General features: G+C 54.9%; 55 protein-coding genes and 4 pseudogenes (1 of these 59 running past the window's edge). 31 read left to right on the top strand and 28 right to left on the bottom strand.

The annotated features are described in order from the left end of the window. The 3 genes and pseudogenes from A4E19_00585 to A4E19_00575 form a co-directional block, all read left to right on the top strand. A pseudogene (locus A4E19_00585) lies at positions 1–1,635 on the top strand (DNA polymerase III subunit alpha); it begins 1,305 nt to the left of the window's first position. Between the two features lie 111 nt (positions 1,636–1,746). After that, positions 1,747–2,640: a hypothetical protein gene (locus tag A4E19_00580; protein OQW36187.1), complete on the top strand. Its 894-nt coding sequence runs from the start codon at positions 1,747–1,749 to the stop codon at positions 2,638–2,640. A gap of 27 nt (positions 2,641–2,667) precedes the next feature. Beyond that, on the top strand, positions 2,668–3,018 hold the full coding sequence (locus A4E19_00575) for a hypothetical protein (GenBank protein OQW36186.1): 351 nt from the start codon (positions 2,668–2,670) through the stop codon (positions 3,016–3,018). Positions 3,019–3,434: 416 nt separating this feature from the next. Here the strand turns inward: A4E19_00575 and A4E19_00570 are convergent, their stop codons facing one another. Together A4E19_00570 and A4E19_00565 are read right to left on the bottom strand one after the other, a co-directional pair. Continuing rightward, entirely contained in the window at positions 3,435–3,758 is a 324-nt protein-coding gene (locus A4E19_00570) for a hypothetical protein (protein ID OQW36185.1), read from the bottom strand. Positions 3,759–3,833: 75 nt separating this feature from the next. After that, positions 3,834–4,823: pseudogene (locus A4E19_00565) on the bottom strand (arsenical-resistance protein). Positions 4,824–5,265: 442 nt separating this feature from the next. Between A4E19_00565 and A4E19_00560 the strand changes: the two are divergent. Then, entirely contained in the window at positions 5,266–5,640 is a 375-nt protein-coding gene (locus A4E19_00560; protein ID OQW36184.1) for a hypothetical protein, read from the top strand. Between the two features lie 388 nt (positions 5,641–6,028). On the opposite strand, the gene A4E19_00555 is transcribed toward A4E19_00560, so the two are convergent. After that, positions 6,029–6,427: a MerR family transcriptional regulator gene (locus A4E19_00555; protein ID OQW36183.1), complete on the bottom strand. Its 399-nt coding sequence runs from the start codon at positions 6,425–6,427 to the stop codon at positions 6,029–6,031. A gap of 115 nt (positions 6,428–6,542) precedes the next feature. On the opposite strand from A4E19_00555, the gene A4E19_00550 reads away from it, so the two are divergent. The 6 genes from A4E19_00550 (at position 6,543) to A4E19_00525 (ending at position 10,227) form a co-directional block, all read left to right on the top strand. Next, a complete protein-coding gene (locus A4E19_00550) occupies positions 6,543–6,929 on the top strand; it encodes a mercuric transport protein (protein ID OQW36182.1) in 387 nt (128 codons plus the stop codon). A 12-nt stretch (positions 6,930–6,941) separates the two neighbouring features. Next, positions 6,942–7,220, top strand: coding sequence for a mercuric transport protein periplasmic component (locus tag A4E19_00545; protein OQW36181.1), 279 nt, complete (start codon positions 6,942–6,944; stop codon positions 7,218–7,220). Between the two features lie 9 nt (positions 7,221–7,229). Beyond that, a complete protein-coding gene (locus A4E19_00540) occupies positions 7,230–7,478 on the top strand; it encodes a hypothetical protein (protein ID OQW36180.1) in 249 nt (82 codons plus the stop codon). A 39-nt stretch (positions 7,479–7,517) separates the two neighbouring features. After that, positions 7,518–8,954, top strand: coding sequence for a hypothetical protein (locus tag A4E19_00535; GenBank protein OQW36179.1), 1,437 nt, complete (start codon positions 7,518–7,520; stop codon positions 8,952–8,954). 493 nt (positions 8,955–9,447) lie between these two features. Next, positions 9,448–9,681, top strand: coding sequence for a hypothetical protein (locus A4E19_00530; GenBank protein OQW36178.1), 234 nt, complete (start codon positions 9,448–9,450; stop codon positions 9,679–9,681). Between the two features lie 219 nt (positions 9,682–9,900). Continuing rightward, positions 9,901–10,227, top strand: a complete 327-nt coding sequence (locus A4E19_00525) for a hypothetical protein (protein ID OQW36177.1) — start codon at positions 9,901–9,903, stop codon at positions 10,225–10,227. A 109-nt stretch (positions 10,228–10,336) separates the two neighbouring features. Here A4E19_00525 and A4E19_00520 read toward each other — a convergent pair whose 3' ends face one another. From A4E19_00520 to A4E19_00465, 12 genes are all read right to left on the bottom strand, one after another. After that, a complete protein-coding gene (locus A4E19_00520) occupies positions 10,337–11,098 on the bottom strand; it encodes a copper resistance protein CopB (GenBank protein ID OQW36176.1) in 762 nt (253 codons plus the stop codon). A 178-nt stretch (positions 11,099–11,276) separates the two neighbouring features. Beyond that, entirely contained in the window at positions 11,277–13,148 is a 1,872-nt protein-coding gene (locus A4E19_00515; GenBank protein OQW36175.1) for a copper resistance protein CopA, read from the bottom strand. A 327-nt stretch (positions 13,149–13,475) separates the two neighbouring features. Beyond that, positions 13,476–14,801, bottom strand: a complete 1,326-nt coding sequence (locus tag A4E19_00510; GenBank protein ID OQW36174.1) for a hypothetical protein — start codon at positions 14,799–14,801, stop codon at positions 13,476–13,478. A 52-nt stretch (positions 14,802–14,853) separates the two neighbouring features. After that, positions 14,854–15,621 (bottom strand): hypothetical protein, encoded by a 768-nt coding sequence (locus A4E19_00505; protein ID OQW36173.1) that lies wholly within the window; start codon positions 15,619–15,621, stop codon positions 14,854–14,856. Positions 15,622–15,660: 39 nt separating this feature from the next. Further along, entirely contained in the window at positions 15,661–15,852 is a 192-nt protein-coding gene (locus tag A4E19_00500; GenBank protein ID OQW36172.1) for a hypothetical protein, read from the bottom strand. A gap of 1,085 nt (positions 15,853–16,937) precedes the next feature. Further along, positions 16,938–18,770 (bottom strand): alpha-glucan phosphorylase, encoded by a 1,833-nt coding sequence (locus tag A4E19_00495; GenBank protein ID OQW36171.1) that lies wholly within the window; start codon positions 18,768–18,770, stop codon positions 16,938–16,940. Next, positions 18,767–18,949, bottom strand: a complete 183-nt coding sequence (locus A4E19_00490) for a hypothetical protein (protein OQW36170.1) — start codon at positions 18,947–18,949, stop codon at positions 18,767–18,769. Before A4E19_00490 ends, A4E19_00495 begins: the two co-directional genes overlap by 4 nt. A gap of 126 nt (positions 18,950–19,075) precedes the next feature. Continuing rightward, positions 19,076–19,291, bottom strand: coding sequence for a hypothetical protein (locus A4E19_00485; protein OQW36169.1), 216 nt, complete (start codon positions 19,289–19,291; stop codon positions 19,076–19,078). A gap of 227 nt (positions 19,292–19,518) precedes the next feature. Further along, a complete protein-coding gene (locus tag A4E19_00480) occupies positions 19,519–19,857 on the bottom strand; it encodes a hypothetical protein (protein ID OQW36168.1) in 339 nt (112 codons plus the stop codon). A gap of 174 nt (positions 19,858–20,031) precedes the next feature. Then, positions 20,032–20,346 (bottom strand): hypothetical protein, encoded by a 315-nt coding sequence (locus A4E19_00475; protein ID OQW36167.1) that lies wholly within the window; start codon positions 20,344–20,346, stop codon positions 20,032–20,034. Positions 20,347–20,418: 72 nt separating this feature from the next. Beyond that, the gene (locus tag A4E19_00470) at positions 20,419–20,607 is read right to left on the bottom strand and encodes a hypothetical protein (GenBank protein OQW36166.1); all 189 of its coding nucleotides are present in this window, start codon (positions 20,605–20,607) and stop codon (positions 20,419–20,421) included. 229 nt (positions 20,608–20,836) lie between these two features. Continuing rightward, complete coding sequence (locus tag A4E19_00465) at positions 20,837–21,247, bottom strand: hypothetical protein (protein ID OQW36165.1); 411 nt, start codon at positions 21,245–21,247, stop codon at positions 20,837–20,839. A gap of 269 nt (positions 21,248–21,516) precedes the next feature. Here A4E19_00465 and A4E19_00460 point away from each other — a divergent pair, with 269 nt between their 5' ends. After that, positions 21,517–22,056 (top strand): hypothetical protein, encoded by a 540-nt coding sequence (locus tag A4E19_00460; protein OQW36164.1) that lies wholly within the window; start codon positions 21,517–21,519, stop codon positions 22,054–22,056. A gap of 325 nt (positions 22,057–22,381) precedes the next feature. Beyond that, positions 22,382–22,881: pseudogene (locus A4E19_00455) on the top strand (hypothetical protein). A gap of 272 nt (positions 22,882–23,153) precedes the next feature. On the opposite strand, the gene A4E19_00450 reads toward A4E19_00455, so the two are convergent. Next, positions 23,154–23,384: a hypothetical protein gene (locus A4E19_00450; GenBank protein OQW36163.1), complete on the bottom strand. Its 231-nt coding sequence runs from the start codon at positions 23,382–23,384 to the stop codon at positions 23,154–23,156. Positions 23,385–23,637: 253 nt separating this feature from the next. On the opposite strand from A4E19_00450, the gene A4E19_00445 reads away from it, so the two are divergent. The 11 genes and pseudogenes from A4E19_00445 to A4E19_00395 all read left to right on the top strand — a co-directional run bounded on the left by A4E19_00445 (position 23,638) and on the right by A4E19_00395 (position 36,785). Then, a complete protein-coding gene (locus A4E19_00445) occupies positions 23,638–23,841 on the top strand; it encodes a hypothetical protein (GenBank protein ID OQW36162.1) in 204 nt (67 codons plus the stop codon). A gap of 329 nt (positions 23,842–24,170) precedes the next feature. Then, a complete protein-coding gene (locus tag A4E19_00440; protein ID OQW36161.1) occupies positions 24,171–24,803 on the top strand; it encodes a hypothetical protein in 633 nt (210 codons plus the stop codon). Positions 24,804–25,264: 461 nt separating this feature from the next. Continuing rightward, positions 25,265–26,518 carry a hypothetical protein gene (locus A4E19_00435; GenBank protein ID OQW36160.1) on the top strand — a complete coding sequence of 418 codons (1,254 nt, stop codon included), beginning with the start codon at positions 25,265–25,267 and terminating at the stop codon, positions 26,516–26,518. A gap of 259 nt (positions 26,519–26,777) precedes the next feature. After that, positions 26,778–27,092, top strand: a complete 315-nt coding sequence (locus A4E19_00430; protein OQW36159.1) for a hypothetical protein — start codon at positions 26,778–26,780, stop codon at positions 27,090–27,092. A 563-nt stretch (positions 27,093–27,655) separates the two neighbouring features. Continuing rightward, on the top strand, positions 27,656–28,909 hold the full coding sequence (locus tag A4E19_00425; protein ID OQW36158.1) for a hypothetical protein: 1,254 nt from the start codon (positions 27,656–27,658) through the stop codon (positions 28,907–28,909). Next, entirely contained in the window at positions 28,906–30,225 is a 1,320-nt protein-coding gene (locus tag A4E19_00420) for a hypothetical protein (GenBank protein OQW36157.1), read from the top strand. The genes A4E19_00425 and A4E19_00420 overlap by 4 nt, the downstream gene beginning before the upstream one ends. A 29-nt stretch (positions 30,226–30,254) precedes the next feature. Then, positions 30,255–33,326 (top strand): annotated as a pseudogene (locus tag A4E19_00415) (cation transporter). A gap of 198 nt (positions 33,327–33,524) precedes the next feature. Then, positions 33,525–34,649, top strand: a complete 1,125-nt coding sequence (locus A4E19_00410) for a hypothetical protein (GenBank protein OQW36156.1) — start codon at positions 33,525–33,527, stop codon at positions 34,647–34,649. Between the two features lie 198 nt (positions 34,650–34,847). Continuing rightward, a complete protein-coding gene (locus tag A4E19_00405; GenBank protein OQW36155.1) occupies positions 34,848–35,255 on the top strand; it encodes a hypothetical protein in 408 nt (135 codons plus the stop codon). 253 nt (positions 35,256–35,508) lie between these two features. Next, positions 35,509–36,429, top strand: a complete 921-nt coding sequence (locus A4E19_00400; protein OQW36242.1) for a cation transporter — start codon at positions 35,509–35,511, stop codon at positions 36,427–36,429. A 122-nt stretch (positions 36,430–36,551) separates the two neighbouring features. Then, positions 36,552–36,785, top strand: a complete 234-nt coding sequence (locus tag A4E19_00395) for a hypothetical protein (protein OQW36154.1) — start codon at positions 36,552–36,554, stop codon at positions 36,783–36,785. 546 nt (positions 36,786–37,331) lie between these two features. On the opposite strand, the gene A4E19_00390 is transcribed toward A4E19_00395, so the two are convergent. Beyond that, complete coding sequence (locus A4E19_00390; protein ID OQW36153.1) at positions 37,332–38,252, bottom strand: hypothetical protein; 921 nt, start codon at positions 38,250–38,252, stop codon at positions 37,332–37,334. A 1,109-nt stretch (positions 38,253–39,361) separates the two neighbouring features. Here A4E19_00390 and A4E19_00385 point away from each other — a divergent pair. The 3 genes from A4E19_00385 to A4E19_00375 all read left to right on the top strand — a co-directional run bounded on the left by A4E19_00385 (position 39,362) and on the right by A4E19_00375 (position 41,889). Beyond that, positions 39,362–39,760 carry a hypothetical protein gene (locus A4E19_00385; protein OQW36152.1) on the top strand — a complete coding sequence of 133 codons (399 nt, stop codon included), beginning with the start codon at positions 39,362–39,364 and terminating at the stop codon, positions 39,758–39,760. A 488-nt stretch (positions 39,761–40,248) separates the two neighbouring features. Then, positions 40,249–40,677, top strand: a complete 429-nt coding sequence (locus tag A4E19_00380) for a hypothetical protein (protein OQW36151.1) — start codon at positions 40,249–40,251, stop codon at positions 40,675–40,677. A gap of 399 nt (positions 40,678–41,076) precedes the next feature. Then, a complete protein-coding gene (locus A4E19_00375) occupies positions 41,077–41,889 on the top strand; it encodes a prolipoprotein diacylglyceryl transferase (GenBank protein ID OQW36241.1) in 813 nt (270 codons plus the stop codon). Positions 41,890–42,218: 329 nt separating this feature from the next. Here A4E19_00375 and A4E19_00370 read toward each other — a convergent pair whose 3' ends face one another. The 4 genes from A4E19_00370 to A4E19_00355 all read right to left on the bottom strand — a co-directional run bounded on the left by A4E19_00370 (position 42,219) and on the right by A4E19_00355 (position 45,240). Continuing rightward, a complete protein-coding gene (locus A4E19_00370) occupies positions 42,219–42,839 on the bottom strand; it encodes a hypothetical protein (protein ID OQW36150.1) in 621 nt (206 codons plus the stop codon). A gap of 623 nt (positions 42,840–43,462) precedes the next feature. After that, positions 43,463–43,702 (bottom strand): hypothetical protein, encoded by a 240-nt coding sequence (locus A4E19_00365; GenBank protein OQW36149.1) that lies wholly within the window; start codon positions 43,700–43,702, stop codon positions 43,463–43,465. Then, positions 43,656–44,813: a hypothetical protein gene (locus A4E19_00360; protein ID OQW36148.1), complete on the bottom strand. Its 1,158-nt coding sequence runs from the start codon at positions 44,811–44,813 to the stop codon at positions 43,656–43,658. The genes A4E19_00365 and A4E19_00360 overlap by 47 nt, the downstream gene beginning before the upstream one ends. Next, positions 44,806–45,240 (bottom strand): hypothetical protein, encoded by a 435-nt coding sequence (locus tag A4E19_00355; protein OQW36147.1) that lies wholly within the window; start codon positions 45,238–45,240, stop codon positions 44,806–44,808. The genes A4E19_00360 and A4E19_00355 overlap by 8 nt, the downstream gene beginning before the upstream one ends. Before the next feature lie 19 nt (positions 45,241–45,259). Here A4E19_00355 and A4E19_00350 point away from each other — a divergent pair, with 19 nt between their 5' ends. Next, positions 45,260–45,535, top strand: a complete 276-nt coding sequence (locus A4E19_00350; protein OQW36146.1) for a hypothetical protein — start codon at positions 45,260–45,262, stop codon at positions 45,533–45,535. Between the two features lie 161 nt (positions 45,536–45,696). On the opposite strand, the gene A4E19_00345 is transcribed toward A4E19_00350, so the two are convergent. From A4E19_00345 to A4E19_00325, 5 genes are all read right to left on the bottom strand, one after another. After that, positions 45,697–46,140 (bottom strand): magnesium transporter MgtC, encoded by a 444-nt coding sequence (locus A4E19_00345; GenBank protein ID OQW36145.1) that lies wholly within the window; start codon positions 46,138–46,140, stop codon positions 45,697–45,699. Positions 46,141–46,966: 826 nt separating this feature from the next. After that, positions 46,967–49,414, bottom strand: coding sequence for an ATPase (locus tag A4E19_00340; protein OQW36240.1), 2,448 nt, complete (start codon positions 49,412–49,414; stop codon positions 46,967–46,969). 276 nt (positions 49,415–49,690) lie between these two features. Continuing rightward, positions 49,691–50,140, bottom strand: a complete 450-nt coding sequence (locus tag A4E19_00335) for a hypothetical protein (protein ID OQW36144.1) — start codon at positions 50,138–50,140, stop codon at positions 49,691–49,693. Positions 50,141–50,355: 215 nt separating this feature from the next. Then, on the bottom strand, positions 50,356–51,183 hold the full coding sequence (locus A4E19_00330; GenBank protein OQW36143.1) for an integrase: 828 nt from the start codon (positions 51,181–51,183) through the stop codon (positions 50,356–50,358). After that, complete coding sequence (locus tag A4E19_00325) at positions 51,180–51,479, bottom strand: transposase (protein ID OQW36142.1); 300 nt, start codon at positions 51,477–51,479, stop codon at positions 51,180–51,182. Before A4E19_00325 ends, A4E19_00330 begins: the two co-directional genes overlap by 4 nt. Before the next feature lie 429 nt (positions 51,480–51,908). Here A4E19_00325 and A4E19_00320 point away from each other — a divergent pair, with 429 nt between their 5' ends. The 4 genes from A4E19_00320 (at position 51,909) to A4E19_00305 (ending at position 55,590) form a co-directional block, all read left to right on the top strand. Continuing rightward, positions 51,909–52,589, top strand: coding sequence for a hypothetical protein (locus tag A4E19_00320; protein ID OQW36141.1), 681 nt, complete (start codon positions 51,909–51,911; stop codon positions 52,587–52,589). A 577-nt stretch (positions 52,590–53,166) separates the two neighbouring features. Beyond that, the gene (locus tag A4E19_00315) at positions 53,167–53,880 is read left to right on the top strand and encodes a chromosome partitioning protein ParA (GenBank protein ID OQW36140.1); all 714 of its coding nucleotides are present in this window, start codon (positions 53,167–53,169) and stop codon (positions 53,878–53,880) included. Next, positions 53,877–54,311 (top strand): hypothetical protein, encoded by a 435-nt coding sequence (locus tag A4E19_00310; GenBank protein OQW36139.1) that lies wholly within the window; start codon positions 53,877–53,879, stop codon positions 54,309–54,311. Before A4E19_00315 ends, A4E19_00310 begins: the two co-directional genes overlap by 4 nt. 139 nt (positions 54,312–54,450) lie before the next feature. Beyond that, complete coding sequence (locus A4E19_00305; GenBank protein OQW36138.1) at positions 54,451–55,590, top strand: hypothetical protein; 1,140 nt, start codon at positions 54,451–54,453, stop codon at positions 55,588–55,590. Between the two features lie 1,157 nt (positions 55,591–56,747). Here A4E19_00305 and A4E19_00300 read toward each other — a convergent pair. Together A4E19_00300 and A4E19_00295 are read right to left on the bottom strand one after the other, a co-directional pair. Continuing rightward, complete coding sequence (locus tag A4E19_00300) at positions 56,748–57,059, bottom strand: hypothetical protein (GenBank protein OQW36137.1); 312 nt, start codon at positions 57,057–57,059, stop codon at positions 56,748–56,750. Further along, positions 57,019–57,300 carry a hypothetical protein gene (locus A4E19_00295; protein OQW36136.1) on the bottom strand — a complete coding sequence of 94 codons (282 nt, stop codon included), beginning with the start codon at positions 57,298–57,300 and terminating at the stop codon, positions 57,019–57,021. Before A4E19_00295 ends, A4E19_00300 begins: the two co-directional genes overlap by 41 nt. Positions 57,301–57,671: the final 371 nt, after the last annotated feature.

The raw sequence follows: 57,671 nt of genomic DNA, 5'->3' as shown, positions 1-57,671 counted from the left end.
GCCTTGCGGCTCAAGTCTCCATGGCCGGACATCCTCTACTGGTCAGTCCAGCTTGAAGGCCATTTCCGCAACCTTGGGCTTCATCCGGGCGGCGTGGTGCTGGTGCCGGATGAAATCCGGCGCTACGTGCCGGTGGAAATATCGGCCTCCAGCTTGCCGGTGATCCAGTGGGAAAAAGACCAGACTGAAGACGCAGGACTGGTGAAGATCGACCTCCTGGGTAACCGGTCGTTGGCGGTCATTCGTGATGCCCTGGCTGCAATCGAGCAAAACACGGGGCGTGAAATCGACTATGCGACATGGGACCCCCTCAGTGACCCGGAAACGAATGAGCTGATCCGGCGAGGAGAGACCATGGGGTGCTTCTACGTGGAATCACCCGCCACACGACTCCTGCTCAAAAAGCTCTGGGCTGGGATGCCGCCGGACAGGCGAGCGGCGGCGGATGTGTTTGAATACCTTGTCGTCGTGTCTTCGCTCATTCGTCCGGCGGCGAATACCTTCACTGAGGAATTTGTCAGGCGAGCCCATGGACACCGCTACACGTCACCTCATCCTTTGCTTGATGAGGTGCTCTCCGAAACGCATGGGATCATGGTTTATCAGGAAGACGTGATGAAGGTCGCCGTGGCATTGGGAGGATTTTCTGTGGAAGATGGCGACCAGCTCAGAAAGGTCTTGAGCAAGAAACATAAGGCGCGGCAGCTCCGCGACTATTGCCGCCTGTTCTACGAGGGCGCGTTAGCCCGTGGCGTGGAACTCCATGTCATCGATGCCATTTGGGCCATGATTATGAGCTTCGCGGGCTACAGCTTCTGCAAGCCGCATTCGGCGAGCTATGCGCAAGTCTCGTTCAAATCAGCCTATCTTCGCGCTCACTATCCAGCCGAGTTTATTGCTGCTGTCGTGAGCAATCAGGGCGGATACTATTCCGCCTTCGCGTACCTGTCTGAGGGGAGACGGATGGGACTCACGATTCACCCGCCAGACATTAACGAAAGTGTCTGGACCTACACCGGCTCAGGCAACAGTGTTCGCGTCGGTTTCATGCAGATTAAAGGACTGCAAGAGGATTTTGTGAAGCAGCTCATTGAAGAACGAAAGGAAAATGGGCCATATCGGTCACTCTCGAATTTCCTGACACGAGTAAATCCTGACGTTGCGCAAACCAAGCCCCTTATCAAAGCAGGGTGCTTTGATTCCGTTGCTGGAGAGCTTACGCGACCGGCCTTGCTCTGGCGGCTGCTGGCATCGCAGGCCCCGACGCCTCCGAACTATATACCCATTCCAGAACCCTACTCGTTTCAAAAGTCCCTGGCTCATGAGCTGGCGCTTTTCGGGTTTCCGTTGCAGTGTCATCCCCTTGATGTGTTTCACGAGGCGTATAAAGACACTCGCTACATTTGGGCAAAAGATTTGGCTCTGCACATCGGGAAAGAAGTGACGCTCATCGGCTGGCTGCTTACCGAGAAGATCGTCTCCACGAAGAAAGGTGATCCGATGGAGTTTATGACCTTGGAGGATCAGACCGGGATGTACGATGCGACCGTATTTCCGCAGACCTATCGGCAATACTGCCATCTACTGGCTCCGAATCAGGCCTATATGATCACCGGACTCGTGGAAGAGCAGTTCTCGACCGTGACGATTACCGTGAGAACGCTCCGGCTCTTGAGCACCGCCGAAATCCAGACACCGAGCGAGGCTCTTGAGGAAATGAACGCATAGCCGGTACACTCTCTCGCCATGCCACTCTCACCGCTCGTTAGATTTGGAACATCCACATGGACCTATGAAGGCTGGCAAGGCCAGATTTACTTGAAGCAATACGCCAAGACAAAGTTTGCGAAGGAATGTTTAGGCGAGTATTGCCAGTATCTCTATAACGGCGAGCCGTGCTTTCGGGCGGTCGGCAACGACGCGACTTTTTACCGGCCTCCGACCCCGAACCAACTTCGAAACTACCTCAACCAAATACCCGAAGATTTTCACATGTGCTTTAAAGTTTGGGAGGAAATCACCATTCCGAGTTACGCGATGCAACCGCGTTACGGGTCCAAAGCTGGACAGACCAATCCGAACTTTCTGGACGCGAAGCTCTTCAATGAATTGGTGCTAAAACCGTACCGTGAAGCCAAATTCGAGCCCCACACGGGGCCCTTTTTGTTCGAATTCCAGCGCCATGGCATGTCGAGCGAAGAGTTCTGTACCCGATTAGATAGGTTCTTCGGCCAACTTCCGAAAGACTTCATGTACGCGGTCGAGATTCGGAACGCAGGACTCGTCGGCGCTGAGTACCGACATGTGTTGGAACGGCATGGAGTGGCACACGTCTACAATCACTGGTCCTACATGCCGCCGCTGAATGAACAACATCAGCGGATGGAACAATTCACTGCCCCGTTCACCGTCCTGCGGCTGCTCACGCCGTTGAAGATGTCGTATGAAGCCGCAAAGAAGCGTACGGAGCCCTACAACAAGATCGTGGGAGAACTTCCAGAAATGCGGCGGGACTCTGTTGATCTTGTAAAGAAGGCGATGGAAGACAAGCGGCGCGCCTATGTCATCGTGAATAATAGGTCAGAAGGAAATGCGCCATTGACGATTCAGGCCCTGATGACTGCCTTGCAAGCCAGCTAGTGCGAACAGCTGACAGAAGAGAGGGTCATGGCAAATCATCGTGTCTATACAATGAGCTTCGCAAGTGTCTATCCGTTTTATGTTTCCAAGGCGGAGAAGAAAGGACGCACGAAACAAGAAGTCGATGAAATCATTCGCTGGTTGACGGGATATAGTCAGAAAGAGTTAGAAGCCCTACTGAAGAACCAGACAGCCTTTGAGACCTTTATTGCGGAAGCTCCTCAACTGAATCCTTCGCGTGCTTTGATCAAGGGTACGATCTGCGGTGTCCGAGTGGAGGACATAGAAGAACCAACTATGCAGGGAATTCGCTACTTGGATAAGCTACTCGACGAGTTAGCAAAGGGAAAAGCAATGGAGAAGATTTTGCGGAAATGATTTGAGAGCTGCTTCCTGACGGCCTCTTCGACTCGGAAATCCTTTCGAGAGCTAACGCCCACTCTACTATTTCGCTTCTGAATAGCGCTCGAACGATTTGCTTATGAACAAAAACTGGCGGTGCCGTGGGTTGCGCCATGAAAGGAGTGATATGGCAGACGTACTGCTTCAATCGGTTCTGACGTGCCCGCAGTGCCAGAACGCTGTGAACGAAACGATGCCGACAGACGCATGTTTGCACGTTTACGAATGCCCGCAATGTAAAGCGGTGCTGCGTCGAAAAACTGGGGACTGCTGCGTGTTCTGTTCTTATGGCTCGGTAAAATGCCCACCGGGGCAGATGCAGGAATGAAGCGTCATGGCAAGATGGTATGCGGCCGAAAACAAGGTCACGAGGCGGGCCACTTGTGAGTAGATTATGGACGTGGAGCCCACAGAATGATGGCTGCGCCGATGAGAGATACTGTGGCTCCGATGATATCCCAACGGTCGGGGCGGATGCCTTCCACTACCCAAAGCCAGCCGAGCGTGGTTGCGATGTAGAGGCCCCCATAGGCCGCGTAGGCGCGCCCTGCATACTCTGCTGGACTCAGTGAGAGTAACCATGCGAACAACGCCAGGGAAAGCATGCCGGGCAACAGCCAGAGAATGGATTTGCCTTCCCGGTACCAAAACCAAAAGGCAAAACACCCGGCAATTTCAGCAATGGCCGCCGCGACATAAATTAAAAGTGTGAACATATACTCCTGTCTTGCCTGCTTCAGCCAGGCCAAGCACAGACTTTCCCAGAATCCGACATTTTGTCAAGGTGCAGACTAGGATTGGGCTTTCGCTAAATCTGCAGCTGGCGTGTTTTGATAGTTGAGGAATAATTTGTCACGCAGCCAAAACGCGACATTCACCAGAGCGATGAGATCCGGAACTTCAACCAGTGGGCCGATGACGGTGGCGAACGCGACGGAAGAATTTAATCCGAACGCCGTGATTGCCACGGCGATGGCGAGCTCGAAATTATTGCTGGCCGCCGTAAAGCTGGTCGCGGTCGTCTTTCCGTAATCAGCCCCTAGAGCCCTGCCCATCAGGAAGCTGATGAGAAACATCACCACGAAATAAATCGCAAGCGGGATGGCTATCCGCAACACATCGAGCGGCAATTCCATCACCATGCCGCCCTTGATGGAAAACATCGCAAGGATGGTAAACAATCAGGACAATCAGGCTATCAGGGTCACCGGAGCAATCTTCGGCAAGAATTTCTGTTCATACCAGTCGAGGCCTTTCTGCCGCAGTAACATCGTACGGGACAGAAATCCGGCTAGAAAAGGAATGCCAAGATAAATGAACACGCTTCGGCAATGGTGCGAAAGTTCACATCGACAATCTGGCCACTTAGTCCAAACAGCGGCGGCAGCACGCTGATAAACAGCCAGGCATAGACGGAAAAGAACAAGAGCTGGAACACGCTGTTGAAGGCCACCAGCGCGTCGGGATATTGGTTGTTGCCCTCGGCCAAGTGGTTTCAGACAATTACCATCGCGATGCAGCGGGCAAGGCAGGATTTTCCAATCCGTGAAGATAAGCGGGAGTTCTTCATATTTCACCCGGGCCAGCGGCGGGTACATCATCAGAATCAGGCCGATGGCGATTGGGATATTGGTCGTGCCGACAGACAGGCTATTCAGTGCATTCGGCCGTTTCCCAAACAGGGAGCCAAGGGCGATACCTGCGCCCATCGCCAGAACAATCCAGACGGTGAGGTAGCGGTCAAGAAACGACAGGCGTCGGGTTGAACAGCAGGCGGCCATTGGTGACCTCCTCTACATTCCGTTTGAGCATGAAAAACGCGGTGTCGAAGGTGGCATCGGCCTCACTGCCCGCAGCTTTGGCCGGGTTGGGCGTGCTCCAGTGCAGTTTCTTTGGCTTACCGGGAAATAGCGGGCAGCTTTCTCCGGCGGCGCGCCAGTATGCACTAGCGAGGCGGCCCACTCACGCCTTCGGCATCGCCAGTCACTTACATCAGCTTCTGGGGAAGACACATGAGACATAAATGGCCTGTTTGGCTCAATTTGTTGGTAAGAATGGGGAGTACCGGCCGACTGATAAGGAAGCCTGTCTGATGAATAGGCAATGCCGTTGGAGCATGTTTCTTTACACAGATAAGGCTGATTTGCTCATACCCCGTGATCGAGGGCTGCAGTACTATAAATACCGTTGACGGCTAAGCTGACGGAAGGATAGACTTACTCCATGCGCTTGAGTTCTCATCACTCCCGATCTTTTCTCGCTGCGACCATCGTAGTGTTTCTGCTGGCATTCAGTTTCAACGCATACGCCTGTCTCTTGCCGCTGTCAGGGACCACCGATGCGTCAATGGCCAACGGCTGTTCAACTCCTGGCGAACAACCTAGTCGGCAATTATGTGACGCCTTCAAGATCTTGGGAGTCGAATCCCACGCGCAGTCGTCATCGTTGCTCGTGGACCATCATTGGTCGGCAGACCATACGTTGCCTACGCTTCCCACGGTGAGCCCTCGGCTCGTACAGATTTCCAATCTATATTGCGCTCTCGAATCAAGTTCTCCTCCACATCAGTCTCTCGCAAGCACAGTGCTTCGTATCTGATCTCTCCGGTTCTTCCTTCTACCGTTTCATCATGGCGTTATCTGCCCTGCTCTGAGCCTGAGCTCATCCCGTCGTTTTTTCTGTAGCGGGACGAGACTCTGAGATCCATGACGGACGTGGGCAGGAAAGCTCTTGGGGAGGGACCCTCACATGACTCGTTCAATTCGGTTTTTGTTGCTGGCCATAACAGTCCTGAGCGTGATCTTCGCCACAGGTGCACGCCATGCGTGATGTGCCGCCTCCTCGACGTGTCGCGCAGCGGGTTCTTGCATCGAGCAAAAAGAAAGCTCAAATCTTGCGAACAACTGTTGCTTCGTCAGACGCGGATGCGCTGTCCACTGGCGAGATACCCTTGTGTCAGATGGTGTACGCGTGATGAATCGGAAAACTAATCCTGTTCGAGCACCTGGATGATCGGGCATCCCTTCGCAGGTTGTTTCCTATTGCACTGCTGAACCAGACTAGCTAACGCTTTCCGCATCGCCGTGAGGCCCATGAGCTTCTGGTCAATCAGTCGCATCTTGTGGGCGGCCAGGTCGCGGGTCTCCGCACAGGCGCGGGCTTTCTCCAGCCGTAGCAGTTCGGTGATTTCCTCCAACGTGAACCCAAGGGCCTGCGCCCGCTTAATGAAGCGGATGTGTTTTACGATGTCCGCCGGATACCGCCGATAGCCCATGTGCGGCTTGTTCGGCTCGGCCAGCAGTCCCCGTCTCTGGTAATAACGGACCGTCTCGACATTCACCCCGGCCAGCTTCGCCACCCGGCCTATCGTTAATTCTGACGCCATGAAAATTTCCCTTGATTCCGTACCGTAGTACGGAGTTTAGACTTGAATCAATGAGAAAGTCCGTAGAAACAGGCATGACCGCTTGTACTGCGGACGCTCTGAAAATAGGTGGTGCATGGAGAGGTTGTCCAGGTCGGAGAAAGAGAACCCGTGGGTTAACCCCCCAAACGGTCGTGGCGCCTTGGGTATCAGCGGTCTCGCGGCGTTCCTCGCCTCGATCTGCTGTCTCGGCCCGCTCGTATTGGTAGCGATTGGCGTCAGCGGCGCGTGGATCGGCAATTTGACAGTGCTCGAACCGTATCGTCCAATCTTTATCGGCGCAGCACTCGTGGCGCTCTTCTTCGCCTACCGGCGCATCTTCCGGCCCGCCGAAGCCTGTAAACCAGGGGAGGTCTGTGCCGTGCCGCAAGTCCAGCCGGCGCAGAAGATCATCTTTGTAATTGTTGCCGCACTGACGGGGCTCGCGCTTGCGTTCCCCTACATTCTGCCGCTGTTGTACTGAAAGGAACACGTCATGAAACAACTCATCATTGCAATCGCCCTCTCGGCCGCCTTGAGCGCACCCGCCTGGGCCGCTACTCAAACGGTCACACTGTCGGTGACGGGCATGACCTGCGAGGCTTGCCCGATCACAATTAAGAAAGCGCTGAACAAGGTTGAAGGCGTCGAGAACATCGAAGTGAACTTGGAGAAGAAGGAAGCCCTGGTCACCTTCGATGACAGCAAGACCAGTGTCAAGACGTTGATGGAAGCCACAATGAACGCGGGTTATCCGTCCACCATGAAACAGTGAGCGCAGCGAATGCCAGGGAACAAAACAGCGAGTCACGAAGCGCCATCATGGTTGGGCCGAACGCTCCTGGCGGTCGGCATCAGCGGCGCGGCGTTTGCCGCACTCTGCTGCGTGGCGCCGTTTATGGTCGCCGGGCTGGTCACCGCGCTTGGCCTCGGATTCATTCTCAATGATGCCATATTGATCGGTCTTCTTGTGGTGTTCATTGGAGTGGCCGCGGCGGGCTACTACTTCGTGCGGCGCCAAACGTGCGTGTGACCTGAAGAAAATTCCCGGACAACCAACCCAGGAGGGGACATGATGGCGGAGAAATTTGACCTGGTGATTCTCGGTTCCGGCTCGACGGCGTTTGCTGCGGCGCTTCGCGCGGCAGCAAGCGGACACACGGCAGCCATGACCGAGATGCGTACGCTCGGAGGAACCTGTGTCAACCGTGGCTGCTTGCCGTCAAAGAACCTCATCGAAGCCGCGAAAATCCTCTACGATGCGAGGCATCCGCGCTACCCCGGGCTCTCGCCAACCTCGATGAGCCTGGACTTCCGCGCGCTGATCGAGCAGAAGGATGCCGTGATTGAAGATTACCGGGGAAAGAAGTATCAGAGCAGTATCTCCAACTCTGAACGCATCCGCGTTTTTGACGGAGCCGCCCGCTTCAGCGGCCCCCACGAGGTGACCGTGAACGGGCAAGTGCTCTCAGCGGCTCGATTCCTCGTCGCGACGGGAACGGCGCCCACCGTACCAGAGGTTCCTGGGCTTCGTGACACGCCGTATCTCACCAGCGATCTGCTCACAAGTCACGAAGACATCGAGCTCACAGAACTTCCGGCGTCGCTCATCATCCTCGGTGGCGGCTACATCGCACTGGAGCTGGGCCAGATGTTTGCGCGCTTCGGCACCCGCGTCACGATTCTGGCACGCGGAGCGCGAATTCTTACGGCCTACGAGCCGGAGATTGCGCAATCAGTGGCAGAGGTATTTCGTGAGGAGGGAATTTCCATTTATACGAAAGCCACGGTGAGCCGGGTGCAGGGCGATGAACGCCATGTCGTCGTCTCGCTCCAGGTGGACGGGCGACAGCAGGAACTGACGGCGGCGAAGCTCCTGGTTGCCACGGGGCGCACACCGAATACGGCACAGCTCGGACTTGACCTTCCAGGTGTCGATCTGGATGAACATGGTTTCGTGAAGGTCAACGACGAGCTGCGCACGTCTGCCGGGCACGTGTATGCGGCCGGAGACGTCATTGGTTCCTACACGGAAAGCCAGATGGCGACTCCTGTGGGGGCGCAGGACGGCGGGATTGCGGCCGAAAATGCTCTCAACGGCAAAGGGGGCCGTAAGGTACACCACGCCGTGATACCGCGAGCGATTTTTACCGACCCGCAGGTGGGCGTCGTCGGACTGTCGGACGCGGAGGCCAATGCGCGCGGGTACACGTGCGATTGTCGCATCATTCCTATGTCCCTCGTTCCCAGAGCTGGGGCGGTCCGCGAGACCAGAGGGGTCCTGAAGATGGTTGCGGACAGGAACACGAAGAAGGTGCTGGGGGTTTCCATGCACGGAATGAACGCAGCGGAGGTTATTCATGAAGCGGCCATGGGGCTTCATTTTGGTGCGACGATCGGCGACTTCGCCCACCTGCTGCACGTCTATCCAACCATGTCCGAGGCGCTCAAAATCGTCGCGCTGTCCTACACAAAAGACGTGTCCAAAATGAGCTGCTGTGCAGACTAGGCATCACCGAGATGTACCACGTCACATCATGACGAGACTGTAGGACCGCTCACTCAAATGCGAGTGAGCAGCAGGTAGGCAAGCGCGGCAAGAATTGCGGAGCCCGGCAGCGTCGCCACCCACGCCAGGATCTGTCACACACGGTTGTCCAGCGCACGCTGTTCAGATCTTTGAGAAAACCGAGTCCGATTATCGCTGAACTGCTGACGTGGGGTGAGCTATTCGAAATCAGCAGCGAGCCATGACTCGTCTGGCCATCGTGATGTCCGTTGGTCAATTGGGCTCATTGTCCTTATTTTGTTCGTCACGTTTAGGAATCTCAGACAGGCGACGTTGATTCTGCTGCGATTCCATTTGCCATGGTCGGTGATCTCGTGGCATTGCAGATCGGTAGTCTCTATTTCTCCGTTCCGGCTTCCGTTGGTTTCATCGCATTGTTCGGTATCGCTGTTTCTGAACGGAAAAGTAAGGATCGCCTACATAAACCAATTGCGTGGACTCCCGTCAGCGGCAAGCGAACGCGGAGATTAGCCGCGAAACAGACGAACTGCTGAAAGGCTATCGGCAATGCATTCAGAAGCACGAGGGTGATTTGGCAAAGGCCAAAGAAAGTTGCGCTCTGTATCGAGAAGGCCTGGAACGCATTCAACTGAGATCATGTCGTGTTCATGTATGTGAGGCGACGGCACAAGGGCGGCAGCATACGAAGGCTGCCGCCCTTCGGTAAGATTATGCTACGAAGCTGTGCATCCACTGCCATACCTTGGACGCAGCCTCATAGGGGCAAAAGCCCAACTGTTCTACCCAGGGACACATAGTCATCACCTCCCTTTGAATGCCATCCTACGGGCTGTACCACAGTATCGAGTCAAGAGGTGCGAAACTCTGTAGAGGCGCATGACTCTATACTGCAGTGCAAGGTGTAGATTCCCTTCACGGTAATGACATGGCTGCTCAACTGACTATCGGCCAGCTTGCCAGAATTGTCGGAGTGAATGTCCAGACCGTCCGCTACTACGAGCGTCTGAACTTGCTCAATCCGTCAGCGAGGAAGCCTTCGAGATATAGACTGTACGGGCAGGAAGAGAAACGACGCCTGAGGTTCATCAAGAAGGCCCAAGCATTGGGCTTCACCCTACGCGAGATTGCCGAATTACTTACTCTCCGGATAGCCTCAACGGCTTGCCGTGGTGATGTGCAGAAACGGGCACAGGCGAAACTCGTGCAGGTGCAATCCAAGGTTCAAGACTACGGGTCCTGGCTCGTGCGCTGAAAAAACTCATCCAAACTTGTGAAGCTGGTCAGTCCACCGACTGTTGTCCGATCCTGATGAGCCTGGAAAAAGAAACAAATGCTGATATGAAGGAAAGGACAACCGGATGCTAGAACCACATACGCACGCCGGCCACGAATCGGATCTGACTCGGGTTTCCACCCTCTTGGCGTACCAGCGTGGCGGTCTCGCCGAAACTTCTATCGAGCGAGAAGCCTACATAGGGCGCAAATTCGCGCCGAATTTCATAACGCAGGCGCACCCCGAATTCCAGATTGTTCAGTCCTGAACCGGTGGTGAACTGTTCGACCCGTTGAACCGCCACATTGGTTTCAAAACGACCTTGAAGGATCAGCCGCTGCGTCAGCAGAAAGTCCTTGGTAAACGAAAGACGCCCGGACACCTTGCCGTTCTGATCAATGAACAGAGCGGCCTCTAGTTCATAATTGTACGGGACAAGCCCCTGTATCCCGATCACCCCAAGTCCCCGCGTGACATTGCTTCCACGGAACGTTTGCGTCTCGACGCGTGGGCCGATCTGAAAATCGTAATATTTTCGGATGAATCGACCGTACAGCAGCTGAAAATCCACGTCATAGTCCGCTTTGAAGGCCGTGTCTTGTTGTCCTTCGCTCTTGAACCACAGTCGGTTGTAATCCCCGCCGTACCAACCTTCGATGTCCCAACGATAGTCGCTTGTACGCTCACCCCCACTCGTTTTTGGCCGATATTCGAGCACGTCAATCAGTGTAAAGAGGCGGTTCTCACGATCGTTAACCGGACTCGGCCAGCCCTCTTCCGGAGAGAGGTTTGGGAGTGTGCGCGTTTCTCTAGAAGATGACAGAGTGTCCGACTCCGCCTCTGTATCCATAGCCTGGCGCTGCGGCCCAGACGCACTCAACTCCGTGAATGCGCCAGAATGATGCGCATTGTCCATGGGAGACCGAGTAGGCTGGCTTTCTGCTGAGACAAGGGGTGCATGTATGGCCACACTCAAAAGGCCAATTAGGACCACCTGTCGCTGAAGAGCTCGAACAGACATGACCTTCTTATGGCTCGTACCCAGATACGTCGACGACCCGAAACATGCCTGCTTCCATATGGAGCAGCAAATGACAGTGAAATGCCCATCGCCCTGGCGCGTCTGCCGTGATGGCAACCGAGACACGCTCGGCTGGCTTCACAATGACGGTGTGCTTACGCGGCAAATACTGGCCTGCGCCGTTTTCCAGGTGCATCCACATCCCATGCAAATGGAGCGGATGCTCCATCATGGTGTCGTTCACGAAGGTGAAACGCACTCGCTCCCCATAGCGGAAGGCAATCGGCTGTTTCGCTTCCGAATATTTTTTCCCGTCGAAGGACCACAGGAACCGTTCCATGTGTCCCGTCAGATGCAATTCAATTTCCCGTTCGGGCTCACGTTGGTCGGGATAAGGCGCAAGGCTTCTCAAGTCGGTGTATCGCAACACTCGCCTAGGACTGTGTTCCAGTCCTCTTCCTGGTTCATCGAATCGATTCTGTGAATATTCAGCCACCGTTTGGTTGCCAGTGCCGTGATCGTCTGGCCCATGTTTGACAGGCTGGGCTCCGGGAATCATCGAAACAGTTTGACCATCAGGAGTTTTGCTCGCCATATCGTGCGTTCCCATATCGTGTTGCCCGTGTTCCATGCTGGGCATGTCGTTGGAAGGAGTTTTGTCCGTCGTGCCACCGCCGTCAGAGTGGTTCATATGCGGCATCTCCATGCTTTCCATGCTCATCCCCATGTCTTCCATAGTCCGAAGCGGACGGGGGCGGCGTTCGGGAATCTCTCCTTCCATCCCTGGACGAGGAGCAAGCGTCCCACGAGCGTACCCACTGCGATCCATCGTCTCGGCAAAGATGGTGTACGCCTGGTCTTCGGTCGGTTCGATGATTACATCGTAGGTTTCGGCAGGGCCGAAGCGAAATTCCTCGACAATGACCGGCTGGACGTTCTGCCCGTCGGCCTGCACAACGGTCATGGTCAACCGGGGGATACGGACGTCATAGAAAGTCATCGAAGCAGCATTGATGAAGCGGAGGCGTATCCGTTCTCCGGGATGGAACAGGCCCGTCCAATTCGCAGAAGGCGGCAAGCCGTTCATTAGATAGGTGAAGGTGTACCCGGTGACATCCGCGAAGTCGGTCGGGTCCATCCGCATTTGATCCCACATCAGGTAGTTCTGCAGCGCTGGTCCAAGCCCCATCCGTCGGACATCGCTCAAGAACTCACGAGCTGCTCGCTTCTGGAAATTGTAGTACCCTCCTTGCTTCTTTAAGTTTGAGAGCAGCGTGTCGGGTGATTCGAAACTCCAATCGGATAGCATCACCACATACTCGCGGTGATACGTAAACGGTTCCGGTTCGGCCGGATCTAGGATCATCGGCGCGTACATGCCTTGCAATTCCTGACCACCGGAGTGGCTGTGATACCAGTAGGTGCCGCTCTGCTTGATTGGAAACCGATAGGTGAAAGTCGCACCAGGCTGGATGCCCCCGAAGCTCACCCCCGGCACGCCATCCATATCCGGCGGCAGAAGAATGCCATGCCAATGAATCGATGTAATTTCCGCCAAGCGGTTTGTGACCCGCAGCCTCACCTCTTGGCCTTCTTTCAGACGGATGAGCGGCCCCGGGATCGTCCCATTGATTGTCATGGCGGTCCCGGTTTGCCCGTCCAGAACAAAGGATCGTTCGCCGATCACCAGGTCGATCAGCTCACCGCTCAAGGTTGAGGGTTGTGTACCAACAGATATCATGGGAAGTAACCCATGACTTGCGCATGCAGGGAAGAACGACTGGATCGCAGCGAGGAGTCCCAACGTTCCGGCCTGTTTCAGTAGCACACGCCTGGAAATCAAGTTGGTGTTGTCTTGTGCCGTCCTTTTGGATTGCATGATGATCGGCTTTCTGTATTCGTTCCGGATATGAGGCGCCTTGAAGATAGTTCCGCGCCGTTCAGCACAGCTCCCCGTATGGACGTTGATCCGTCCGGTGCAATTTAGGAGAGGACAAGTAAATCATCATTAAGGCATGATGCTGCGTATGCCTAACGCAGGCGGCTCATCCATACTGCGGATAGAGAAGCTTTTTCGCGTATCTCTTCGGCACTGTCAGCTTCTATTTAAAATTCGATGAATTAGATTTTGTCCGTCCATGGATGTCGGACAGTCTCTTTAGACTGCCCGACATCTTGCAGGTCGGTCTTCCCAGCTCACTCTCGCCTAGTAATCGACGCCCATCACGTAGGTTCTCGCCGCACCTCGTGCCGCGGTGATTTTATACGGGCGCATCATGTCATTGTCTTCATGGTCGAGGATATGACAGTGCCATACGAACCCATGTGCACCGGCATCTGGATCAAATGAATAGTTTCTTGCCAGGCCGACTGCCGTGTCTGTCGGTGCGAAGCGTACGGCGATGCGAGTGACTTGGCCCGGATACGCGATCACGGTATCTTTCCATCCAGCTTCGTTAACTTCCGGAGGATGTACGTGGCCATGGAGATTTGGCTGAATGTTGGGATTCCCTCCGTATCTCAATCCGGAAGCAACAGAGGGCGCATACGTCAACGGTGGACCATCGCCAAACATAGAGGCGCCGCCGGGGAACGACCCTGCGTAGGCCTTATTGTACCGGTTCAGATGAACCTTCTGCCGATTCATCACCTGAACCTGCGTCAAGTGTGTGTGGATCGGATGGGCGTCGGCTGTTAGATTGACGATTTCCCAGACTTCAGTATCGCCTTCAGCCGGCAATTCTGAAACATATTCCGTCATGCCTCCCACCGTAACAGCCGTGAAATCTTTGCGGATCGTTCTATCGGCACGTTTGCCGGACATCTTCGTATTGTTCAGCAGCAATTCGACCATTCCCATTCCACCAGCACCCATCATGTCGTTCAGGGTGAGTTGGCGCGTTTTCGAAGGAACGACGGCCAGCGCCCCCGTGGCCGGGTTCACCAGCCGGCGCATGGGAGGGCGGAGCGCATCGCCATGAGCCGGGTTGTAGCTCGCGTCTGCCCCTGCCAACGTGGATGGTCCCACTCGAAACTGGAGAACGCGTCCCACCGTCGCCCCATCGGGTGGAGCCCCATCGGGGAATGGCGCGCGGCCGTGATTCTTCAAAATCAGCGTGCGGCCCTCTAATCCTGAAAAATCGATAATGATGTCGGCGCGCTCAGCAGGCATCAGGGTCAGCTTATGCAGCCGGGCCGGCGCATCGAGATACCCTCCATCGGTGGCGATCTGCCATAGATGCTGTCCGTGCAAGGAGAGTTCATACGTGCGCGCATTCGATGCGTTGAGGAGGAGGAATCGATAGCGCCTGGCCTCGACGTTCAGATACGGCCAGACCTTGCCGTTCACGACATTCGTGTCGCCGAAGAACTCCATCATCCAGAACGGGTGCTCCGGGTTGGGCCCCATATTGGGGAAATAGAGCTGCCCGTTCGTATCGAACATGCGGTCTTGAATCACCAGCGGAATGGTATAGTCTACGGAGCCCGCGGCGCCTTGTTGTAACCCGATCGGGTGCAGACCGGCCGGCAATGTCAGGGCCGGATTAACGATCAGATACCTCCTGCCAACCCCGCATAGATGTTCAAGCGTGTGAGGCCCAAGGCATGGTCGTGAAACCAGAGAGGCGCGGCTTCTTGCCTATTCGGATAGCGGTAAATCGCCGCATTCGCACCCGCACCGGCTTTGCTGTAGAACGAATGCCCATTGTAAGCTCCATCACTTGTAAACCAGGCGTCCGGATTTCCATCCAGCACCGGCGGCACCTCCCCTCCGTGCAGATGGGCACGGTTGGGACCGGACCGGCATAATTCGATGCGCAGGCCCCGACGGGCGATTGATTTTCAGTGACGGCGTCTGCGCACCTGTTGGCTTCATGGTTCAGCGGATCGGCCCAGTGAAGCGTCTGATCGGTCGAGGTCTTCCACGCCGACAGTTGGCTCGCTGCTGTATTGGGCAGACTGTTGATGTATTGGATTTCGGTCGGAGTTCCACGCGTCGCGACAAACACCGGCCCAAAGTACGTTGGGAACGGCGTTCCCGATCCAGGACACGTCGAACCGTTGCGGTAGCCCCAGACATAGGTTCCCGAGTAGGCGAGTGAGGAAGCCGCCGGCACGAATGTCGAAGGCATGACGTTGGCCTTGAACTCGCACATCGAGAGCGTCGCTGATGCGGAGGTAATTGTCTCGATGGTTCCGCCTGCCACAGCGAGAAGAGGCAACGGGTCTACGAACTGCGGGATCTCACTCCCCGGTAACGCTACTGGCTGAGCCGTGGCCGGAGCGTATGAGAGAAGTGTCAGCGCTACCAACATTATCTTTTCTCGAAGGTATCCCATGTTGACCTCCATATGAGATAGAGCACCACGTTCCTTGCTCTCCCAAGACGATCAGGCTTTCTCGTGATCCGGACCTCCCCGTATTAACAACACAGCCGCAGCAATGACGTAGGCGACGACCGGGATAGCCCACAGGATGTTCGTGGTCTCAGACGACAGGAACAGCCATATCGGCTCATGAATAAATAGAAAGATCACCATCATCAGTAATCCAACCCAATTGGACCAGCGCATCCCCATCATGAGAGTTTCTCCTTTCATATGATAATCGGCCCACTCTTCCGAGTCCGTGGACACCGGGTGGAGCGATGAGGACCCAAACGATCAGACTCGAGAATTGCGTGAGAAGGATTTTGAGAGAAGAAGGTTGAGGGGCTTCAGGCAATTCATTCGGCCCCCCTGTCGTGAGACGATGCTCCGCCTCACGTTCAGTCAATCCGTCATTGATGTCGGAGCCTAGTTCACGTTCCAGTGATTCGAACGCGAGCGTGTGCCAGCCGTTGGGCTTCATGTCCTCATGAGAGGCTGGCCCACTCGTTCTGTCGAATCCATCGGACGATCTCCTTCTTCAGAGTAATGGTGACACATTCCGGCACTGCGCCTTCCAGGAGGTATCCAGCCCAGTCGTATACCTCTGGCTGCAGTATTTCATGATGAAGGCCGCGACCATCCCTTCCATGTTTCCTACCCCGCTTCACCTCAACCAGGGAGGTACGTCAAGCCGAAGAATAGCCTAGCCCATGATCTTCAGAAACAGACCGTCCAATACCCACATGGAGAATGAAAGACTGTGAGGGTCAGCGGCATTTCTGGTTTCAACCTGCAAAGCCTTTCAAGTACATTTCGGGGTTCTGATCAAAGTGCTCCTTGCATGGCATCGAGCAAAAATAATATGTTTTCCCCTTGAAGAGGCTTTGGAATTGGGCGCTCTCCTTGTCGATCCACATACCGCAAACTCGATCCAACTCTTCTGTTGACTTCATGATCCCTGCCTCCCCTCCACATCGGAGTTGATGATCACTAACGACTACAACCCATAAGTCGATCCTTCATCCATGGGAATGGCCTCCGGTGTCGGCCCGCGAGCCGGGCTGCTGTCTTGCGGAGATCGGAGTCATGACTACCGTGTCGCCTGTGCAGCAGAAGATAGAACAACGGACAGGCGAACAGGAGCAAATAAGGGAGTATTCCGAACACATGCGTCCGGTGTTCGGTCACGAGGAAAAATCCCAGGACAGCGAAAAATGCGTAGAAAACGAGCCGTCGTAGGTTATTCATCACTAGGGACCTCGGTCGCACCGGTGGACCATCGACGCTTGCATTCGTTCTTACACATAGGCATTGGCGGCATACTGCTGCACCATGCGGTGAGTGTTGAAGAATGACGCATTGAATGCGATTGTATAGCGCATCACGTCAATCCACTGATCCCGTGATTGGTAGTACATCGGCACGATCGTCAAATGCAGCTTCTGATACAGCTCGCGCGCGTCTTCCTGCTGATCGATCCCTTGGCTCATCGTCCGTGAGCCGATCGACCAACCCGTTACGCCTTCGATGTGGCCTTCCACCCACCAGCCGTCCAACACACTCAAGCTTGGCACGCCATTGTGCGCCGCCTTCATGCCTGATGTCCCCGACGCTTCAAGCGGGCGCTGAGGCGTGTTCAGCCAGAGATCCACGCCGGCCGTAAGGAGCCGAGCAAGGGTCATGTCGTAGTTGGCGAGGTAGAGAATCATCACATCCCGTTCGAGCTGCTTGGCCGCTTGCACGATCCGGCGGATCATGTCCTTACCGGGCTCATCCTTGGGATGAGCCTTGCCCGCGAAAATGATCTGCAGTGGTCCTGCCTTTTTTGCCACGTCGATTAATTCACGAGGCGCCGACACAATTAGATCAGCCCGCTTGTATACGGTCGCACGGCGAGCGAAGCCTATCGTGAAGGCATCCAGTCTCAACTGCGGCTGCGTGCGCTGCCTCACTTCTTCGAGCAGCCGCGCTTTGGCCTTGATATGCGCGTCCCAGATCTCCTGATTTGGGACACTGATCGTGTAGCGCAGAGAGAATGGATCGGTTCGCCAACCGGGAATCGACCGATCGTAAAGATCCTGGAAGCTCTCGCAAGTCCACATGGCGGAATGAATCCCGTTCGTAATGGAGTCAATGTCATGACTAGGAAACATCTTCTGTGAGACTTCGCCATGCCGCTTCGCCACGCCGTTGATATAGATACTCATATTGAAACCCAGGAGCGTCATGTTCAGGCGGTCCTGTCCACCTAACATCTGGAGCACTTCCAGGGGGAGCAGGTTCCCCATGACCCGACGAACAAGGTCATACCCGAATTGATCGTGCCCGGCTGGAACCGGCGTATGGGTGGTAAAGACACAGCGCCGTCGCACCGCAAGGAAGTCCCACTCCGTGGAACCGGCCGGAGTCGACTCGCGCAGGAGCTGGAGTGTCAAGAAAGCGGCGTGACCTTCATTCATATGGAACCGTTCCACCGCGGTATACCCGAGAGCCTGGAGCATCCGGATGCCGCCGATGCCCAGGATGATTTCTTGCGCCAGCCGGTAGCGGTCATCCCCTCCGTAGAGCCACAAGCTCAGCTCTCGGTCTTGCTGGGCATTGTCCGGACGATTGGCATCCAACAAGAGCACTGGCACCCGGGCGCCCGTGACACCGACGAGATCGTATTGCCAAGCCTGGACGATCACGGTCCGTGCTTCGATGGTCACGGCCACTGTGGCTGGGAGGAGGTGAAGTCGGCCTCTCGGGTCCCACGACACCGGCTGCTCGTGCTGGTTGCCCCACTCGTCCAGCTTCTGCTCAAAATAACCGTTCCAGTACAGGAGGCTGACTCCGACGGCCGGAATTTTGAGATCGGCAAACGATCGGAGCGTATCTCCCGCTAGAACTCCCAACCCTCCACTGTAGGTGGGCATTGCAGGATCAAGCGCCACTTCCATCGTAAAGTATGCTACACGTCTGGCGGAGGGGCCGATCGTCCCGGCCGGCTCGAGCTGTCTCAGGTATGTCTCGGGATCGGTGAGGAACGTGCGCCGGCACAGATCGGAACAGAAGTAGAACATCCGGTCTCTATAGGTCGCAGACAAGTTCTGTTCTTGGAGGACGTTCATGCCACAGACAGGATCTTTCATACGCTATTCCCTCTCCTGCGGTGCCACCTCGCCAGCAGAGTAAAAATCAATGGCGGCACCAGCATCTGCATCAACGGGGCCAACCCGATGTTCAACAGCGGCAGGACTGGCTGTCCGATCACCAGCTGGCTGATCTGGAAGCGTCCCGAACGCTGTCGTGTACCGGCACGTTCCTCCATGGGAGTAACTCCGGCGTCACGAATCAACCCGGCACGAGCTCATGCGCTTCTTCCAACGACGCACGATAAGCGAGACACAGACCATCATGAATGTATGGGGCCAGCCGAAGTCGGCCAGAAGAACCATCACTCCTGTCGCTTCGGCGACGAAAGCATTTCTCGCTCCGCGTCCACCCAATCCTCCACATCACACCCTGGCCTGCAGCCTCGTTCCAGGTAGAGCTCATAGGCTCGCTTCGCAATCCGCTCACGAAGGTTATCGGACATGAACGGTTCTGAGATAGCAGCCTGGGTGATATCAGCCTCGTCGTTAGGCGGTTTCTTCAAATGCTGCGGCTTCATGCTCCCTCCTTTTTCTGTCTTACGGATGAAATCCTTGCTGGGTCCTGCGAGCTGCTGAACCGTGCGATATGATCCATCGCACTCGCGCTTTCGTGCCTACGGACGCGGGATTCTTTTCAAGAAGGGCACTGCCTTGACTGAAGCAGGGACCGGTCCATGAGACAAGCGGGCCAACCGCGGAACAATTCCAGAAACTCAACACCCACATAGGGATCATCCTGCCGTCATCAAGGGATGGCCGGCTCTTGCTCGCGATGCAGTCTGGCAAGAGCCTCCGCTTCTTCGGCGGCTTTCTGGTAATAGTGCATAAAGTCGTGGCAATGCCTGAGCAGCTCTCCTTTGGACTCTTTTTTGGAGAGCGGATAGGCGAAGGCTGCGTATCGGTCACCCATCTGACGCATCTCCTCTGCCTTTCCTCGTAGGCGCACGGCCTCCTGCTCATACCAGCTCGCTAGTCTACTGTGATCGTTGCGTTCAATGAGTTCGCGTGGTGAACCCGTCGAACAGGCCATGACCGCTATGACGAGCAACAGAAGGAGCCACGATAGCTGCTGCGAGATCTTCATAGGCACTTCCCTCCTTCGAGTATGGGTCTTCGCACAGGTCGACAAGAGTACCGCCGAGGCACCGCTTCGCATAATTTGTGAAGGCAGATCGCCCCGGCGTAGCTCCCTTGCTCGGCACCTCTCGAACGAAGACTTAATCTGGCGTTCCTGCCAACGGGCCCTTGCGTGTAAGATTCAAGTGCTTGCTCGCCAAGGCCGCGGCCTCTCTGCCATCTTCCTGTAGTTTCCAGCAATCTGACGGCAATGCGCCGCCTCGTTGGTGATGTCGCTCGACTTATAGAGCTCCGGATGATGCTCGTAAGATTCAGCGGCGTTGTCCCAGAACCGGGCTTTCGCCTTGAAATCCTGCTCCTGCTCCGCATAGTACATCGCGAGTGCCTGATGATCGCCCTTGGCAATCCCAGGCTCAGGCCCAGTCGCAGCAAAGCTTGGAATAATCAAGACCAGCAAAAGGACGATGAATGGTAGCCCCCTCATAACGTGTCGCATCGTAATCCTCCTTACTATATTTAGCAGTGACCCATTTCACTGCCTCTGTTGAGGAGCAAGCGCGAAAGACGATTAGGTGCGGTTGGGATCTGGAGCTCCCCGTGTTAACAACACAGCCACAGCAATGACATAGGCTGCAACCGGAATAGCCCACAGGATGTTGGTGGTGTCAGATGACAGGAACAGCCATATTGGCTCATGAATAAAGAGAAAGATCACCAACATCAGAAATCCAACCCAATTAGACCAGCGCATCCCCATTATGCGACAGCCTCCTTTCAGGTGATAATCCGACCTTCCCTCTGGTCCTTGGACACTGAGTTAAGCCACACTGGTATCCCTGCCTCGAACTCAGGTGGAACTAATAACCAAGGGTGGAGTGGCGTCGGGCTGATTGCGTCATGACACCTTCAGATCAAGCCGAACGGATGAATCAATGCCCCCTCCGCACACAAAAACGGAGTAGCAGTGAATAAACCGGGGGTATGAATTAAATTCGAAGGACCGATGACGAGGCTATGGAGATGGGGACAATCTCCGAGGCAGAGCTCCAGGACAAGGATTCTAAGATTGGGGAAGCGGTGGACGCTGCGACAGGGCTAAGCAGTACCGGTGTGTGATTCAAGTCAATGGTTGCTGCATGCTTAAGTTGCCGTTCTGGTGATGATACGGCGGATGGCGAGCACATGATGGTCCCGTCCATTGGACAGGCCATATCGCTCATCTCTTCAGCCAGCCGGGCGGTATCGTCGGCCAACGATAGATCCGGCACCATACACATCGTCCCGACAATCTGACAGAGGGCGAAAAGCAAGACCAGACTGAAGAACCGCATCCTAACCTTGGCAAGTATCCATCCGCCGTTCATAGCGTGGTAGCTTGCCTCAATCCCACGAGACATGTCAAGCTCAAGACTATGTTATTCGCCTGTCGCGCCGTCCTCTCTGCGCAATACCCGTGAATCTCCACGAACATAGCTCTCACACAGAAAGACTGAATTCCCACCGGCCTGAGCGGAGGACTGCGGGTATAAGCGATGAAATCTTCGTTCGGTTAAGAAAAGGGGGCTTTCCATGACTATGCCAAGGAAGGAACAACCCGAACTTTTCTTCTAATGCTGACTCACTCATTCATCGACTCACCGAGAATCGATCCCTTTTCGAGGCATTCATGCGCCGTCGGGTGGAGGATGACTTCATCGTCCAGGACCTCCTCCAGCAGAGCTTGGTGAAAGCTATCCAGCAACAGCATTCGCTGAATAATGAAGCAAGCGTAGTCCCGTGGTTTTATCGCATACTTCGCAATACCGTGATCGATTACTATCGTTCAAAAGCGTCCGAGAAAGCCCGGCGAAGCGATTTTGTGGAACAAGCTAAGGTCTTAGGCGACGATCATGTACCGTCGTTGGATGAAGTCAGAGCGACGGTGTGCCGCTGTCTGGATGATGCCATATCGGTCCTTCGTCCAGCCAATTCTGACTTGATCCGGCGGATTGATTTGGCGGGAGAAACCGTCTCCGTCGTCGCGAAAGACTTGCAGATCACGCCCAATAATGCAACGGTTCGCCTTCGTCGCGCCAGACAGGCCTTTACGACAAAGCTTGGAGCAGTCATGCGGCGTGTGCAGCAAGCATGGTTGTCTGAACTGCACTTGCAACGAATCCTAAAAACCTCGCGGGATTTCATACATTTGCCAGTCCTTCCCGCTTGAACTGTAATATCCGGTCTCTCCTTCCGTCTGTAGAGATGTACGAGGCGAATGAATTGACTCATAACCCATAGACGATAAGGAGATAGTAATGCAGATATTGACAGTACAGATTGACGGCATGACGTGCGGGCATTGCGTCAAAGAAATTACCGAGAGTTTGAAGAGCTTAAAAAGTGCGCATGTGCACTCAGTGCAGGTCGGAAGCGCGACGGTCTCATTCGACTCCGATAAAATCTCGCGAGAAGCCATTGTCAAGTCCATAGAAGCGCTCGGGTATAAGACTCCCCACGAACCTTCACTGGAGTCTGAAACGAAGGAGGCGTCAATGATTCATGACCACACCACGCCGCATCACCATCCGGCTGGGCATCAGGCCGCCTCACTAACCTCTCTCGCTTTTTCTGCGACAGCCCATTGCCTGACCGGGTGCGCAATTGGAGAAGTTCTGGGCATGGTCGTCGGGACGTATCTTGGGCTGGCCAGTACAACCACGGTAGCCATGTCAGTGGCACTGGCATTCGTGTTTGGGACTTGTTGACCATCAAACCGCTGTTACAGAATGGAGTGGCGTTACGCCCGGCGCCTGCTCTTGCCTTCGCGTCCGACACGTTATCCATTGCGACCATGGAGGTCATCAATAACGGTGTGATGTTAATTATTCCAGGCGCCATGGACGCGAGCCTGGGGACGCTCCTCTTTTGGGGCAGCCTGGCTTTTTCCCTGGTGCTGGCATTTGTGGCAGCAGTGCCGGTGAATCGATGGTTACTGAGCAAAGGTCGCGGGGATGCCCTGGTTCATCAATATCATCATGCCCATTCGTGCTGAGAAGGACTAAGTATTGTGTGCCGCTTAACGCCTAGAGAGAAGCTCAGTGTCCGTGCTGAACACCAAAAACCTCAGGGACTTCGATTCATAGAGGCGGGGATTGCCCTTGAGCAGAATAGATGAAGCTAATAAACGTCTCACGTCCCCAACGTGGCGAGAGACTACGAACTTGATTAAAACTTAAGCAAAAGTAATCGGTATACAGGCGCAAAGTTACACGAAGAATATGCCGATTTTGAGTTAGCGACTATGTTATGCTAGCGAAACTCATGCTACAGTCCAGACACTCGAACCTGTTGCTCATTGGACTGGTTCTCCTGCTTGGAGTCCAACTTACTGGTCTCTCGTGTCTGGATGAGTGGCAAGATGCGATGCACGCAGCACAAGTTGAAATCAGGGACAGTTCTCCGTCTCCAGAGGGAAACGTGCTGGATCATGGGTGTCCCTGCCATTTTGTATTCCAGTCGGTCCACCTTGCCGTTCCTGAGATCCTGTCTCCTCACACAGATGATGTAAACTCAGCTCCCTCGTTATACGTACCGACCTTCGTCGTGTCCCATTTCCATCCTCCTCTCAGCATCTAACGCATCACAAGAGTCGTTGCACATAGTGCGATCGAGGCTAGCATTGTCTGCCATGCGGACAATGAAGTTTGCTGCACTATACGATCATGTACTTATCGGCAGCAGGCACGCTGCCGCGCATGAACGATGGCTCAATACAAGATCCAGAGTTGACGAAAGGAGCAATCTCATCATGATGGGCATGCGTTGGACCAATTGGGTGGGATTTGTGATGTTGGCGATCTTTATCCCTCTCGCTGAGCCGATATGGCTGTTCCTCGGGTTCGACACGGAATTTGATAGCACGAAGATCCTGTGGGCTATTCCGGTTGCAGCCTACGTCATTGTTGCGGCCGTATTGTTAATACGAGGAGGTCCAGACCGTGATCGATCCTGATTCCTGATTTTACGATGAGGCGAAGAGACGCTCTAAGAGCGTGAGGATGAAGGGAGTAACTTCATGATGGATATGCGCTGGTGGAATTGGGTGGGGGTTGCGATGTTGGTAATCCTCCTCGTTAGTTATGTGCCGATCTCGCAGTTTGTGTCGTCGGACACCGAGAACATCAAGTGGGTTGTGTCCTACATCATCGTTGCAGCCTTACTGTTAATAAAGGGAGAGACCAAATAGTGAGGAAGCTCCTTGCAATAAGCACGTATTCTGCTCATGGGTATCACATTAGGTTTCGGCAGTGCTCAGGAGCATAGAAGTAAGTTGGAGGAAGGATGGTTGATCACGAGTCGCAGTGTCACTCATGTGATGAGCAGGAAGAATTCGGTGAGCTGCTCCGGTATACCGGGGCAGGATTTGCCGGGGGACTCATGACCGGCGCAGTACTCGACCATTTTGGATTCCACCAAAGCGCACTCGGGCAATGGCTCGTACGCACGCTTTCCGGAGAAGGAGAAAGCCTGTTTGAAGGCCTCTATGCCATTCGGCAACGCATTCGAGGTTCAGCCGGGTCAATGGCCGAAGCGTACGGGTGGGGAAAGTTGTCTGGGATGGTATTCCCGTGGATCATTGATTGGGGAAGCCGAATGGTTGGAATTGATGTCTACGGCGTGGAAGGATTTTACATCCCGTTCTTTTACGCGTTGAGCGACCAATGTGGGGCGAATGTCGCCGGACTCATCTTCCTTCGTAAAAAAGCAGGGGCCTGGGGAAGAGCCCTGAGCGAATACATGAGACATCCCGTCATGCTGAGCAGTGCAGCCATTATTCTCGTGGTCCCTATTGGCCTGCTGATCGCACGGCTCTTAGGGTTCAGTCCCACCACACAGACCTTAACGGCCGTCGAGACGATTGTGGCGAATCTCTGTTGGATGCCGCCGCTTATCGGTTGGTTGATGCGTAAGTAAGATGGGTCGTGTGAACACAATAAGGACGAATAACATTAAAGGGCAATCAATGACCCGTCTCTTCCCGTCTAGCATTCCCTTAGAGCGTTTACTTGTAACAGGGCTAATTCTCCTTCTGGCAATTCAGCTCACGGGGCTACCTTGCATCAACGATCCCCAATCGCAGTCCTCTCCTCCTCTTGTAAATCATATCTCTTCTCAGGATCGGGCATTAGGAGGGACCAATGACATTCGAGATAAACACGCGGACGGATGTCCCTGTCATCTTGTGTTTCAGTCTTTCCTGTTTTCTACCTTGCAGCCGGTGTCTCTAGTAACAAGCAGGGAGACTCCAAATCATGCTATTTACACAGCCACATTTGTAGAGTCTCTTTTCCATCCTCCTATTCTTCAATAGACTCCTCATTTCGATCGGTAACGCTTAAATAATTTACTGGCCACACAGTTAAGGAGGAGTAGTCATGGCACACCTATCCCTTCGACCTTGGATTTTTACAGGAGCTCTCTTGCCGGTTCTCCTGACCTGCACAGTGGTCCTGGCGCAAGAACATCGTTCCTATCGATTGGACGAAATGACCGATATGGCGCTGAAACACAATCCAGCTTTGCAGGAAGCGGCCACTCTCATCGATCAAGGGAGAGGTGCTCAAGCGACTGCAGCGGCCTATCCCAATCCATCCATTACCGGAACATTGGGACCGGGCAGAACGCGAGAGGGTCTCCGCGATAGCAATTTTTTCGAGCGTGGAGTGGCAGTGAGCCAACCTGTGGAGTGGCCGGGCATGCGTCAAGCCCGTCAGCGGGCGGCAGAGGCCTCGCTCGCCGGATCCCAGGCGGCTCTCGATGCGACTCGTTTGAATCTGCTTGCTGAGGTCAAGATCGCCTTCTACCAACTCCTTCTCGCCCAGCGCAATGAAGAACTGATAATGGAAGCTCTCGCCATCGTGCAGGAGTTCCTGCGCGGCGTCAAAGCCAGGGTGGATGCTGGGCAGGCGAGGCCATTTGAAGCCCTGAAAGCAAACGTGGAAGTTCAAAAGGTAAGCAATGATCTGAATCATGCACGACACGCCCTGGTTGTCGGGCGCTCTCGACTGAATGCGGTGACCGGCGGCTTGCTCGGTAAGAATTTCGATGTTCAGGGCAACTTTGTATCACCTCCGCCAGAACTTAACCCTGATGGCCTGGTTGCAAGCGCTAGAACACAGCACCCGACTGTCCGTCGTGTCCGAAAAGAGATTGAACGAGCGGAGCACAGCGTGGTGCAGGAACGCCAATCGCTGATCCCCTTTGTCACAATCTCCGGCGTCTTTCAACAGGAAGCGGCCGAGACGGCCTACCTGGCTCGATTGAGTGTCCCCATCCCGCTGTGGTATCGGCGGCAGGGGGAAATCACAGGGGCTTTGTCGGCGAAGCAACGCGCTGAAGCAGAACATGTGAGGATACAAAACGAACTAGTGGCGGCGATTACCGAATCGGTGGAGCAAGCGCACGCCGCACGGGATCGGATCGAGGTGTTTGAGAAAGGGTTATTAAAACAGGCGGAAGAAACGTTGAGGATCGCAAGGATAAGTTTTCAGCAGGGTGCTGCGAGCCTTCTCGAATTCATTGATGCCCAACGAGTGCATCGACAAATGTTGCTAGAATATGCACAGGCACAGGCGAGTTTCTCCATCGAGATGGCGCGGTTGGAACGTTGGACAGGGGAACTTCGATGAGCTGGCGTACCTTCCTGTCACGAACGCGCATTGAAGCGATCTCCGCGCGAGGCAGCCGGCCGTGCACGTCGGGGAATTTCAAGAAGTCTCGTACGAGGTGGAATACGCATATTCTTCTTGGAAGCCTATTCGTTTTCTCTTGCCTGGGCTGTAATGACAGAGACGTGGAACAGCCAGCACATTGTGTTCTCAGCTCGTAAAATGCAGCCAACAAATTGTGTGGCTTTGGCTCAGCGCTATGGTATAGTCAGGAAAAGTGATGTTGGATACGAGACCCACACATGTTTTGCTCATCGGGCTGGTCTTCCTGCTTGGAATCCAACTCACCGGTCTCACATGTCTCGGTGAGTGGCCGCTCGGGCCCGCCACAGCTCAGGCCAAAATGACGGCCGATTCTCCGTTAACTCCTGAGAACCTGACCGCTGATGGGTGTCCCTGCCATGTTGTATTCCAGTCGGTCCTCCTTGCCGTTCCTGAGGTCCTGTCCCCGCGCACCGATGATGTAAACTCCACTCCCTCGTTATACGTGCCGACCTTCGTCGTGGTTCTGTTCCATCCTCCCCTCACCGTCTAACGCGTCACAAAGAGCCGTTTACACAACGCACCATAGGCGACCATTGTCCGCCATGCGGGCAATGAAGAAGCTTCATGCACGACGATACTGTGACTTATTGGCATTACGTTGCTCTTAGAAGCATCGGAGTTGCAGCAGTGTGTTGTCTATCAGGTCGAACAACCAACACTCCTCTCTGTATTGAGTGGATTGCTCTCAGGGTGCGGTACAGCGGCTTGGTCCTGCGGGGATGCAGACCCGCTCCGCGCATGGACGATGCCCCAATTACAAGATCGAGAAGGAATGAAGGGAGCTACTCTCATGATGGACATGCGTTGGACCAACTGGCTGGGCCTTGCAATTTTGGTGATCTTTCTCTTTATTCATGAGCCGATATGGCTGTTCCTGGGGTTTGGCACCAGGGGGGTCTGACAGCATGGGGTTTGACAACACGAAGATCCTGTGGGCTATTCCGGTCGTCGCTTACGTTATCGTTGCGGCTGTGTTGATAAATAATAGGGGGAGGTCGGGACCGCGATCAAGCCTGATCGTCTGTTAACTGGTTTTGCGATGAGGAGACTGTCATGCGCTACACAAAGATGTGGGTTATGGGCATTACCCTGCTCTTGGCAAGCATCACTTGCATGAAGTTCGCGGCCGCCGACGCTGAGACTCCGACCTTGAAACTCGAAGACGTGCTTGAGCTGGCATTGAAACGGAATCCAGCTATGAGCTCGGCGAAAGGCGGGGTCCGGCAGAGTCAAGGTGATCGGAAAGCCGCGAGTGCATTTCTGAATCCGTCGATCAACATGTCGGCTGGGCGAGGCTCGATCCACGAACCGAGCACAGGGGTCTCGATCGTCGAACGAACAGTAACCGTCGAACAACCAGTGGAATTCCCCAGCAAGCGAAAAGCACGCCGAGAGGCTGCCGAGGCAGGTCTTTCGGGAGCCTTGGCGGGTGTGGAAGAGGCGCGCTTGAATGTCCGTGCCGATGCAAAGGTCGCCTTTTACCGGCTGTTGCTGGCTCAACGGGACGTGGACCTGACCATGCAAAACCTTTCCACGGTTCAAGACATCTTTCAAACCATCAAGGCGCGTGTAGACGCCGGCCAAGCGCGCCCCTTCGAAGCCGTGAAGGCGAATGTGGAATTACAGAAGGCGACGAAAGATGTGAGCCGTGCCCAGAATGCCCTCGTCGCAGCTCGCGCCGGCCTCAATGCGGTGACGGCTGGAGCGCTCGGCAAAGACGTCTCCGTGCAAGGCGACTTTGCGCTGGTACGGCCGGACCTCAATCTGGACCAGCTGATCACCACTGCCCTGGAATCGCATCCGATCCTTCGCCGGACCGCCAAGCAGATCGAACGAGCGGAACATATCATCACACTGGAACGGGAGTCCCGCATTCCATATGTCTCCGTGACGGGAACATATCATCGGGAGGCAGGAGATGAGGCCTACATGGCGGGCTTACAAATGCCTCTGCCGCTCTGGTATCGGCGTCAAGGTGAAATCGAGGCATCCTTGGGCGCGAAAGATCGTGCGGAAGCAGAGCGCGTAGAGGCTCAGAATGAATTAATCAAAGCCGTGACCGAATTGGCCCAGGAAGTGCGCACGGATCGTGAACAGATCGAGGTATTTGAGAAGGGCCTGCTCAAAGAAGCCGAGGAGGCCTTGCGAATTGCTCGCATTAGTTTTCGTCAAGGCGCAGCGGGTCTCCTGGAATTGATCGATTCTCAGCGGGTGTATCGACAAATGCAGCTGGAATACGCCGAGGCGCGCGCGGCCCTCTCGATGGCGTTGGCTCGTCTTGAACGGTGGACGGGAGAACTCCCATGACCGGCGTGAATTCATATACTGCCGCCTCTGTCGTTCTGCGGGGCAGAACCGTCACTTGTGACCGGGCGGCGATGCTCCGCTGCAACTCCTGCACGGTCAATTGTGGATTGCTTCTGTTGCTGGTCGTAGTGGGACTTTTTGGCGTCGGCTGCCGGCAGAGCAACGTCGAAGAAAGCGGCCAACAGAGTTCGTCAGAGCGCCGTACGTCCACCGGAAAGGAGCCGGATCGAGAACAGGCTCCGTCAACGGTGCAACAAGAAGTCTCAGTCCCGGCCGAAGCGCTGTCTGGACAGGCGTTTCAGACAACCCGGGTTGAACGCCGCCCCTTTCGTGATGAAATCACGGCCACGGCCTCGATCAAGCCCAACGAATACCGCCTGGTGCATCTGAGCCCTCGCATCGAAGGCCGAGTCATCGAGGTCAAAGCGGAGCTGGGACAGCAGGTCAAGGCAGGACAAGTCCTGGCCCTCATGGATAGTATCGAATTGGGCCAAAAAAAATCCGACTTCCTTCAAGCGAAGACGAATCACGATGTCGATAAGCGGAACTATGTTCGCGAAGAGGGACTGTACAAAGAACAGATTACCTCGGAAAAGGAATTCTTGGATGCCAAGGGACGCTATGAAAAGAGCCTGGCTGCCTACCGCGCCGCGCATGAAGCATTACGCCTCATCGGCCTTTCTGATGAGGACATCAGACACATCGACTGGAATACCAAGGGTCAACCCCTCTCGTATTTCCCTTTGGTCGCTTCCTTGAACGGGACCGTCATCGAGCGGACAATAACCTTGGGAGAATTGATCAGTCCCAAGGATAAGGCCTTTACGATCGCCGACCTGGCTACGGTGTGGATCATCCTTGATGTCTACGAGGAGAATCTCGCGGTCGTGCGGAAGGGAGCCGATGTGGAGATTACGGTGGACGCCTTTCCCGGCGAAACCTTCAAGGGAACCATCGTCTATCTCAGTGATGTCCTGAATTCCGCGACCCGCACAATCGATGCGCGGGTCGAAATTCAGAACTCACAGCGTCGTCTCCGGCCCGGCATGTTTGCCAGAGCCGCGGTCATCTTGCCGGGGGGCGGTTCTGCTGTGCTGGTCGCGCCGTTGGACGCTCTTCAGCAGGTGGACGACAAGACCGTGGCATTTGTGGAAAAAAAACCAGGCACGTATGAGGTCAGGCAGGTGACCATGGGACGGCGATCACCACCGTACGCCGAGATCCAGTCGAGCTTGCGTGAGGGTGAGACGATTGTGACGACCGGGTCTTTCTATCTCAAGTCAATTTTACTGAAAGAACAGATCGGTGGAGGCTAGCGACTGATGCTCCTCGGAGGTCACCGACCATGCTGAATCGAGTCCTCGAATTTTCGCTCGCCAACCGGTTTCTGATCCTGGTGTTTGCCGGTCTTATCGTCGTCAGCGGCGTCTATGCCATGCGGCAGCTACCCATCGATGCCGTCCCGGACGTGACACCGAACCAAGTGCAGATCCTCACGAATGCGCCGGGCCTCTCTCCGGTGGAGGTTGAACAATTCATCACCTTCCCGGTCGAGACGGCGATGTCCGGCTTGCCGGGTATCACACTGATTCGCTCGGTCTCCCGGTTCGGCCTCTCGGCGGTGACCATCTATTTTGACGAGGGCATGGACATTTACTTCTGCCGACGTCTGGTGATGGAACGCCTGCCACGGGCCCGCGAAGCGATCGGGCCTCGTTTCGGCAATCCCGAAATGGGGCCGATTTCCACGGGACTGGGGGAGATTTACCAATTTGAGGTCAAAGGGAACGGCTACTCCCTCATGGACCTACGGACGATTTTGGAGTGGGATATTGCGTTCAAGCTCCGCTCCGTTCCCGGGGTGGTGGAAATCAACACCTACGGCGGAGAGCTGAAGACGTATGAAGTGCAACTCGATGCCGCCAAACTGGTCTCCTATAAGATTCCAATCGCACAAGTCTTCGGGACGCTCGAACAGAACAATGCCAACTCAGGCGGAGGCTATATCGAACATGCCCAAGAACAGTATTTGATCCGGGGCGAAGGCCTGGTGCAAACACTGGAGGACATCGACAATATCATTGTCGCGACAGGGCACGACGGGACGCCTATCTATATTCGCAATTTGGGCAAGGCACGCTTCGCTCCGATGGTCCGGCAAGGCGCGGTCACCCGCGACGGCCGCGGCGAGGCCGTCACGGGCATCGTCATGATGCTGATCGGAGAAAATGGACGCGTCGTGGTGGATCGGGTGAAAACCAAGCTTCAGCAGATCGAAAAGACCTTGCCGCCCGGCGTGACCATCGAGCCCTATTACGATCGGACGGACCTGGTCAGAAAAACGATCAAGACCGTCGCCACGAATTTGACGGAAGGTGCGCTGCTCGTAGTCGCCGTGTTGTTTCTCATTCTAGGAAATCTCCGTGCCGGTCTGATCGTCGCCGCGGCCATCCCGCTCTCCATGCTGGTGGCGTTCACCGGGATGTTGACCGCCAACATTTCGGGTAACCTCATGAGTCTCGGTGCGATTGACTTCGGTCTTATTGTGGATGCGTCCGTCGTCATGATTGAGAACACCATTCGGCATCTCGCCGAACGACGGCGAGTCGCTCAGGATAGCCAGCGTCTGTCGGAGGCAGACATTCGGAGGGTCGTCACCGAAGCGGGCCGAGAAGTGCTCCGTCCGATCGTGTTTGCAGTCGGCATCATTATCATCGTCTACTTGCCGATTCTGACTCTGCAAGGCATTGAAGGAAAGATGTTTCGTCCGATGGCCGTGACCGTCATCTTTGCGCTCGTCGGGTCGCTCGTGCTGACCCTGACCTTGACGCCGGTACTGGCGAGCCTGTTCCTTCGCCGCGGTGTGAAGGAAGAGGAGACTTGGATCATTCGGCAAGCCAAACGAGGGTATCGCCCGCTCCTCTCAAAGACGATGCAGCACCCGGCCATTGCGGGGAGCGTCGCCGCTGCGCTGTTTGCAACCAGCCTCGGTGTGGCGGCATTCCTTGGCGCGGAGTTCATTCCGACGCTTGATGAAGGCACCATCGCCCTGCAAGCCTGGCGGTTGCCGAGCGTCTCGCTGGAGGAGTCGGTTCGGACCACCACCCGCATCGAGCAGGTCCTCAAGGAGTTTCCTGAAGTGGTCACGAGCGTATCGAGAACCGGACGAGCAGAAATCGCGACCGATCCGATGGGTGTCGAGGTCAGCGACATTTATCTCATTTTGAAGCCTGATTCGGAGTGGACGACCGCCAGGACGAAGGACGATTTGATTGATGCGATCAACCAGGCATTGACCAAGGCCGTTCCTGGCAACACATTCAGCTATTCCCAGCCGATTGAACTCCGCGTCCAGGAATTGATCGCGGGAGTGCGATCCGACATCGCCATTACCATTTTCGGTGAAAATATGGAGACACTCCGCCGCCTCGGCGACCAGGTCGTCCGGGCGGTCTCACAAGTTCCCGGGGCGGCAGACACCAAGGCTGAGCAGGTGGCCGGTATGCCGTACCAGGTGGTGGCCATCGACCGGGAGAAGATCGCTCGCTATGGCATCAATGCCGGGCAGATTTTGGATACTGTCACCGCGTTGGGGGGCCGAATTGTCGGTCAAGTCGTGCAAGGCAACCGCCGGTTCTTCATGCAAGTGCGGTTCAGTCCTGAAGACCGCAAGAATTTCGAGCGCATTTTGGATATTCGCATCGCCGATTCACAAGGCCGCCTCATTCCCCTCAGGCAATTGGCGGATATTCGTACCGAAACCGGCCTGGCGCAGATCAGCCGGGAAAACATCCAACGGAGGCTGGCGGTCGAAACCAATGTGCGCGGTCGAGACCTCGCCGGATTTGTTGGCGCAGCGCAGAAGGCGGTGGAAAGCCAAGTGACCCTGCCGCCTGGGTACTGGATTGAATGGGGGGGTGAGTTTGAAAATCTGCAGCGGGCGTCTGCTCGGCTCGCCATTGTTGTCCCGATTGCGCTGTTTCTGATCTTTGTCCTCTTGTACACGACGTTCAATAGCCTCAGGCCGGCGCTGCTTATTTACCTCAACGTGCCGCTGGCAGCGACCGGGGGTATTTTTGCCTTGGCGCTTCGCGGGATGCCCTTCTCGATCTCCGCCGGAGTGGGGTTCATCGCCCTCTTCGGCGTGGCGGTTCTCAACGGTGTTGTACTCATGTCCTACATTCTCGACCTCCGCAAGCAAGGTCGTTCCGCCAAAGACGCAGCCAACGAAGGCGCGTTGATTCGCATGCGCCCAGTCCTAATGACCGCGCTAGTGGCCAGCTTGGGATTCGTGCCTATGGCACTTTCGACCTCCGCCGGTGCGGAAGTGCAACGCCCGCTCGCGACCGTGGTGATCGGCGGACTTGTGACATCGACGGCACTCACGCTCCTCGTCCTTCCCACGCTCTATGTTTGGGAAGAGCGCCTGCGGGAAGTCTGGACACGTCGTTTTCGGGGAGTGCCGATAGACTCTTCAGAGATGGAGAAGGTGTCTGCCAGAGCACGTTCCCAGGAAGCCTGAGTGGAGCCAGCAACGAACGCGTAGCAGGCAGAGACGGCAAAAAAGACTTGCTACGGTCAATTACTGAACAAGGATAATGCCCAAGAACCAACGATTCTTCCAGACGATGGTCCTGCAAGGGGCTGCTGCGGGCTCGCAGCGGCGATCCTATTTGGTCTCAGCAGCCCTCTCGCGAAACTGCTTCTCCTGGAAAGCGATCCGGTCCCTCTTGCCGCTCTGCTCTATCTGGGAGCAGGAATCGGTCTGCTGCTCTTCGAACGACTGGTGCCGGGTTCTAGGACCGCAAGTCGATTCAGACACGAGACACCGGTGAAACGCGAAGACGCCGGTCTCCTGCTCGGAATTCTGATGACCGGCGGCGTCCTCGGTCCAATTCTCCTCCTCATCGGACTTCAGCGGGTTTCGGCAGTCGTGGGGTCGCTTTTGCTGAACCTGGAGGCACTGTTCACGATCCTGCTTGCCGTCAGCTTGTTCCAGGAGTATCTCGGCCGACGCGAGGTGGGAGCAGTTTTTCTGATTGTGATCGGTGCTGGTGTGCTGAGTTATCAGCCGGATAAGTTTTGGACGGAGTCGCTCGGCGCCTACGCCATTGCCGCCGCCTGTCTGTGTTGGGCCATCGATAACAACCTGACCCAACGCTTGTCGCTTCACGACCCAATCGCAATCGTGCGCGTGAAAGCGCTTGGCGCAGGTGCCTGCAGTCTCATCATCGCGTTCCTTCTTGGGCAGACAATACCGTTCCCGCCGATCCTGATCACAGCGCTGGCGATTGGGTTCCTGAGCCATGGCATCAGCCTCGTCCTGGATGTGCATGCTCTTCGGCTCCTGGGGGCAGCGCGCGAAGCCGGGGTTTTTGCCGTCGCTCCATTCGTGGGCGCGGTGGCCGCGGTTCCCATTCTCGGCGAGCACTGGACAATGAAGACCACGCTGGCCGGGTTGCTCATGGGCTTCGGCGTCGTCCTGCTGCTCTCTGAACGCCATGCTCATCATCATGTTCATGATGAGATGGAACAGGATCACCACCATGCGCATACAGATCATCACCAGCATGAAGAAATTGAAGAGGTGGGACCCCAGAGACCCCATGCTCATCGCCATCGGCACTACTCGTTTGCTCATGATCATCTGCATGTCCCGGAAATACATCATCGTCATGAGCATCAAAAGGTACAGAGGAAGAGCCGGAACGAGCGTGAAAAGTATTCTCGTGGTCGATGATGATCCGGATATCCGACTCGTCTGTCGAGATCGACTTGAGCATTCGGGCTACGTCGTGAACTGTGCGGCCAGTAGAAAGCACGCCATTGCCGTCCTCTCGACATATGATATTGATACCATGGTTCTAAGCCCTTCGAGAATGTCGCGCTCGAGCATGGGGTCAGGCAGTCGACGCTACCTAGGTAGGATTCATCAGGCATGGACGGCACGATAAAGTCACGCGGCGCAATGACGCTTTTGGAAATGGTCATTGGATTCGCGGTTGTAGTATTCCTCGGCTGCACAACCATCCATCAAGCGCCTCACGTCTCTCTTCCCGAAACACTGATTGGGAAATCGAGACAGGACCTCCTTGCCTGTGCCGGGAGTCCCCTTCGAGAAATCCCAGTGGCCGGGGGAATCATACTGAACTACTATAAAGAGGCGTCGATGTTTGAAAAGTCGTTCCCAGGCTCTAAATCGAGCAGATCAGGGGCTCATCATGGGTGCTGGGCGAGGGTCAGCATCAGTGAGGATCGGGTCATAGGGATCGAATACAGGTCCGTCCCGACTGCTGGTATCGCCGACGACCATTGCGACGAGATCTTCCAAAATTGCGCACAATAGTTTTTCAAGGCAGCTTGAATGCGCCTTGAGGCGCGTAGAGCAGAACGCACTCGTGAATGATCTTCAGGTAATGGAGACCCGATCCGGCGCCGCTCTTGTGATCGGCCGTCAATGCGAAAGAAGGAGTCGAAGCGTACCAGCGAAACGTGTCGTGACTGGTTACCATGGGGTGCCTGCGCACTGTCCATTCATGAGCACAGTAAGCAGACTTAGCGGGCAAACCTAAAGGGAAGGAAATGCGTGAATGAGAGAGATGGAGTTATCCGCTGATCAGCCGGAACCTCCCGGGACAACATCAGGAAAGCGTCACCGCGTTAGGCTGGGCTGGGCGCTTGGACTGACCGTCGCCTTTCTGATCCTGGAAGTGGTCGGAGCGATCTGGACGGGAAGTTTGGCGTTGTTAGCGGACGCCGGCCATATGCTAACGGATGTGGCCGGCATCTGTCTGAGTCTCTTTGCCATCTGGTTTGCTTCCAAGCCGCCCACGGCGACTAATACCTATGGATACGTGCGCATGGAAATTCTGGCCGCGCTCGCAAACGGCGTGTTGTTGCTCAGTATGGCGACTTTCATTCTTTACGAAGCCTATCAACGCCTCTGGTCGCCCCCGGAAGTCTTAGCTGGCCCCATGTTGACGATCGCAGTCGTCGGGTTAAGCGTGAACCTCACCAGCATGTGGCTACTTCATCGGGGAGCCGATGAAAGTTTGAATCTTCGTGGCGCTTATTTCGAGGTGCTTGGTGACGCCATGGCCTCGCTCGGCGTCATCGCGGCTGCGCTCATCATTCACTTCACAGGATGGACACTTGCCGATCCGTTGATCAGTGGAGCGATCGGCCTATTCATCCTGCCTCGAACCTGGAATCTGATCAAGCAGGCAGTACAGATTTTAATGGAAGGCGTTCCACCGCACCTGGATGTCCGAGACATCGAAGCCGCCATGCGTGTGTCCCATGGTGTCCGCGATGTCCACGATCTTCATGTCTGGACGCTCACGTCAGGCAAGGAGGCCATGAGCGCTCATGTTTTGGTGGATGATTTGTCTGATGGCCAGCATATCTTGAAAGACCTGCAAGCGCTTCTCCTGGAACGATTCGGCATTGAACACACAACAGTGCAGGTGGAAAGCGACCGCTCGCCGCTCATACGAATCAGCCCTGGGACCAAACCATAACAAGTCAATCTTAAGATGATGTGCTCCCAGGGAGGAAGCCAATCGCGCGGTCGAACAGAACCTGAGAGACTGACCGTAATAGGCCCCAAATGAGCAGTTGATGAACGCTACAGGCGACCGGCATGCATGAACCCATGATGGGAATGTGGGGATGGTTCGGTTATGTGCTCATGGTAGCATTTTGGACAGTCGCGCTCGTGGCAATCGTTCTATGGGTCAAGTCATGGTTGGAACGAGGACGGCCTGGGTCAGCGTCACGGGAAGCAGAATCAGCCTTGGAGATTCTGAAAAAGCGCTACGCCAGAGGGGAGATCAGCAAAGAGGAATTTGACGAGAAGCGCAAAACTCTCCTGTAAGAATCCAAAAGGGACAGTCGAAGCTCGAATTTAGGAATGGGATGCGGGTTCGATAGGCAACAGCAATGGAGGCCTGAAAAGGCGATTGATAAACTCACAAGAGTTTGGACCTTGTACAACCGCGCTGGTCCCTTCTATAGAGTGTCAGTCTTCAAGCTGTTTAATAGCGCAGCTAAAGAGCCACTGTGGCGCTGACAGTCAGTTTGGCTTCTCGTCGGATACTGCGGTAGCTTTGGTGCCGTAAGGTTTGTCTTATCCGCTCAATGAGCTCCCCACTATACAAAGGAATTGCTGTCGCACTGCTGGTGGTTAATTTTATTGTGGTCGGTGTGTATGCATCAGCTCCCTCGTTTATGCCACGAGTCGCAACATGTGCATCATTACCAAGCAGTCCGCCTCCCGTTTGGCCAGCGAACCTGTCGTTCATGGCCGGCTATGTCGGCACGTCAAGACTGACTCGGGAATCTCTTACAAACGGCGCCACTGAGGAAATCGATTTTGTGGAGGGCATAGTCTTCAACGATACCACCGCCGAGGCCTACGTCTCTAGAACATAAAATATGCGCCGACACCAAATGAGTCGGTCTTCTGCGAATAGAAGAATTGCCCATACGGATTATATCCGTGATAGTAGTTGATGAGAATCCGAAGACGCTTCAGGAAACCGGCCCGAGACATCTCGAAGCCCATCAAGAGGTTCGTATTGATATGCCAGTTTTGCGTCTCGACCGACTTAAAGTCCGCCGTCAGGAGGGGCGAAAAGAGGATCGGATTCGAGAGCAGACCCAACACATATGATCGCCCCAACGGCGTCGGCGTCCGCGCTTCGAATCCCCATTGTCCTGTAAAGCGGTCGATCGTGGACGGTTGCCGGTTAACCAGCACCGCTCCTCCCCCATACAGGCGCAACCATGTCTGGAAATCATACGACACGATCATGTCCACTTCCTCATACTGGAGGCCGATCGATTGGAATCCAGGGTGCGCCCCCAGGAACTCATCCCCGATATGACTGCTCTGCTGATAAAAGCGCAGACGCGCCGACCAGTTTCCGTGACGCCAGGTCAGCGGGATGCCGACGTTGAAGTCGACATTGATAAGTTCCGCATTCGACGTATCCAAGTCAAATTGCGCAAAAATGCCCGTCAGCAGGCTGATCTGCCAGCCGTTACATCCCTTGCGCCTGGTATAAAAGCCGACATTCTCACCAATACCTATCGATCCGATATTCGCATTGGTCCGTTCAAGGCGTGATTGGGTGGTTTGCCAGAGAGCGAAGAACTGCGGCTGTTTCGGATCGGCTAAGAGGGGGCGAAAGAGATCGTCAGTCGGAAATGTATCACTGATCGTTTCACTATCCGAGAATTTGGAAACCTGCTGGTAGCGACAATCTAATACCTTGTTTGGCGGCGCATCATCCGGCTTCTTGTCATCACCTGCATAGGCCTTTCCTGCCAGCAGATACATGATTATTATGATCGCGACAACGCCACGGTTATACAGAACTCTTCGACCCACACCATTCCCCCCGCCAACGTTTTGTGTGAAGCAAGACGAGCACGTTTCTAACAGCATATTTCGCATAGGCATGCAAAGAACGATAATCAGCAGTCACTCCGTCCGTGGATAATCCTTTTCATGTAAAGGGAGGGTCGAATGTCTGCTCTGCGATACATCAAGAACAAATGAGCCATAACTGTGTGCGAACACTGGACGCGAAACTAGCCTAGCCGGTGCAGGCCATCGCGGAAAGACAGATGCAAACGGTTTTCGTGCCAATACTTACCACATGGAAAACTGATCTAAGACTTTGGCAAACTTACCAGCCTTGATGGCAGTATTGGTCTTAAAATTCGACTAATGACCAATTGGTTAGATGCACCGAGAAGTTGGGTGAAGATCTGCCATTGATTACCACAAAAAAGTAATGCACTATCGATCAAACAGCAACACAAGCAGCCTAAGCAGGCTATGCGTTTTTCAGCCTCTGCGCAACTTCGTGTCGAAGAATACGGAAAGGCTAAGCGAAAGAGCAAAGAAGCAGAACCCGCAGCGCCTATTGTCCAGAATATTTACAACACTTACTGCAACGTGCTAAGGACCATCTGGCTAGTTAGTTTCTCCTTGTGGCGCTGCACTCTTCAGCAATTTGGTGCTCGACAAACATCAATATAGTGAGGCGCTTAGCGGCCGCTTCTAATCAATGAAGCTCCGTCATCGATTCGGACACTTTTTCAGTCGCAATTCTTCCCCTTCCTTCGATCACTGTCCCCATTTTCTGTCAAAGAAATGACGTGTGGTACCGTTGTGTGGCAGGTTAATTGACGCCCGTCCTTGTTGCAATCGTGTACTATGTTCTGATTATTCCTTGGAATTCATTGAATTAACAAATTATCGTGACTAATTGGTATTTATTTTGCTTATACGGGATTACTATGTCACGAATCAAGTCCGAGAGAATGCTGAAAGGGATAAGCTGAGCGAATGTTAAAAAGTGGAAGAATCCGAGGAAATACGATCGACTTAAGGTTAATATCTGATTCGACTGCCACTTGCTGGCAGACGGAGGGTGGGCCATGAAAATTTTTGACGAATCGTTTGAATTGGCGCGGGTTTTGGATTTACGAGCGGTCCAGCACCGTGTGAGTATAGCCAATATCGCTAATGAAGAAACACCAGGGTATCGTGCCAAAGAGCTCCACTTTAAAGATGCATTAGCTGCTGCGCGTCAGGATGCAAAGGGCGTGATCATGCATATAACGAATGCTCGACATCTGATGCTACCAATCGTGACCACCGAGGAACGGATTGCGGAGGTTCCCGCCGCCGACCTTCCGTTAGATGCAAATTCGGTCAATCTGGAATTAGAAATGGCGAAGCTTTCTGACAACGCTATGCAGTACAGAGCGATTGCAGAGGTACTCAGGAAGGAATTGGCACACATACTCTCTGCTATCAACGGCCGCGACCAATGACTTATCAGATTATTATATGGGTCGAGATAGAGGTCCTATAAACTCAGCAGTCCATAGGGCAGGAGGGACTCAGCCACGCCAATGTTCGTGGATTCGCATAGAAGCCAGGCGCGGCGAAGCTTCATCCAATCAGGTGATAAGTTTCTGGCTAAAACATGAGAGTTTAAAATGTTGCATATGCCGTTAGCCATCACTATATAGGTATATGCACGATGCCGTCGAAAGGGTAACGGTTTAGCAGGTCGAAAAAATTTAATGTAGTGTGATGCCTGATCGCAGCTTTTTCCAGAGTACACATTCTTTCGCAATAGCTGTTTTGTGCGACATGGCTATGGTCTCCCCAAGCTCGTTGAGTTTCTTCTCCAGAAGTATTGTTAATACAAACGAAAACCGTCGATCGCACAGTAGACAACGGAAAGCCTGATGTTGTGTGACCTTCCTCCCTTCATACTTCATATATGTGTTCAAAGCGATCAAAGATGGTCATTATGCCAACGTACGTAGGCCTCAGCTCTATTCTATTGCTCTTGGTCGTCTTCGTCGGCTGTACCGTATTCTCAAAGGCGGCCAGGCCGCTTCGCGTCCATGACATCCATATCACCGGCCAGGCCTCCATTGATCCCGCTGAATTGTATGCGGTTGTAGGTGAGGAAATCCGGTGGCACAATGACCTCTCGGCCCCGATCTATCTCGGATTTCTTGGGGTTCAGCCGACGCCACAGGCAGGTTGTGAAAGGGGGTTTAAGACATGGTATGGAGTGATAAAGGATATCATCAGAATTCCAGCGGGTGAGTATGCCAGCTTGTGTTTTCTCCGGTCTCGAATGGTTATTAAATACAATATCTGGACGGATATGGCAGACCCCTTCCATTCGATGAGTCCAACGGCAGTTATTCATCTCGACGAAGCGACATGACCGCGTGTGGCTATTGACAACCTTGTGTAAGGAAGAGACCCAAAATCTCGAAACGTAGGTAGCGCTAGTGGAAGAAATGAACTGCCGCTAAGCTTTCCACTATGTTTTTAAGTTGACTTAGTTCGTCACTTTCATTTTGGCTTGCCGCTGATTGCTGATGGCATAGAGGTAGATCGCTAAACGGAATTTCATTGAATCCACCACTCCGTTCCATTTTTTGAGATCATCATTGGACTGATTGCGTTTGTATTGACAGATGAGCCCCGTATGATCCCGCGGCAAGTTTTGCCGTAGGATGCAAAGGATACTGCGTGTGCTAGATTCGTGTTCCTTTCAAGCTATGAGCACCGTCACACGAAGGCCGATTCTGAAAGCACTGTAATGGGTCCCCCAGCCGCCATCCCCTACCCAAACATCGACCCGGTTCTTGTGGCTCTGGGACCCATTCAGCTCCGCTGGTACGGGCTGATGTACCTGATCGGCCTAACCGCGGCGTACTTCTTTATTCAACACAACGTTGCGCGTAAAGGGTTAGCGATCAGGAAAGACCAGATTTATGACATGGTCGTGTATGCCGCCTTCGGCGTGTTTCTCGGCGGGCGGATCGGCTACACGCTCTTTTATAACTTTTCAGACTATATCCAAAACCCTCTGAAACTCCTGGCGGTCTGGGAAGGAGGCATGTCCTTTCACGGGGGGCTCCTCGGAACCATCATCGCGCTGATCTGGTTCAGCCGAAGGCAAGGGATCCCTGCCTATACCATCGCAGACTTGGCTGCCTGCGTGACACCGATCGGCTTAGGGTTCGGTCGGATCGGGAATTTTATCAATGGCGAGCTCTTCGGTCGATCAACCGATGTAGATTGGTGCATGGTCTTTCCGGCAGGAGGACCCATCTGCCGCCACCCGTCGCAATTGTATGAGGCCACGCTGGAAGGCCTTGTTTTGTTCACTGCATTATGGTGGATTGACCGACGTCCGACCCCGCCCGGCACACTCTTTTGGAGTTTCATCACCGGATACGGCATCAGCCGACTGATCGGTGAATTCTTCCGTGACCCGGATCAGCACTTGGGATTTATTTTCGGACCGATCACCATGGGCCAAATTCTCTCCTTGCCCATGGTGCTCGTGGGAATCGTCATGCTGACCTTAGGCTATCAACAAGCCGAAGATGACGGTGTTCCGCCTATGTCGATAAAACTCCAATGACCGGAACCACAGTGCGCGACGTGCAGATTAGTTCTACTCCAGCCGCTCGGTACTGAGAGACATCTTGCCGTACAAGTGTGCTTATTTTGCTCTAGGCGGTTGTATATAAAACGGTAGACTATTTTCATTACAACGAAATTAGCCTTTAGGTATTCACTCAAACGTTTAACACCTGTAGCAGCCATTCCCATGCGAGGGGGATTTTCTTATCGCTGCACAGAGAGGGCTCCGGAAATGCGGACAGTGTGATAAATGGTAGCCTGGCTTCACCCACGCCACCGGGAGGTGGCCGACGAGAGGAGCGAGGCAATGAAGAGACCGAGACGGAATCACGGAGCGACGTTCAAGGCCCAGGTGGCCTGCCCCGACTCATCGGCGGACGCTCTCCCCTTCCCATGCGCCCACAGCCGCCACTTCTCCCCAGGCACGAGCTCCTGCAGATGTTCGATCCGCGCCCGGCTCACCTCACCCGTCCGCAGCCCGGTCTTGAGCATCAGATAGGCCATCGCGACATTGCGGGCACGCTGCACCTCTGTCTTCCGCGGATCTGTTTCAAGTGACGTCAGTAACGCTTTGGCATCCTCCACGGGCAGATGCCGCCGGGTGTGCTGCCGACTGCAGCGCCAGCCTTGTACGAGATCGGTCGAATTGACCAATCCGGGATGCAACGGCACGAGCCAGTTCAGAAATTGGCGGACGGCCGTCAGGTAGCCATTTTTCGTCCGGATATTCGAAAACCGCCGATCGATCCAATCGCGAGAGGTCTCAAGACAAAGACGATCGAGGCGACGTAGATGTGGGTCTCTTCCCTGCTTAAGCCATGTGATGAAGAAGCGTCTCCGCTTCAAATAGGTCCGGGCTGTGGTAGAGGTCGGCTTCTGTTGCACGAGCTGCCCTGCCAATTCATCCAGATAGATGCGCAGGCCGACGAGCGTGGAGTGCGAGAGCATCTAACAGACTGGCGGGAGTTCTCCACCCGCCCGGCGCAGCACCGTTGTGGGTAACGGTACGAGGCCCCCTCGACGCACCTCGATCCGGAGGCGCTTGCTCCGAAGTCAGTGGCGCCTCCATGCTTCCCTCCATTCCTTCTCCCTTCGCCCCCCTCCCTCTTTGGAAAGACTGATTTCAGAGCAGCGACGGAGGCCTCAATCCGCGTCCAGCGAGGCACTCTTCCCTATATTTATGGATAGAGGTGGACCGTCCACAGCGAGGTGACGCTCCGACCTAGCCGGCCCGAGACACCATGCGAGAGTTCTGCGGGGACTCATTTTTGATGATCTGGTCCGGCCCGCCGCCACCCTACCTTCTTCTCCACCGAGAAGGAGAAATCGCGGGCACCATACACAATCGTAAGCTAGAAATCCTGGTTTTGCCCGAACATCGCATTTCGTAACTTTTCTATGCTCCCAGTGTCACTCATCGCTGCTACTCCTCGACAGAGCGGTCCATGTCCCATTGTCTCACGATCTGTCCCAGGAGCGTCCCATGGGCTTGCCCGATGTGGGACGATTGAGGAGCACGTCTACAGTTTTATCAAAGAGGACGATGTCTAGCAGGCAATGATGCTGATCACTTAAGCAACACGAAAGGAAGGACCGAGCCGAGCCGCCACCGCTTCTTGCTCTGATGCCGACGACTCGGGCGAGTAGAGCGTGCTCAGCAGTTCAGCAAACTGCCGTTTCCGCTCCAGCATGCCCTGCATCTCCTCGGTAACCACCACCGTGCTCAAGGCCTCCAGATACTCACTCCTCCAGATCTGCAACGCATCATGCTTCTTCGCTTTGCGGAGTCGGTCTCGGACGCGTGCCGCCACGAAGCCGACGTCCTCGCGGAGGGCTTGAACCGCGACCACGATATCCGTCAGACAGGCCCCATTGCGGTCTTGCCCAGTGCTTCCCATGCTCGAGGTGGTAGTCGATCAGCGAGAGAGCATGGGTCAATTCTTTGGCGGGCCGACGATTCGCATATTTTCCCCCCGGCACTATCCGGCCCCCGCGCATCGTCTGATACTCCGCACACCGGATTTTCTCTTCCTCCAGGTGGAGCGCCGCTTGGCCGAGTCGAGGCCACTCCTGGGCGAGCCGCCGTTCTCGCTCGTCTGTGGCCGCACGGGTTCCCGCCCGAATTTCTTGAATGCGTCGACGGAGCCGATTGGCTGTTGCCTTTGCCTTGCGCCGGATGTCTTTGCTGCGCTGCTTCGGGGCTGGAGTAGGCGGATGGAAGAGTCCATGGCCATCAATCACCGACAGGATGAACAGCACATCCACGACGTCCGTGAGGCCACGGGCCCCTATCGCCTGTTTGATCCGCTCGGCCTGCCGCAATTCTGTGGTGGAGGGACACCGTCGAGGTGGCAGTCTCCTGGGGTCAGGCTGAGGGCGAACGAGCGAGAATTCTCGCACGGCCTGGACCCAGTCAGGACGGGCCCATCCGAGGGTTTCCATCGTCAAGCCGACATTGTAGAGCATCTGCTGGATCGCTCGGGTGTCGTCGTCGATGAACGCGGTCATGCCCGAGGCGAGAAGGCGCAGCATTTCAGTATCGATCCGATCGTGCATCTCGGGCCGGACCAGATCACGCACCCCCTGCACCACGGCGCCCCGATGTTCCTGCAAATCGGTGCGCAGCCCGGGCAGGGTGAGCGGGCCGTGCTGCCCGGCGGCCTCCAGAGCCTGATGACCGGTAAGTGACAGATCCGGCATGGCGACCGTGTCCAGATTACAAATGATCACGCGCCGCAGCTGGGCGGGCGTCAACGTGGTTTGATGCTCCACCGTCGACTTGGCTCGCGGATTGAGCGTCAACAGCGTCACGCAGTCGACGGCAATCACGCCGTTCTCATAGGGCACGGTGCGGCGACCGCTCAAAAAGGGGCGCACAGCGGCCCGGACGGCGTCGTTGGCTTGCAGATAGTCGTCAAACACGGCGAGGGGGGGTGGACAGCACATTGCGTTCCGAGAGCAGATGTCCGTCGCTGGTCCGTCGGACAAACACCGATCGGCCGGCTTCCGACGCCAGATCGATCAGACTCACGTTCGGATCGACGCCGAGCATGGCGCAGGCCATGCGCCCCAGCGACGTCTTCCAGCGTAACGTGGTTCCCATCACGACAAAGGCGCAGAGATGATCCGCGTGAAGGCCAGCTCGCCGGACCACCGCAGCCGCGAGGAGGAGCTCCAGGAGCGCCTTATGATACGGAGTTGGAATGTGGGCGAAGGGAGGGTACACACGATCGAACAGGTTCCACTCGATGTGGGCCTGGGCTTCAGCCAACCACCGCTGCCCCAGCGGGGTGGTGCGATAGCCACGTCCGACCCGCTCGAGGGCCCCGCATGTGACTAGGTGTGCCATGTGTCGGTAAAGGGTCCCTTTGGCGATCTCGCCCTTCAGTCCGGCCACGGCGGTCAAGCGCCGGATTCGGTCGCTGGATGCGGGGCCGGAGCAGCACCAAGACGAGGACCCGAGCAATCCCACGGTCACGTTTCGGGGGGAGCGGCGCTCCAACCAGACGCATGTCTCGACGACCGATCCTGACGCACGGCAGAAGTTTCAGAAGTTTCAGACCTGGTTGAACGGGTTTGTATCGAGCCATCCCATCGCCCGCCCCATGAAATGCGGTGCGGCTAATTATCTCATGGGAGGTTAGGTCCTGGGGGGGGTTCTACAACCTCAACGCCCGGCATCAGCTGCGGCGCGACGCGCCGTCAGCTGCCTGCCGTTGTTCGGCGGCCTCGCCGACATCGGCCGCGTTTACGTGGGAAAGTGAGGGGCTCGTTCTTCATCATACGCACAACCTACACCACGGCATCATCGCTGGCGGTTGTTCCCCTCCTTGCTCCTCAAACGGCCCCAATGGGGTAGGTGGTGCACCGCAAGAAGGCCAAACACGATGACGCTCGTAAGCATGCCCAAGATGTACATCCCGTACGCGATCGCGAGGCCGACGGAGGCGGTGGACCAGAGCGTAGCGGCCGTCGTCAGCCCCATGATAGTTCCACCTTCCCGCAGAATGACACCCGCCCCAAGGAACCCGATACCCGTAACCACGCCTGCGGCAATGACGTGGGGATTCGACCCGGTTGTTATATGGCTCGAGATGAGTGCAAAGACGCATGCCCCCAGTGCCACCGCCCCGTAGGTTCGGATCCCCGCCTCGCGTCCGTGCCGCTCGCGCTCCAAGCCGATGAACCCTCCCAAGGTAACTGCGAGCAGGGCGCGAAAGGCCATGAGGAGTTCCAAATTCCAGTCCATACCGTTGCCCCTTCCACTTGTTGTCACAGCTGCATTTCTGCCGACCTCCGACTGCCCTGTTCCACCTGGACTGTCGAATGGTCGATCTTGAACCTGTCTTTGAGAACTGCCGCATTTTTATGTGTGCGGCTATCCACCATGAAACGTTCGTTCATTTCCGTTGGTCTCTTTTAAAACATAATGTTCGCCATCAATTCGAATGAGTTTGCCTTTCGCCCCGTCCAGGCCACATCCTGACCCCAACTACCCCTAGAAACACTGCTACGGTCATCGAAACACATCAAACAGCACTCGAAGCCCTACTTGGATCGTATAAGTCCATCCTGGCCCGACCTCAGCCCCTGAGGATGACCTTGTCTGTTCTGACCCATCGCGGACGCATTTAAACACGAAGTCCATTTGGACCTCCGGCGTTTTAAACCATCGAAATCCCGTTTGAAATGCAGGAAACGTTTCTCCAGATATAAACGGATCGCCGCTGAAGGCCTCGCCCAAAAACCGGATTTCTCGGTTAATGTAAGCACCTCAAAGGCTGCGGCCCAGAAGCCTTTGCTGCGGTAAGTCGCAGGACCGGGTCACGTATCAAGCTGATCAGCGCCTCCAATCTCGCAAAGACCGGCGGGCACGAATCATCCGAGAGAAATTGGCAGACTCATAATGTCCTCCCGCAGTTCTAAAGGATGTGTGTTCTGTTGTTCTGTTCCATCTCCTATGCGTTTGCTCAATCCTCTGGTGAGTAAGTGGGATCAGCAACAGTGATTATCGCGACGACGTAATGTGAGTTCCTCAATCAGACATCAGCGTTCCTGAGTCTCCGATCCCCAATTTACTTGGCTTGATACGCCAAGAGCCGGAAGGCATTGAAAACGACCAGGAGCGTCGAACCTTCATGGAACATAACGGCGATCCCCATTTGCAGTCCGAGTACGGTCGCGGGAATAAGGAATGCGACCATGCCGAGGCTGAACCAGAGATTCTGCCGAATGATGCGGCTCGTTTGCCGGCTCAGGCCGACGGCGAAGGGGAGATGGTTTAAGTCGTCCGCCATCAACGCCACATCGGCGGTTTCCAGCGCAACGTCTGAACCGGCCGCGCCCATCGCGATCCCAACCGTGGCATTTGCCATCGCAGGAGCGTCGTTCACGCCGTCGCCAACCATTGCCACGCCCTCTTGTTTGCTGAGTTTCTTGATCGCCTCGACTTTGTCGTCGGGCATCAAATCACCCAAGGCTTCGTCGATACCGACTGCTTTGGCGACTGCATCAGCGACCTGTTGATTGTCACCCGAGAGCATGATCATTCGCCGGATGCCAAGCTCTTTTAAGCGGGCAATCACGTTCTTGGCTGATTCGCGCGGCGTGTCCATCAAGCCCAACACACCGAGGTAGGTTTCGCCACGCCGGACGATCATCGTTGTGCGGCCGCTGGCTTTGAGCTTCTCGACAGACGCCTGCAACGCCTTCGGTGCGGGCGAACCCTCGACTTCGGCGAAAAGCCTGTCATTGCCGATGTACACCGGCTGACCGTCAACGGTGGCTTTGACACCGCGGCCGGTGATGCTTTGTACGTTGTGAGCTGGTAAGACCGCATCGCTCTTCAGCCGCTCTTTGCCGCCCCGCGTCACGGCGGCCGCCAGCGGATGGTCGCTAAGACTTTCCACTGCCATGGCAACGCGCAACAACTCGTCCTCGGCGACGCCGTCTGAACCGACCACGTCGGTCAGGCGTGGCATGCCTTCAGTCAAGGTGCCGGTTTTATCGAACGCGATAGCGCCGAGCCCTCCCAAGTGTTCTAGCGGCCCGCCGCCTTTGACCATCACTCCGCCGCGCGCCGCGCGAGCGACACCGCTTAAGACCGCGCTCGGGGTCGAGATTGCCAGCGCGCAGGGGCTGGCCGCCACTAACACCGCCATCGCGCGATAGAATGACGTGCTGAACGGTTCGTCGATCACGGCCCAGGCGAACAGGAGCAGGACGACGAACGCCAATGCTGCGGGAACGAAGTAGCGCTCGAATTTATCGGTAAACCGCTGCGAGGGCGACTTTTGCGTCTCGGCCTCCCTGACCATTTGAACGACACGGGCTAGCGTGGATTCACTGGCGAGCTTGGTGACCTGAATCTCCAGCGCGCCACTTCCATTGATGGTGCCGGCGAACGCGCGGAATTGCGGATCGAGTCGATCGGGATTCGCAGCCGCCGTGCGCGGATCATCGACTGCTCGCTTGTCCACGGGCACACTCTCGCCGGTGATCGGGGCCTGATTGACGCTCCCTTCACCCTTGATCACGAACCCGTCAGCAGGGATTCGCTCGTTCGGCTTGACGACCACGACATCTCCGGAGCGGAGTTGTTCCACCGGCACTTCCGCTATTTCGCCACCACGACGGACCAGCGCGGTTTGGGGCGCGAGTTCAGCAAGCGCTTCGATCGCCCGTTTAGCGCGACCCATCGCATACTGTTCTAGCGCGTGTCCAAGGCTGAATAGAAAGAGCAGCAGAGCGCCTTCGGCCCATTCTCCTAGCGTGGCAGCACCAATGGCTGCCACCAGCATCAGGAAATCGATTTCAACACGACCGGCACGGATGTTCTCGATCGCTTCGCGGAATGTGAAAAATCCGCCGAAAAAGTACGCGGCCAGGTAGAGGCTCCAAGGCACCCACGGCGTGATGGTGGTCAATGACGAGAGCCATCCGATGAGCAGCAGCCCGCCGCAGAGCGCGGCGAACACCAACTCCGTCCTCTCGCCCAACAGGCCGCCATGTTCCTGTTCTTTCGGCGCAGGCTGGCGTCCGGCTTCAGATGGTTCGGCTGGCGTCCGCGGTTTCGCCTGTTCGAGGATTCGCACACCGATCTTTTGCAGCCCCGCTCGGATGGCTTGTTCGTCGGCCGCTTGGCGATCGAACTCGATGCGCAGCACGCCAGCGGGAGATGCCGCGGCTTCCAGGACCCCAGCGATTTGTCTGGCTCGCGACTCGACCGTACGCGCCTGTCGAGCGTGCATCGGTGCCGACTTGAGTAACAAGTGCCCGAACCGCTTGTCGAGTTCCACTCCGGCCCGGCGGGCCAAATCTCGAACTTCCCCGATCGACAGCCGCTCGGGATCGTAGTGAATGCAGATGTGGTCGGAGCCCTTGTCTTTCATGTCCGGAAGGTGTGTGGCCTCAATTCCTTCTTTCGCTCTCAACAAGTGGCCGAGTCGCTGAACGCACGTGTCACGAGCATCCGGCACCGCGGGCAACAAAAGAGCGATTTCAATCCGCGTCTTCTCAGTCATGTTTTTCGCCCAATTCTTCGCACGTTGACCATCAGACACATTGACCTCAGCGCCTGGCCCTATCACTGAGTGCTAAGCAAGATCAACCTCCTCATATTTCATGTTGTCGCTTCCGTGTCCAACCGTGGGGCATGCGTTGGGGATTCCGCTTCTCCCCGTTGAACAATTCGGTGTTCCATCCACGACTGCTCGTTGACACTATGCCTCCGAGTCGTAGTCGCAAGAACGTGGCTGGTTGGCGGCTCGGGGAGACCGTATCGAAACGGTCACCAAAGATCAGACGATTGAACCCCATAGGAGGTGAGAGCACTGCTGCCCCAAGCTCTCGCCAGAAGCCGGGCTTCCCTCGTCGGTTTCGAGTAACAGACTCGCCATGCGAAAAAGCGGTTCTCCCAGCAATGGACCACCAATAGGAGTGGCGATCATGTCGTTGATCGATAGTGACGATGTTTCGCCCCCCATTTCCCAAAAGAAACTCCCTGCAGAACTATAGAGCAACGATTCCCAGAAGCTGAGGCCGGCCGATCGGGCGAGCCCGTAATACACACTGCCGCCGTATGGATGCAGGAATTGATTGACGGAAAACTGATCGTTGTCCAGAACCCATTTTGAATCGGTATGATGTTGCTGGATCGTATCTCCATCGGTACGATAGATACCCTGGGGATTGGTAAAGTGCCGGTCGTATCGATTGAGCAGGAAAATATAGGCGAGGATCTCGCCCATGGGAATGAGGTAACTGCGACCAGCGCCGGTTTCCCAATTGAGGACCGTGCCCCCACTGTTGAAGGTCGTGTGAGGGTCATGCGTCTCTTAATCAGGAAAGGTCGGACCGATCAGTCCATCTGTTTGACTCTCCTTGGATTGCGATATAGCTACAGGTGGCTCCGCTTCTTTGGACAGCATCTGGCACTTCATAAGTGGTGCTTGGCGGTGTACGCCTACGCAGCCGTGGGCCGTGCAGGCAGGTTCTCCCAGTACACGCAATCGGGCGTGCGTCCGTCAAGCGCGCGATGCGGCCTGAGCTGATTGTAAAACGTCACATAGCGCGCCACCCCTTGGTGGGCATCGCGAAGGGTTTCGTAGGCATGGAGATAAACCTCCTCGTATTTGAGGGTCCGCCACAGCCGTTCCACAAACACGTTGTCCCGCCACCGCCCAGCTCCATCCATACTGATCTGAATCCCCTGGTCTTTGAGAAACCCGGTGAATGTCTGGCTCGTGAACTGGCAGCCTTGATCCGTATTGAAGATCTCGGGAGGGCCATACCGGGTCACCACCTCCTGGAGAGCCTCCAGACAGAAGTCCGTCGTCAATGTATTGGACAACCGCCAGGCCAGCACGCGGCGACTAGCCCAGTCCAGGATCGCACACAGATACACGAAGCCACGTTTCATGGGAATGTAGGTGATATCAGCCGCCACGTGGTTCGGAAACGTGATCGTCAGTTGACGCAGCAGATAGGGATAAATCTGATGAGCGGGATGACGTTGACTCGTCCGTGGCATCTGATAGATCGCCTTGATCCCCATCCGTCGCATGAGGGTGGCCACCTGGCCTCGTCCAATGGTGTGCTCCTCTTGCCGGAGGAGATCACGCAGCATGCGGGCACCCGCGAATGGATACTGCAGATGCAATTCATCAATCCGACGCATGAGCACCAGCGTCGTATCGGGAACGGGTCTCGGGTGGTAATACGCCGTTGACCGGGCCAGCTGCTGAAGCTGGCATTGGCGCCCGATGGATAAGGAATGTGTTCGGTCAATCATCGCTTTGCGCTCAGCAAGCCCACCTTGGTGAGCGCGCCTTCTAAAAAATCATTCTCCAAGGTCAGTTGCCCAATCTTGGCATGCAGCGTCTGCAGATCCGGCGTATCAGCTGTTGGGTGAAGGCCGCCAAACACGGTTGCGGCTCTGGCCAGTAGTTGCTGCTTCCAGTCCGTGATCTGGGTGGGATGGACCTGGAAGTGTTCCGCCAGCTCAGCCACCGTCCGGTCCCCCTTGACGGCGGCCAACGCCACCTGCGCCTTAAAGGCTGCGCCGTGATTGCGTCTCGTTCTCTTCATCGCCTTGCTCCTCTCGTTGACCACCCCTCGTCGGGATGAGTGAAGCCAGGCAACCACTTACCACACTGTCCGAATTTCCGAAGCCCCCTCTCCTTCTCCCTCCGCCCCCATCCCTCTTTGGAAAGACTGATTTCCGAGCAGCGAAGGGCTTCAATCAGCGTCTAGCGAGGCACTCATTCCTATATTATGGATAGAGGTGGACCGTGCAGTTCGGGATATCCGTTCTGACTGGGGAGTCTTCGATACACCAGGAGTGGATTTCTCTCCAACTCATTTTCCCGGGTCTTCCCCTCGCCGCCGCCACCCTACCCCTTCCCGCTATCACAAGTCAAGGCATCCGAGAAGGCGACAATCCCGGATACTAGAGATGCTCGTTGGACATTTTTGGCTTGACTAGGCCTCCCTCTAAGAGTAGACCTCTAATTCGGAATGGGGAATCCTGTCGAATCTCGACCGTCCCAACCACTTGATGAAGAAGCGGAAGTCGCTGACTTCCTCCCGCCTGAACTCGCGCTCGAAGGGCGCGCGACGCTCTCAGTTGACTGGCGACTCGAGTATCTCGACAAGGTCCATCTGACGATGGAGGACCCTCGGTTTCTCGCTCAATCCCCCACCGCGCAGCTCCTCTATTTACACTTGCTCAGGAAAACCTATGGCCGGGGCGAACGTGAACTAGTGATCTCCATCGACCGGTTAGTAAAGGAGACGAAGTTGGCCTGGATGACCGTGCAGAAACAACTCAAGGCGCTGACGGCCATCGGGCTCGTTACGACGATCCAGCCAGCCAGGCAACGAGTCGCCCCGACCTACCTCGTACACTGGCTGCCGCAGCTGGAGAAACGAGGAGAATTGAGAGACGTCGTGACACGCTACGATCAGTTCGATCAAGAGGATCTCGCTGAACTGAAGCGATTGACTCCCCTACTCTCTCCGCAAGAACGAGACGAAATGGCTGAGGATATTGAATTCAACTTTCGGGCTGATGGTATGACTCCTAGTGCTGATCTCGTGCGGAAGATTCTTCATTATCGGCTGCTCACCACCTATCCCTATCGGCGGAGATTACTCGCGAAGCACCCTGAGTGGTTCGGTTCCCCGTCAGCTGAGTAACCCTTGGGTCGATTCAATATGGCAGTTATTGATGTTTTCGGGTACATTTCTTTAAGTGAGCACTCTCCCCTCCTGCAGGTCGCGGGTTGTTTTGTCTTGCCGCATTCGTGGTCATAGATTCCGACGCCTTTACAGGTGTTGTTCTCAATAGATTGCGAGGCAGGCTCGTCCTGTCTTGCAGGACCTTGCTCTAACTCCCGCCTTCACAGACGTGGAACTCCCGCTGGTAGATACGACTGTAAAGGAAAAGTTCTTGTAGCTATCTGTATAGTATCTAAAAGATATCTGATAGCCAGCTAGAATCTGTTAGCTATCTTAGAGATACTAGAAAGGTGACAGATATCAGATATGATTGTTTGTATTAATTGATGTTATTTGAAATGTCCTATCTGCATATTGTGGATAGCTTTTAGATACTATTTGGAAATCTGCAAGCTTCCAGATGTCCTTTCGATAGCTTTTTAGAATCTGATAGCCGTCTAGAACTAATTCGCTAGACAACAGCTTCCAATTCAGGTAAGACACAACGTGTCCAATGCATACTGTTGCTACTCGTTGCTGACAAGGAGGGGAGGGGATGCCCGTTATTGCTCTGGCTAGTCCGAAGGGTGGATGTGGGAAAACAACGGCGGCGCTCCTGCTCGCAACCGAATTAGCCCAGAAGGGAATAGGGGTGACCGTCCTGGACGCAGATCCTGAAACTTATATCGATACCTGGGCCAAGCTACCAGATAAGCCACCAAGCCTCGCTGTCAAGAAGTCCCCGACGGAACAGACAATCCTTGATGATATCGATAAAGCCAAACAAGAATCTCCATTCGTGATTATCGATCTTGAAGGCACGGCCAATATGTTGGTCGCGTACGCCATTAGTAGAGCGGATCTCGTTATTATCCCGCTACAACCTTCTGATCTGGATGCTCGTGGCGCAGCGAAAGCCCTCCAATTAGTCCGACAGCAACAGAAAGCCTTCAATCGAACCATACCCCACGCTATTCTCTTCACGAGGACGAAGGCTGCGATTCGTACAAAGACCTTTACCCATATCGCTCAACAGCTGACCGAAAATAAGATCACAATCTTCAAGACCCACCTCATGGAACGGGAGGTGTACCGTGCACTCTTTTCCTATGGCGGTTGTCTTGAGAATCTTGATCCTAAGGACGTCTATCACTTGCAAGATGCGATCAACAACGCTCGGGCCTTTGCTGGAGAAGTCATTTCGATGGTTAATTCGTCCCATGCCCCTTCTACTCGACCGACTCAGGAACTTGAAGGAGTCTTGACATGAGTAAATCCAGGGCAGCAATTCCTTTTGACGAAGATTTCTCTCAGACTTCGGATTTCACCAAAACCTTTGAGAACGTTTCTCCACAGACCTTTCGCCCAGAATCGGCCGCTACCACCGCTCCCGTTTCCGTCGCGAAATTGACCCAAGTGGCAGCAGCCAGCGGCTTTCAGAGTCGCGAACCGAACGCGGCGGCCTCGCACTTGACTTCTGTACCAGGGGAGGGGAGAAGCCGGCGACCACGACGCATTTATCGAACCGGCCGAAATACTCCTCTCAACATCAAAGCGCGTCCACACGAAGTCGACAAGTTTAACTGGATCTGTACGCAGAAGAACTGGGTACAAGGAGTAACTCTCCAGAACGCTTTGATCGCCTTAGAAGAGAAGTTAGGACTTAAGTATCCTGTAGAGGATCCTGGTCCACCATCATAATCGTCAATTGTCTTCAACTAAACGGATGTAAGAATAACTCGGCAGAATGATTCGTGCATGAGAAACGGTTTTTCTCCCTCTAAAGGACCAGAGTTTATTATCCTTCTCACGATGTCCCATCAGGATTGACTAGGTACGCATGACGAAGAAACCCAGCAATCCTCAAACGGAGACGAGCCTCACGACTACAACCAAACAGTACGACCTCTTTACCACGTTTTTTGGAAATCCCAATAACCTCTCAAATACAATTGAACTCTGGGATGCAATCCCGAAATATGCTGTCAACGAACGGGCGCAGAGCCAGGTCCGCGATGAAAAAGGGAATTTGCCTGTGAGTACGCAAGAATTCCTTTATCGTCCTACGGTTCGAGGTTTGCCCAAAGAAATCACCTGCAAGCTGACCATTCAGCCAGCCAGCATTAAGAACTCGGACGGCACCTATACACAATATTATCCGTCGAATGACGAAGAACTTCTTGAGGAAGTACTCAAGAAATTCTTCACAGATCAGAATTTTGGGCAACACAGAGCCAATGGCTCTGAGAGCTGGGTACGCTTTACCTTGGGGATGGTTCAACAAGAGCTGAAACGAAGGGGTAAATCACGCAGTTTGGATGAGATTAAACATTCTCTGGAAATACTTTCGAAGGCAGTCCTAACGGTAGAATTCGATAGTCAACAACAACTCGGCGTCGCAAAGCGACTTGTGTACACCAATCCGATTCTTTCCGAGGTAACGGGAGTCACGCGACTCCATTATCTTCAAGATCCCAAAGCCATGTGGCTGGCCAAACTCCCGTCTTTGATCAGCAAAAGTGTCAACGAGCTTAGCTATCGACAATTCAATTATGGAACCTTGATGAGTCTATCCTCCCAACTGGCTCGATGGTTCCATAAACGACTGTCACACCAATATACCCAAGCAAGCATTACCGATCCCTATCATATTAAGTACTCATCGATTCGTCGTGACAGTGGATTGCTGCGCCATTCACGACAATCGGTTCATGTTAAACAGATTGATGCGGCCCTCAATGAACTCACCGATAAAAGTGTGTTGCTGTCCTTCAAGAAGGATGTTCGAAAAAGGGGGAACGCTATCACCGAGATCGTCTATAGTATGCTTCCAACGTCCACTTTCCAGGAAGAAATCAAGACCGCCAATGCCCGACAATCGGCTCACAATGTCGAACTTGGCATTTCACGCCGCCATCCATCCTTGATAAGTAAACTTCAAGGATCCTTTGGAACTTCGCGCTCAGAAGAAACTTCCTAGATTCAAGCAGGCGACCTATCGGTCTAGGGTTATAGGTGGATCGTGCATATTCTATAGTCATTGTACCTCTCTACTGCGGTTAGAGGTCCTTCGTGCAGTTATCGCGTCCTGAACCTTACCCCTGTTGTCGATGGGCCAAACATCTGACGATGAACTGATGAATATTTAAAGAAAACCATTATAGGTTAAGCGTGCAGCTTCTCTTCGGATTTCCGTTGAACTTATCGGCGGAAGGTGCAGAGAGTTATAGGTGGAACGTGCAGAATCTTACTTCGTTAGGCTTTGCCGCCCCAAAAACTTACATAAAACCTTCAACTCTTTGCGATTCTCTCTCCTTGTAGGTGCAGAGTGCAGTTCTCCTTCCACGTCCTTCCTGCATTATAGGTGGATCGTGCAGCACTCTTTTTATGTATCTCTTCGGCAGCTTATAGGTAGAGCGTGCATTTCTTATTGGCGGACTGTGCAATACGTTATAGGCGGACGCGACTCGATGTTCTAGGTGGTCCGTGCAGTCCATGTGCTTTCCCTCTGTGTTCGACTGAAAAACAGGACTGACACATGACACAAGACCTAGGTGGTATGTGCATATCACACTGAAACTTATAGGTAGACCATTCAATTCTTCTCTCGAGATATAGGTGGACTGTGCAGCTCTGTAAGGAAAGTTCTAGGTGCACGATGCAGCACTTGGTCTTCTTCTAGGTAGACCGTGCATCGCCTTTTCACAACATATTGTTTTTACAAATGATTGTTCCAATTTTTCAGCCTTATCCTTTTTCCTTTATTAACCTTATCTTATAAGAGCAAATCTTTTTCTCACCATCTCTCCGGAATACTCGGAGAACTACATGCTGAGGAGCGAAGCCCACAATTTCATATGATGGAAATCCTATCCATCTGCCCCCTGCTTCCCAAAGACGGTTCTCATTTATTCTGCACGATCCACCTATAACTTCTAGGGGCTCCACCAAGCAGCCGTGTCCGGACTCGAGGCCAAAACTGACTGTCGCCTCTCAACCGTTCCCGATCACGCTCTCAGCTATGAATGTGAAATTGAAGCCGGAGAAAGACAACGAGGCCAATCCGGCCGACACCGGAGTATTTCCAATTCCATGCGCCTACTCTTCGGCCCCGGAGAGAAAATCAACGTGACTGTGTTACGCCGCACGCGGCCGCCGCCGCGACCGTTCACGGCTTTTCCGCGCACGTGATCGGCGCGGACCCTGGTGTTCCATTGCCGCGCGTAGGATGCGGTTCAGCCGCGTCTGATAGCCCTTCCCATGCATTTTGAGCCAGTCGAGCACATCGACGTCGAGACGCACCGTCACTTGTCGCTTCGCCGGTGGCCAGGCCTCGGTGGCCTTCTTAAAAAACGAGTGATCCAGCGGCGGGATATCCGAATAGTCGATGTCCCGGTCCTTGAGCCGGTCAAGCTTCGCCAAGTCGCTTTTGATAGATTTTCTGCTCACGTCGGTTCGCCTTTCTCATGGAGATGATGCGCGTGGCGTCATGCCCGCGCGGGGAGTGGGCCATCACCACGACCCGTCCAGCGAGCGTCCCAAGACTGACCAGCCGTTTCTCTCCATAGTCGAAACGGTCATCGACGAAAGTCACGCAGCGTCCGGCGAAAACCTGTTCGGCATCGGCAAAGTCCAAGCCGTGCTTTGCGCGATTGCTGCGGTTCTTGGCTTCGCCCCATTCATAGCGCACGATTGAGTGTAACTACATTTGTCGTGACAAACAAGTCTACCATGTACCCGGTTAGCTGGAAAGTCTCAGGGTGAGCGAACACTACTTGGTGGCAGGCAAGCGGAAGGACCGCTGTCACGCGTTCCCATAGGAGATATTCCATCAGCCGTTCTAGACACAGTGGGTCCCAGGATGGGCTACAACGGGTAGACGGAGACGCTGGCCCCCTGGATCTTACAGTCCGTGACAGATTAGATACGTGCGAGGACCGACGCATGAAAACTTTGGTTCTCGCCAACGAAAAAGGGGGTGTGGGGAAATCGGCCATCGCCTGTCAGCTCGGCTATTATCTCCATGACCTCCTGAACAAACGCGTGCTGGTGATCGATCTG

The organism is Nitrospira sp. SG-bin1 (assembly GCA_002083365.1).
Taxonomy (GTDB): Bacteria; Nitrospirota; Nitrospiria; order Nitrospirales; family Nitrospiraceae; genus Nitrospira_D.
The sequence above is the reverse complement of the archived record's forward strand: the minus strand, read 5'-3'. Positions and strand labels throughout refer to the sequence as shown.

Excerpts from the sequence above, each read along its gene's own strand:
- A4E19_00580 (OQW36187.1), top strand. The coding sequence starts at position 1,747 with ATGCCACTCTCACCGCTCGTTAGATTTGGAACATCCACATGGACCTAT.
- A4E19_00575 (OQW36186.1), top strand. The coding sequence starts at position 2,668 with ATGGCAAATCATCGTGTCTATACAATGAGCTTCGCAAGTGTCTATCCG.
- A4E19_00570 (OQW36185.1), bottom strand. The coding sequence starts at position 3,758 with ATGTTCACACTTTTAATTTATGTCGCGGCGGCCATTGCTGAAATTGCC.
- A4E19_00560 (OQW36184.1), top strand. The coding sequence starts at position 5,266 with ATGCGCTTGAGTTCTCATCACTCCCGATCTTTTCTCGCTGCGACCATC.
- A4E19_00555 (OQW36183.1), bottom strand. The coding sequence starts at position 6,427 with ATGGCGTCAGAATTAACGATAGGCCGGGTGGCGAAGCTGGCCGGGGTG.
- A4E19_00550 (OQW36182.1), top strand. The coding sequence starts at position 6,543 with ATGGAGAGGTTGTCCAGGTCGGAGAAAGAGAACCCGTGGGTTAACCCC.
- A4E19_00545 (OQW36181.1), top strand. The coding sequence starts at position 6,942 with ATGAAACAACTCATCATTGCAATCGCCCTCTCGGCCGCCTTGAGCGCA.
- A4E19_00540 (OQW36180.1), top strand. The coding sequence starts at position 7,230 with ATGCCAGGGAACAAAACAGCGAGTCACGAAGCGCCATCATGGTTGGGC.
- A4E19_00535 (OQW36179.1), top strand. The coding sequence starts at position 7,518 with ATGATGGCGGAGAAATTTGACCTGGTGATTCTCGGTTCCGGCTCGACG.
- A4E19_00525 (OQW36177.1), top strand. The coding sequence starts at position 9,901 with ATGGCTGCTCAACTGACTATCGGCCAGCTTGCCAGAATTGTCGGAGTG.
- A4E19_00520 (OQW36176.1), bottom strand. The coding sequence starts at position 11,098 with ATGGATACAGAGGCGGAGTCGGACACTCTGTCATCTTCTAGAGAAACG.
- A4E19_00515 (OQW36175.1), bottom strand. The coding sequence starts at position 13,148 with ATGCAATCCAAAAGGACGGCACAAGACAACACCAACTTGATTTCCAGG.
- A4E19_00505 (OQW36173.1), bottom strand. The coding sequence starts at position 15,621 with ATGGAGGTCAACATGGGATACCTTCGAGAAAAGATAATGTTGGTAGCG.
- A4E19_00500 (OQW36172.1), bottom strand. The coding sequence starts at position 15,852 with ATGATGGGGATGCGCTGGTCCAATTGGGTTGGATTACTGATGATGGTG.
- A4E19_00495 (OQW36171.1), bottom strand. The coding sequence starts at position 18,770 with ATGAAAGATCCTGTCTGTGGCATGAACGTCCTCCAAGAACAGAACTTG.
- A4E19_00490 (OQW36170.1), bottom strand. The coding sequence starts at position 18,949 with ATGGAGGAACGTGCCGGTACACGACAGCGTTCGGGACGCTTCCAGATC.
- A4E19_00485 (OQW36169.1), bottom strand. The coding sequence starts at position 19,291 with ATGAAGCCGCAGCATTTGAAGAAACCGCCTAACGACGAGGCTGATATC.
- A4E19_00480 (OQW36168.1), bottom strand. The coding sequence starts at position 19,857 with ATGAAGATCTCGCAGCAGCTATCGTGGCTCCTTCTGTTGCTCGTCATA.
- A4E19_00475 (OQW36167.1), bottom strand. The coding sequence starts at position 20,346 with ATGCGACACGTTATGAGGGGGCTACCATTCATCGTCCTTTTGCTGGTC.
- A4E19_00470 (OQW36166.1), bottom strand. The coding sequence starts at position 20,607 with ATGGGGATGCGCTGGTCTAATTGGGTTGGATTTCTGATGTTGGTGATC.
- A4E19_00465 (OQW36165.1), bottom strand. The coding sequence starts at position 21,247 with ATGTCTCGTGGGATTGAGGCAAGCTACCACGCTATGAACGGCGGATGG.
- A4E19_00460 (OQW36164.1), top strand. The coding sequence starts at position 21,517 with ATGCGCCGTCGGGTGGAGGATGACTTCATCGTCCAGGACCTCCTCCAG.
- A4E19_00445 (OQW36162.1), top strand. The coding sequence starts at position 23,638 with ATGATGGGCATGCGTTGGACCAATTGGGTGGGATTTGTGATGTTGGCG.
- A4E19_00440 (OQW36161.1), top strand. The coding sequence starts at position 24,171 with ATGGTTGATCACGAGTCGCAGTGTCACTCATGTGATGAGCAGGAAGAA.
- A4E19_00435 (OQW36160.1), top strand. The coding sequence starts at position 25,265 with ATGGCACACCTATCCCTTCGACCTTGGATTTTTACAGGAGCTCTCTTG.
- A4E19_00430 (OQW36159.1), top strand. The coding sequence starts at position 26,778 with ATGTTGGATACGAGACCCACACATGTTTTGCTCATCGGGCTGGTCTTC.
- A4E19_00425 (OQW36158.1), top strand. The coding sequence starts at position 27,656 with ATGCGCTACACAAAGATGTGGGTTATGGGCATTACCCTGCTCTTGGCA.
- A4E19_00420 (OQW36157.1), top strand. The coding sequence starts at position 28,906 with ATGACCGGCGTGAATTCATATACTGCCGCCTCTGTCGTTCTGCGGGGC.
- A4E19_00405 (OQW36155.1), top strand. The coding sequence starts at position 34,848 with ATGGACGGCACGATAAAGTCACGCGGCGCAATGACGCTTTTGGAAATG.
- A4E19_00400 (OQW36242.1), top strand. The coding sequence starts at position 35,509 with ATGGAGTTATCCGCTGATCAGCCGGAACCTCCCGGGACAACATCAGGA.
- A4E19_00395 (OQW36154.1), top strand. The coding sequence starts at position 36,552 with ATGCATGAACCCATGATGGGAATGTGGGGATGGTTCGGTTATGTGCTC.
- A4E19_00390 (OQW36153.1), bottom strand. The coding sequence starts at position 38,252 with ATGTATCTGCTGGCAGGAAAGGCCTATGCAGGTGATGACAAGAAGCCG.
- A4E19_00385 (OQW36152.1), top strand. The coding sequence starts at position 39,362 with ATGAAAATTTTTGACGAATCGTTTGAATTGGCGCGGGTTTTGGATTTA.
- A4E19_00380 (OQW36151.1), top strand. The coding sequence starts at position 40,249 with ATGCCAACGTACGTAGGCCTCAGCTCTATTCTATTGCTCTTGGTCGTC.
- A4E19_00370 (OQW36150.1), bottom strand. The coding sequence starts at position 42,839 with ATGCTCTCGCACTCCACGCTCGTCGGCCTGCGCATCTATCTGGATGAA.
- A4E19_00355 (OQW36147.1), bottom strand. The coding sequence starts at position 45,240 with ATGGCACACCTAGTCACATGCGGGGCCCTCGAGCGGGTCGGACGTGGC.
- A4E19_00345 (OQW36145.1), bottom strand. The coding sequence starts at position 46,140 with ATGGACTGGAATTTGGAACTCCTCATGGCCTTTCGCGCCCTGCTCGCA.
- A4E19_00340 (OQW36240.1), bottom strand. The coding sequence starts at position 49,414 with ATGACTGAGAAGACGCGGATTGAAATCGCTCTTTTGTTGCCCGCGGTG.
- A4E19_00335 (OQW36144.1), bottom strand. The coding sequence starts at position 50,140 with ATGGGCGAGATCCTCGCCTATATTTTCCTGCTCAATCGATACGACCGG.
- A4E19_00330 (OQW36143.1), bottom strand. The coding sequence starts at position 51,183 with ATGATTGACCGAACACATTCCTTATCCATCGGGCGCCAATGCCAGCTT.
- A4E19_00325 (OQW36142.1), bottom strand. The coding sequence starts at position 51,479 with ATGAAGAGAACGAGACGCAATCACGGCGCAGCCTTTAAGGCGCAGGTG.
- A4E19_00320 (OQW36141.1), top strand. The coding sequence starts at position 51,909 with ATGGGGAATCCTGTCGAATCTCGACCGTCCCAACCACTTGATGAAGAA.
- A4E19_00315 (OQW36140.1), top strand. The coding sequence starts at position 53,167 with ATGCCCGTTATTGCTCTGGCTAGTCCGAAGGGTGGATGTGGGAAAACA.
- A4E19_00310 (OQW36139.1), top strand. The coding sequence starts at position 53,877 with ATGAGTAAATCCAGGGCAGCAATTCCTTTTGACGAAGATTTCTCTCAG.
- A4E19_00305 (OQW36138.1), top strand. The coding sequence starts at position 54,451 with ATGACGAAGAAACCCAGCAATCCTCAAACGGAGACGAGCCTCACGACT.